Annotated in this window: 56 protein-coding genes (2 of these 56 only partly in view); 32 read left to right on the top strand and 24 right to left on the bottom strand. The window is 64.4% G+C overall.

Annotation, left to right across the window (positions count from 1 at the left end):
• Positions 1 to 250: the beginning of a transcription-repair coupling factor gene (gene mfd / locus DAEP_RS0104750; RefSeq protein WP_027243847.1), read on the bottom strand. The gene continues 3206 nt to the left of window position 1, outside the view; only the first 250 of its 3456 coding nucleotides appear in the window; its start codon is at positions 248 to 250; its stop codon lies beyond the left edge, outside the window.
• A gap of 71 nt (positions 251 to 321) precedes the next feature.
• On the bottom strand, positions 322 to 843 hold the full coding sequence (locus tag DAEP_RS0104745) for a hypothetical protein (protein ID WP_008553416.1): 522 nt from the start codon (positions 841 to 843) through the stop codon (positions 322 to 324).
• A 185-nt stretch (positions 844 to 1028) separates the two neighbouring features.
• Here DAEP_RS0104745 and hemB point away from each other — a divergent pair, with 185 nt between their 5' ends.
• Complete coding sequence (gene hemB, locus DAEP_RS0104740; protein ID WP_008556775.1) at positions 1029 to 2027, top strand: porphobilinogen synthase; 999 nt, start codon at positions 1029 to 1031, stop codon at positions 2025 to 2027.
• Positions 2028 to 2166: 139 nt separating this feature from the next.
• Positions 2167 to 2742 (top strand): lipid-binding SYLF domain-containing protein, encoded by a 576-nt coding sequence (locus tag DAEP_RS0104735; protein ID WP_008554972.1) that lies wholly within the window; start codon positions 2167 to 2169, stop codon positions 2740 to 2742.
• A 102-nt stretch (positions 2743 to 2844) separates the two neighbouring features.
• Here the strand turns inward: DAEP_RS0104735 and DAEP_RS0104730 are convergent, their stop codons facing one another.
• Positions 2845 to 3717, bottom strand: coding sequence for an NAD(P)-dependent oxidoreductase (locus DAEP_RS0104730; RefSeq protein ID WP_008555670.1), 873 nt, complete (start codon positions 3715 to 3717; stop codon positions 2845 to 2847).
• 116 nt (positions 3718 to 3833) lie between these two features.
• Between DAEP_RS0104730 and DAEP_RS0104725 the strand changes: the two genes are divergently transcribed.
• Entirely contained in the window at positions 3834 to 6308 is a 2475-nt protein-coding gene (locus DAEP_RS0104725; RefSeq protein WP_027243846.1) for a penicillin acylase family protein, read from the top strand.
• Between the two features lie 66 nt (positions 6309 to 6374).
• Here DAEP_RS0104725 and hflX read toward each other — a convergent pair whose 3' ends face one another.
• The 4 genes from hflX to trkA all read right to left on the bottom strand — a co-directional run bounded on the left by hflX (position 6375) and on the right by trkA (position 10920).
• The gene (gene hflX, locus DAEP_RS0104720; RefSeq protein ID WP_008554120.1) at positions 6375 to 7646 is read right to left on the bottom strand and encodes a GTPase HflX; all 1272 of its coding nucleotides are present in this window, start codon (positions 7644 to 7646) and stop codon (positions 6375 to 6377) included.
• Complete coding sequence (gene hfq, locus DAEP_RS0104715; protein ID WP_005611588.1) at positions 7646 to 7885, bottom strand: RNA chaperone Hfq; 240 nt, start codon at positions 7883 to 7885, stop codon at positions 7646 to 7648. The genes hflX and hfq overlap by 1 nt, the downstream gene beginning before the upstream one ends.
• Positions 7886 to 8006: 121 nt before the next feature.
• Positions 8007 to 9542, bottom strand: a complete 1536-nt coding sequence (locus tag DAEP_RS0104710; protein ID WP_008554524.1) for a TrkH family potassium uptake protein — start codon at positions 9540 to 9542, stop codon at positions 8007 to 8009.
• A gap of 1 nt (position 9543) precedes the next feature.
• Positions 9544 to 10920 (bottom strand): Trk system potassium transporter TrkA, encoded by a 1377-nt coding sequence (gene trkA / locus DAEP_RS0104705; protein ID WP_008556063.1) that lies wholly within the window; start codon positions 10918 to 10920, stop codon positions 9544 to 9546.
• A gap of 113 nt (positions 10921 to 11033) precedes the next feature.
• On the opposite strand from trkA, the gene DAEP_RS0104700 reads away from it, so the two are divergent.
• Positions 11034 to 11504, top strand: coding sequence for a hypothetical protein (locus DAEP_RS0104700; RefSeq protein WP_027243845.1), 471 nt, complete (start codon positions 11034 to 11036; stop codon positions 11502 to 11504).
• A 450-nt stretch (positions 11505 to 11954) separates the two neighbouring features.
• Complete coding sequence (locus tag DAEP_RS0104695) at positions 11955 to 14282, top strand: caspase family protein (protein WP_027243844.1); 2328 nt, start codon at positions 11955 to 11957, stop codon at positions 14280 to 14282.
• A 42-nt stretch (positions 14283 to 14324) separates the two neighbouring features.
• Here DAEP_RS0104695 and ntrX read toward each other — a convergent pair whose 3' ends face one another.
• The 5 genes from ntrX to dusB all read right to left on the bottom strand — a co-directional run bounded on the left by ntrX (position 14325) and on the right by dusB (position 21547).
• Entirely contained in the window at positions 14325 to 15734 is a 1410-nt protein-coding gene (gene ntrX, locus DAEP_RS0104690) for a nitrogen assimilation response regulator NtrX (protein WP_008555559.1), read from the bottom strand.
• Positions 15731 to 18013 carry a sensor histidine kinase NtrY-like gene (locus tag DAEP_RS0104685; protein WP_027243843.1) on the bottom strand — a complete coding sequence of 761 codons (2283 nt, stop codon included), beginning with the start codon at positions 18011 to 18013 and terminating at the stop codon, positions 15731 to 15733. Before DAEP_RS0104685 ends, ntrX begins: the two co-directional genes overlap by 4 nt.
• Positions 18014 to 18113: 100 nt before the next feature.
• On the bottom strand, positions 18114 to 19481 hold the full coding sequence (locus DAEP_RS0104680; protein WP_008557115.1) for a response regulator: 1368 nt from the start codon (positions 19479 to 19481) through the stop codon (positions 18114 to 18116).
• A 3-nt stretch (positions 19482 to 19484) separates the two neighbouring features.
• Positions 19485 to 20564 (bottom strand): two-component system sensor histidine kinase NtrB, encoded by a 1080-nt coding sequence (locus DAEP_RS0104675; RefSeq protein WP_008557094.1) that lies wholly within the window; start codon positions 20562 to 20564, stop codon positions 19485 to 19487.
• On the bottom strand, positions 20561 to 21547 hold the full coding sequence (gene dusB / locus DAEP_RS0104670; RefSeq protein WP_027243842.1) for a tRNA dihydrouridine synthase DusB: 987 nt from the start codon (positions 21545 to 21547) through the stop codon (positions 20561 to 20563). The genes DAEP_RS0104675 and dusB overlap by 4 nt, the downstream gene beginning before the upstream one ends.
• 181 nt (positions 21548 to 21728) lie before the next feature.
• Here dusB and DAEP_RS0104665 point away from each other — a divergent pair, with 181 nt between their 5' ends.
• The 4 genes from DAEP_RS0104665 to DAEP_RS0104650 all read left to right on the top strand — a co-directional run bounded on the left by DAEP_RS0104665 (position 21729) and on the right by DAEP_RS0104650 (position 25183).
• Complete coding sequence (locus DAEP_RS0104665; RefSeq protein WP_027243841.1) at positions 21729 to 22865, top strand: bifunctional 2-C-methyl-D-erythritol 4-phosphate cytidylyltransferase/2-C-methyl-D-erythritol 2,4-cyclodiphosphate synthase; 1137 nt, start codon at positions 21729 to 21731, stop codon at positions 22863 to 22865.
• Positions 22862 to 23368, top strand: coding sequence for a phosphatidylglycerophosphatase A family protein (locus DAEP_RS0104660; protein WP_027243840.1), 507 nt, complete (start codon positions 22862 to 22864; stop codon positions 23366 to 23368). Before DAEP_RS0104665 ends, DAEP_RS0104660 begins: the two co-directional genes overlap by 4 nt.
• A gap of 2 nt (positions 23369 to 23370) precedes the next feature.
• Positions 23371 to 23862 carry a CinA family protein gene (locus tag DAEP_RS0104655; protein ID WP_027243839.1) on the top strand — a complete coding sequence of 164 codons (492 nt, stop codon included), beginning with the start codon at positions 23371 to 23373 and terminating at the stop codon, positions 23860 to 23862.
• Positions 23863 to 24001: 139 nt separating this feature from the next.
• Positions 24002 to 25183: an ammonium transporter gene (locus DAEP_RS0104650; protein ID WP_027243838.1), complete on the top strand. Its 1182-nt coding sequence runs from the start codon at positions 24002 to 24004 to the stop codon at positions 25181 to 25183.
• A 101-nt stretch (positions 25184 to 25284) separates the two neighbouring features.
• Here the strand turns inward: DAEP_RS0104650 and DAEP_RS0104645 are convergent, their stop codons facing one another.
• Entirely contained in the window at positions 25285 to 25731 is a 447-nt protein-coding gene (locus DAEP_RS0104645; RefSeq protein ID WP_027243837.1) for a type II toxin-antitoxin system RatA family toxin, read from the bottom strand.
• 74 nt (positions 25732 to 25805) lie between these two features.
• Between DAEP_RS0104645 and hpt the strand changes: the two genes are divergently transcribed.
• Positions 25806 to 26351 (top strand): hypoxanthine phosphoribosyltransferase, encoded by a 546-nt coding sequence (gene hpt / locus DAEP_RS0104640; RefSeq protein ID WP_008556590.1) that lies wholly within the window; start codon positions 25806 to 25808, stop codon positions 26349 to 26351.
• Between the two features lie 233 nt (positions 26352 to 26584).
• On the top strand, positions 26585 to 26941 hold the full coding sequence (locus DAEP_RS0104630; RefSeq protein ID WP_008554817.1) for a hypothetical protein: 357 nt from the start codon (positions 26585 to 26587) through the stop codon (positions 26939 to 26941).
• 14 nt (positions 26942 to 26955) lie between these two features.
• Here DAEP_RS0104630 and DAEP_RS0104625 read toward each other — a convergent pair whose 3' ends face one another.
• Positions 26956 to 28098 (bottom strand): amidohydrolase, encoded by a 1143-nt coding sequence (locus DAEP_RS0104625; RefSeq protein ID WP_027243836.1) that lies wholly within the window; start codon positions 28096 to 28098, stop codon positions 26956 to 26958.
• Complete coding sequence (gene lipA, locus DAEP_RS0104620; RefSeq protein ID WP_008556809.1) at positions 28095 to 29045, bottom strand: lipoyl synthase; 951 nt, start codon at positions 29043 to 29045, stop codon at positions 28095 to 28097. Before lipA ends, DAEP_RS0104625 begins: the two co-directional genes overlap by 4 nt.
• A gap of 222 nt (positions 29046 to 29267) precedes the next feature.
• Between lipA and DAEP_RS0104615 the strand changes: the two genes are divergently transcribed.
• Positions 29268 to 30182 carry a hypothetical protein gene (locus DAEP_RS0104615; RefSeq protein ID WP_036760441.1) on the top strand — a complete coding sequence of 305 codons (915 nt, stop codon included), beginning with the start codon at positions 29268 to 29270 and terminating at the stop codon, positions 30180 to 30182.
• Positions 30183 to 30378: 196 nt separating this feature from the next.
• A complete protein-coding gene (locus DAEP_RS0104610; RefSeq protein WP_008556406.1) occupies positions 30379 to 30927 on the top strand; it encodes a peroxiredoxin in 549 nt (182 codons plus the stop codon).
• A gap of 71 nt (positions 30928 to 30998) precedes the next feature.
• On the opposite strand, the gene DAEP_RS0104605 is transcribed toward DAEP_RS0104610, so the two are convergent.
• Entirely contained in the window at positions 30999 to 32072 is a 1074-nt protein-coding gene (locus DAEP_RS0104605; protein ID WP_027243834.1) for a DUF6456 domain-containing protein, read from the bottom strand.
• Between the two features lie 234 nt (positions 32073 to 32306).
• On the opposite strand from DAEP_RS0104605, the gene DAEP_RS0104600 reads away from it, so the two are divergent.
• Positions 32307 to 32666 (top strand): DUF6477 family protein, encoded by a 360-nt coding sequence (locus tag DAEP_RS0104600; RefSeq protein WP_008553829.1) that lies wholly within the window; start codon positions 32307 to 32309, stop codon positions 32664 to 32666.
• Between the two features lie 13 nt (positions 32667 to 32679).
• Here the strand turns inward: DAEP_RS0104600 and DAEP_RS0104595 are convergent, their stop codons facing one another.
• Positions 32680 to 34227, bottom strand: a complete 1548-nt coding sequence (locus DAEP_RS0104595) for a trimethylamine methyltransferase family protein (RefSeq protein ID WP_008557221.1) — start codon at positions 34225 to 34227, stop codon at positions 32680 to 32682.
• 243 nt (positions 34228 to 34470) lie between these two features.
• Between DAEP_RS0104595 and guaA the strand changes: the two genes are divergently transcribed.
• The 11 genes from guaA (at position 34471) to DAEP_RS0104540 (ending at position 44696) form a co-directional block, all read left to right on the top strand.
• Entirely contained in the window at positions 34471 to 36033 is a 1563-nt protein-coding gene (guaA, locus tag DAEP_RS0104590) for a glutamine-hydrolyzing GMP synthase (RefSeq protein ID WP_008557998.1), read from the top strand.
• Between the two features lie 145 nt (positions 36034 to 36178).
• On the top strand, positions 36179 to 36394 hold the full coding sequence (locus tag DAEP_RS0104585) for a hypothetical protein (protein ID WP_027243833.1): 216 nt from the start codon (positions 36179 to 36181) through the stop codon (positions 36392 to 36394).
• Entirely contained in the window at positions 36391 to 37071 is a 681-nt protein-coding gene (locus DAEP_RS22430; RefSeq protein WP_245595055.1) for a CgeB family protein, read from the top strand. The genes DAEP_RS0104585 and DAEP_RS22430 overlap by 4 nt, the downstream gene beginning before the upstream one ends.
• 77 nt (positions 37072 to 37148) lie before the next feature.
• Entirely contained in the window at positions 37149 to 38027 is an 879-nt protein-coding gene (locus tag DAEP_RS0104575; RefSeq protein WP_008555343.1) for a DMT family transporter, read from the top strand.
• 103 nt (positions 38028 to 38130) lie between these two features.
• Positions 38131 to 39267, top strand: coding sequence for an OmpP1/FadL family transporter (locus DAEP_RS0104570; RefSeq protein WP_027243832.1), 1137 nt, complete (start codon positions 38131 to 38133; stop codon positions 39265 to 39267).
• 122 nt (positions 39268 to 39389) lie between these two features.
• Positions 39390 to 40304 carry a DMT family transporter gene (locus DAEP_RS0104565; protein ID WP_027243831.1) on the top strand — a complete coding sequence of 305 codons (915 nt, stop codon included), beginning with the start codon at positions 39390 to 39392 and terminating at the stop codon, positions 40302 to 40304.
• Positions 40305 to 40359: 55 nt separating this feature from the next.
• A complete protein-coding gene (locus DAEP_RS0104560; protein WP_008556488.1) occupies positions 40360 to 41223 on the top strand; it encodes a hypothetical protein in 864 nt (287 codons plus the stop codon).
• A gap of 59 nt (positions 41224 to 41282) precedes the next feature.
• Entirely contained in the window at positions 41283 to 42200 is a 918-nt protein-coding gene (gene metA / locus DAEP_RS0104555; protein ID WP_027243830.1) for a homoserine O-acetyltransferase MetA, read from the top strand.
• A 1-nt stretch (position 42201) separates the two neighbouring features.
• A complete protein-coding gene (locus DAEP_RS0104550) occupies positions 42202 to 43155 on the top strand; it encodes an alpha/beta fold hydrolase (protein ID WP_027243829.1) in 954 nt (317 codons plus the stop codon).
• Between the two features lie 61 nt (positions 43156 to 43216).
• Positions 43217 to 44086, top strand: a complete 870-nt coding sequence (gene ppk2 / locus DAEP_RS0104545; protein ID WP_027243828.1) for a polyphosphate kinase 2 — start codon at positions 43217 to 43219, stop codon at positions 44084 to 44086.
• Positions 44079 to 44696 (top strand): TetR/AcrR family transcriptional regulator, encoded by a 618-nt coding sequence (locus DAEP_RS0104540; RefSeq protein WP_008553472.1) that lies wholly within the window; start codon positions 44079 to 44081, stop codon positions 44694 to 44696. The genes ppk2 and DAEP_RS0104540 overlap by 8 nt, the downstream gene beginning before the upstream one ends.
• On the opposite strand, the gene DAEP_RS0104535 is transcribed toward DAEP_RS0104540, so the two are convergent.
• The 6 genes from DAEP_RS0104535 to DAEP_RS0104510 form a co-directional block, all read right to left on the bottom strand.
• The gene (locus DAEP_RS0104535; RefSeq protein ID WP_008553371.1) at positions 44693 to 45751 is read right to left on the bottom strand and encodes an adenylate/guanylate cyclase domain-containing protein; all 1059 of its coding nucleotides are present in this window, start codon (positions 45749 to 45751) and stop codon (positions 44693 to 44695) included. The two genes, DAEP_RS0104540 and DAEP_RS0104535, sit on opposite strands and share 4 nt — an antisense overlap.
• Positions 45748 to 46116 carry a group I truncated hemoglobin gene (locus tag DAEP_RS0104530; RefSeq protein ID WP_008556513.1) on the bottom strand — a complete coding sequence of 123 codons (369 nt, stop codon included), beginning with the start codon at positions 46114 to 46116 and terminating at the stop codon, positions 45748 to 45750. Before DAEP_RS0104530 ends, DAEP_RS0104535 begins: the two co-directional genes overlap by 4 nt.
• Before the next feature lie 134 nt (positions 46117 to 46250).
• The gene (locus DAEP_RS0104525) at positions 46251 to 46874 is read right to left on the bottom strand and encodes a CatB-related O-acetyltransferase (RefSeq protein ID WP_027243827.1); all 624 of its coding nucleotides are present in this window, start codon (positions 46872 to 46874) and stop codon (positions 46251 to 46253) included.
• 165 nt (positions 46875 to 47039) lie between these two features.
• Positions 47040 to 47525, bottom strand: a complete 486-nt coding sequence (gene rpsI, locus DAEP_RS22425) for a 30S ribosomal protein S9 (RefSeq protein WP_008557047.1) — start codon at positions 47523 to 47525, stop codon at positions 47040 to 47042.
• A gap of 5 nt (positions 47526 to 47530) precedes the next feature.
• A complete protein-coding gene (gene rplM, locus DAEP_RS0104515; protein ID WP_008554374.1) occupies positions 47531 to 47989 on the bottom strand; it encodes a 50S ribosomal protein L13 in 459 nt (152 codons plus the stop codon).
• A gap of 165 nt (positions 47990 to 48154) precedes the next feature.
• Positions 48155 to 49558 carry an aminotransferase-like domain-containing protein gene (locus tag DAEP_RS0104510; protein WP_027243825.1) on the bottom strand — a complete coding sequence of 468 codons (1404 nt, stop codon included), beginning with the start codon at positions 49556 to 49558 and terminating at the stop codon, positions 48155 to 48157.
• A 96-nt stretch (positions 49559 to 49654) separates the two neighbouring features.
• Here DAEP_RS0104510 and DAEP_RS0104505 point away from each other — a divergent pair, with 96 nt between their 5' ends.
• The 4 genes from DAEP_RS0104505 (at position 49655) to asd (ending at position 52585) form a co-directional block, all read left to right on the top strand.
• Positions 49655 to 49888, top strand: coding sequence for a DUF1127 domain-containing protein (locus tag DAEP_RS0104505; protein WP_008557434.1), 234 nt, complete (start codon positions 49655 to 49657; stop codon positions 49886 to 49888).
• Positions 49889 to 50133: 245 nt separating this feature from the next.
• Positions 50134 to 50640, top strand: a complete 507-nt coding sequence (gene speD / locus DAEP_RS0104500) for an adenosylmethionine decarboxylase (protein WP_027243824.1) — start codon at positions 50134 to 50136, stop codon at positions 50638 to 50640.
• Positions 50637 to 51500, top strand: a complete 864-nt coding sequence (gene speE, locus DAEP_RS0104495; protein ID WP_027243823.1) for a polyamine aminopropyltransferase — start codon at positions 50637 to 50639, stop codon at positions 51498 to 51500. The genes speD and speE overlap by 4 nt, the downstream gene beginning before the upstream one ends.
• Positions 51501 to 51694: 194 nt before the next feature.
• On the top strand, positions 51695 to 52585 hold the full coding sequence (gene asd / locus DAEP_RS0104490; protein WP_027243822.1) for an archaetidylserine decarboxylase: 891 nt from the start codon (positions 51695 to 51697) through the stop codon (positions 52583 to 52585).
• Here asd and DAEP_RS0104485 read toward each other — a convergent pair.
• A complete protein-coding gene (locus DAEP_RS0104485; RefSeq protein WP_008553608.1) occupies positions 52582 to 53004 on the bottom strand; it encodes a PaaI family thioesterase in 423 nt (140 codons plus the stop codon). The two genes, asd and DAEP_RS0104485, sit on opposite strands and share 4 nt — an antisense overlap.
• 58 nt (positions 53005 to 53062) lie before the next feature.
• Here DAEP_RS0104485 and DAEP_RS0104480 point away from each other — a divergent pair, with 58 nt between their 5' ends.
• The 3 genes from DAEP_RS0104480 to DAEP_RS0104470 all read left to right on the top strand — a co-directional run.
• On the top strand, positions 53063 to 53848 hold the full coding sequence (locus DAEP_RS0104480; RefSeq protein WP_027243821.1) for an enoyl-CoA hydratase: 786 nt from the start codon (positions 53063 to 53065) through the stop codon (positions 53846 to 53848).
• Positions 53849 to 54247: 399 nt separating this feature from the next.
• On the top strand, positions 54248 to 55603 hold the full coding sequence (trmFO, locus tag DAEP_RS0104475) for a methylenetetrahydrofolate--tRNA-(uracil(54)-C(5))-methyltransferase (FADH(2)-oxidizing) TrmFO (RefSeq protein WP_027243820.1): 1356 nt from the start codon (positions 54248 to 54250) through the stop codon (positions 55601 to 55603).
• A 33-nt stretch (positions 55604 to 55636) separates the two neighbouring features.
• On the top strand, positions 55637 to 55876 hold the start of the coding sequence (locus DAEP_RS0104470) for a class I SAM-dependent DNA methyltransferase (RefSeq protein WP_027243819.1). 375 nt of this gene lie beyond the right edge of the window; 240 of the gene's 615 nt are visible here — the first part of the coding sequence; its start codon is at positions 55637 to 55639; its stop codon lies off the right edge, out of view.

Raw genomic sequence — 55876 nt, 5'->3', positions numbered from 1 at the left:
TGGCCATCCGCGCCGCGGAAATGTCGGCGTTGGGCGACACCCGGTCATAGGGCAGACAGTCCCAGCCCGGAAACACAAACACCGGCATGTCCGGCGCAAAGAAGGCCAGCGCGGCCCGCATCGCCTCCATCCGCTTGTCGTCGCGGGCGACATGCAGCACCGGCGCGCCGGAGGATTGCACCTCTTTCAGGATCAGCCGGGCGTCGAACCCTTCGGGCGCGCCGCCCATGGTGATTGCACGCTGTGCCATGCGTTATCCTCTCCAGAAATCCGCCAAGCGCCCCGGCCCGGCACCTGCCCGGCCGCCTGTTGCGCCGCCTGTCACAATGCTCCGATCGTCAGGTTCTGATACATGCCCCAGAACGCGGTGACCACAATGGATATGACGCCGATGAACTGGATATACAGGCGGCAAAAGGCCAGGCGCCTGCGCAGCGCCTCGCCCGTGGCCTTTTCCCGCGCGATGCGGCGGGCGGTGAAATAGCTGATCACCCCGACCACCGCCATCGGGAAGGCGAGCAGAAACACCGCCTGGGCGATTTCCAGCAGATAGACAAAGCCCAGCATCGCCAGGCCGGACAGCAGGAAACAGGACAGCGCCACCAGCCAGGGCCCCGACACCTCGGAGATATACATCAGCCGGTTCACGTTGACCCGGGCAATATCCTCAAGGTCCTGTTCCGCCTGGCCGCCCTTGCGCTGCGCCCTGTAGACCATGTCATAGGGCACCCCCAGGATCCAATGGCTGGCTGAGGACCACAGCACCGCCAGCGAAATCCAGTACCACAGGTTGGAGAATGACCGCAGCTCAATCATCTCATAGATAATGTGAAGCAGATCCACGCCAGCCCCCATCTTGCGCCCGCAGATCTCCGGGCCTGAATATCGTCAACCGGACCTATATCAACCGGGAAGCGCGCACAGGCAAGCCCCGCAGGTTGCACAAGTTTTCCGGCGCGGCGAATGTGCCCCTTGTTCCCGGGACCGCTTCCATGCCACCCATGGGCCAGCCAAAACGAGAGACCGCCATGAAGCCCACCGTCGCGCCCTTTCCCGCCGCCCGCCTGCGCCGCACCCGTGCCAGCCAGGCGATCCGCAATCTGGTGCAGGAAAACACCCTGACCCCGTCCGACCTCATCTGGCCGGTGTTTGTCCGCGACGGCGACGGCGTTGAGGAACCGGTCGCATCGATGCCCGGCGTGATGCGCCGTTCGGTGGACAAGATCGCCGCAGCCGCGGTCGAGGCGCAGGCGCTGGGGATCCCGGCCATTTGCCTGTTCCCCTACACCGATGCCTCGCTCAAGACCGAGGACTGCGCCGAGGCCTGGAACCCGGATAACCTGACCAACCGTGCGATCCGCGCCATCAAGGACGCGGCGCCGGAGATTGCGGTGATGACCGACGTGGCGTTGGACCCCTACAACATCAACGGGCACGACGGGTATGTGGTGGACGGCGAGATCGTCAATGACGCAACGGTGGAGGCGCTGGTCAAGATGACCCTGGCCCAGGCCGATGCCGGGGCGGACATCATCGGCCCCTCCGACATGATGGACGGGCGCATCGGCGCCATGCGGAACGCCTTGGAACAGGCAGGCCACCACAACGTCGCGATCCTCTCCTACGCGGCCAAATACGCTTCTGCCTACTATGGGCCGTTCCGCGATGCGGTCGGGGCCTCCGGTGCGCTGAAGGGCGACAAGAAGACCTACCAGATGGACCCGGCCAACAGCGACGAGGCGCTGCGGCTGATCGAGCGCGACCTGATGGAAGGCGCCGATATGGTGATGGTCAAACCCGGCATCGCCTATCTGGACATTTGCCACCGTGTGAAATCCGCCTTTGGCGTGCCGACCTATGCCTATCAGGTCTCCGGCGAATACGCGATGATCCAGGCCGCGGCGCAGAACGGCTGGATCGACGGCGAAAAGGTGATGATGGAAAGCCTGATGGCCTTCAAGCGGTCCGGCTGCAACGGCATCCTGACCTATTTCGCCCCGGCGGCGGCCAAGCTTCTGAACGGCTGACACCGGCACCGGATCAATTCAGCGGGAAGCCGCCAATAACCGCTTTGCAATTGATGACAGGCAGCGGTTTTCCGCGTATACACAAACCCAGAGCCGGGCCAAACCGGCCTTGCAGAAAATCATTACAGGCACCTGAGAAATGAGCAGTTTTTCCTCTTCCCGCATGACCCGCCGCGGTTTTGCCCTCGCCGCCCTGGCCGGTGCCGGCGTCACCGCCGCCTGCGGCAACGGCGTCGGCAACAGCAACGCCGCCACCATCGACGCCCGCGTTGATGCGACGCTGAACCAGATGTACAGCCAGTACCCCAACACCCGCATCCTGGCCGAAAAATCCACCGGGATGCTGGTGATGCCGCTGGTCACTGAGGCCGGCTTTGTCTTCGGCGGCGCCTATGGCCGCGGCGCGCTTCGGATCAACGGCGTGACCGTTGACTACTATTCCACCGTCAAGGGCAACGCAGGCCTGCAGATCGGCGCCCAGCAGTATGCCCATGTGCTGTTCTTCATGACCGAAGACGCGCTGGCCGGCTTCCGCCGCTCCTCCGGCTGGGCCGCAGGGGCCGATGTGGAATATGTGATCCGCGACGAGGGCAACTCGCTGACCGCCGACACCAACACCCTGACCTCGCCGGTGCTCGCCGCCGTCTTCGGCCAGGCCGGCCTGCGCGTGGGCGCCACCCTGGAAGGCACCAAATACACCCGCATCATTCCCTGAAGAGGCGGTCCCCGCCAGCAAGGACCCGTTCCTTCTTCTGGCCCGAAATATCCCCGCCGGAGGCATGGCCTTTCCAGCCGGAAAGGCCATTTTCATTTCCGCTCAGCCCAAGTTGCGCAGCCGTTTGAACAGCGACGAGGTGTCCCAGCGCCCGCCGCCCATCTTCTGCACATCCTTGTAGAACTGATCGACCAGCGCCGTCACCGGCAGGCTGGCGCCGGTTTCATCCGCGGCATCCAGGCAGATGCCCAGGTCCTTGCGCATCCAGTCCACCGCAAAACCGTGCTCGAAGTGATCGTCCAGCATGGTCTCGTAACGGTTCGCCATCTGCCAGCTGCCCGCCGCGCCCTGGCTGATCACCTCGACCACCGCGCGCCCGTCCAGATCCGCCTTTTCGGCAAAATGCAGCGCCTCGCTCAGGCCCTGCACAAGGCCGGCAATGGCGATCTGGTTGCACATCTTGGTCATCTGCCCGGCACCGCTCTCGCCGATGCGGCGGCAGATGCGGGCGTAGGCGCCGATCACCGGTTCTGCGCGCGCATAGGCATCCTCATCACCGCCGCACATGACCGACAGCGCGCCGTTCTCCGCGCCGGCCTGACCGCCGGAAATCGGCGCATCGACAAACGCGGTGCCGTGCTGCCGCGCCGCGGCGTAAAGCTCCCGCGTCACCTTGGCCGACACCGTGGTGTGGTCGACAAACACCGCACCCTTGGACATGCCGGCAAAGGCGCCATCCGCCCCCAGGCACACCGAGCGCAGGTCATCGTCGTTGCCCACGCAGGCCATTACGAACTCCGCCCCGGAGGCCGCGGCGCGCGGGGTGGCGGCAAAATGGCCGCCGTGCTCCTTGGCCCAGGCCTTGGCCTTGGCCTCGGTCCGGTTGTAGACGGTGACCTCATGGCCCGCGGCCTGCAGGTGCCCGGCCATCGGATAGCCCATGACGCCGAGGCCCAGAAACGCGATTTTTGCCATCTGCTTTTCCCTTGATCTGTCTTCGCATATGTTGTCGCCAACCCTACCACCGCCGCCGCAGGGCGCAATCTGCCGGCCGGTGGAAATGACAAAAACCCAATGGGAAACAACCGCTGATGGGACATCTTTTCCGCTGGCTTCTGCGCATTGCTGCGGGGCTGATTCTGCTGAGCGTTCTCGCCGCCCTGCTGATCTACTACCTCGCCTCGCAGTCGCTGCCCGAGTATAACAAGGAACTCGCCCTGCCCGGCCTGTCCTCGCCGGTTGAGATTGTCCGCGACAACGCCAATGTGCCGCATATCTTCGGCAGCTACGGCGCCAGCGACGAGGATGTCTATTTCGGACTCGGCTATGCCCATGCCCAGGACCGGCTGTGGCAGATGGCGGTGATGCGGCGCACCGCCCAGGGCCGCCTGTCGGAGATCTTCGGCACCCGCACGGTGGAGACCGACACTTACCTGCGGCGGCTGGACCTGTACCGGCTGGCGCAGCAATCGCTGCAGGTGCAATCGCCCGAGGCGATGACCGCGCTCAATGCCTATGCCGCAGGCGTCAACGCCCGGCTGCTGGAAATCAACGAGGACGCGCTTGGCCGCGGCGCGCCGGAAATGTTCCTGTTCGACATGCCGCTGCCGCCCTGGCAGCCCGCCGACAGCATCGCGATCATGAAGCTGATGGCACTGCAGCTGTCCGGCCACATGCGCGAAGAAATCCTGCGCGCCCGCACCTCGCTGGCGCTGGATGACGAAACCCGGATCAAGGATATTCTGCCGGATGCGCCGGGGACCGGTATCACCGCGCTGCCCGAATATGCCGAGCTTGTGCCCGGTGCCCGCCAATTCGCCTCTGCGGACAGCGCTGAGGAGGACAGCCTGCTGTTCCCGGTGGCGCCGCGCGGACTGGCCGGCGCCTCCAATGCCTGGGCCGCCGCGCCCAGCCGCTCGGCGGCGGGCGGCACTTTGCTGGCCAATGACCCGCATCTGGGCCTCAGCGCGCCCGGGGTCTGGTACCTGGCGCGTCTGGAGCTGGGCACCGGCGGCGTGATCGGCGGCACCATCCCCGGCATCCCGGCCGTCATCACCGGGCGGTCGGACAGCCTCGGCTGGGGCGTCACCTCCTCCTACCTTGATGACCAGGATCTGTTCATCGAAAAGCTGAACCCGGAAAACCCGCAGGAATACCTGAGTGTTGACGGCTACAAGGACTTCGTCTCCCGCCCCTCGATCATCAAGATCAAGGACGCGGCGCCTGTCACCCTGACCCTGCGCTGGACGGACAACGGCCCGGTTCTGCCCGGCTCCATGTTCAATCTGGCAGAGATCACCCCGCCCGGCCATGTGGTGTCGCTCAGCTGGACCGTGCTCAGCCCCAAGGACACCTCGATGAGCGCGGCCATTAACCTGATGCGCAGCACCTCAGTGCAGGAGGCCATCGCCGCGGGCGAGGACTTTATCGCACCCTCCCAGAACCTGACGCTGGCGGACGCCGATACCATCGCGATGAAGACCGTTGGTGCCTTCCCGGCCCGCGACCCCAGGCATCAAAGCAAGGGCCGGATGCCCAGTCAGGGCTGGCACCCGGAAAACCGCTGGCAGGGCCGTGCGCCCTACGCGGAGAACCCTGAGTTCCTGCGCCCCGCCGGCGGCATTCTGGGCAACACCAACAACAAGATCCTCGACCGCGCCTTCCCGGCCCACGTCTCCTTTGACTGGGGCGATACCCAGCGCATCCACCGCTGGCAAAAGCTGATGCAGAACCGCGAGGTCCACACCCGCGACAGCTTCATCGAGGCGCAACTGGACACGGTGTCCTACACCGCGCGCACGCTGTTGCCGCTGATCGGCGCCGACCTGTGGTTCACCGGGGAGGCCGCCCCCGCGGGCACCCGGGAACGGCAGCGCCAGATTGCCCTGACCCTGCTGTCGGAATGGAACGGCGAGATGAACGAGCATCTTCCGGAGCCTCTGATCTATGCCGCCTGGGTGCGGGCCCTGCAGGCGCGGCTGATCACGGATGAGCTGGGGCCGGTGGCCAAATCCTTCCGCCATGTGGAGCCGCTTTTCATCGAGCGCGTGTTCCGCGATGTGGAGGGCGCGTCCGCCTGGTGCAACGTGCGCCAGAGCGCGCGTGCCGAAACCTGCACCGATATGGCCCGGCTGGCGCTGGACGATGCCCTGATCTGGATCGAGGAACGCTATGGCAGCGCGCTGGAATCGCTGCGCTGGGGCGACGCCCATCAGGCGGTTCAGGACCACGCGGTTCTGGGCGACGTGCCGCTGCTGCGCTATTTCGTGAACATCCGCCAGTCCACCAGCGGCAGCGACAACACCCTGCAGCGCGGCAAAAGCTCCGGCAAGGATCCCGATCCGTTCCAGAACATCCACGCGGCCGGCTACCGCGGAGTCTATGATTTCGCCGATCCCGACAGCTCGGTCTTCATCGTGTCCACCGGCCAGTCGGGCCACCCGCTGTCGCGCTATTACGACGACATGGCCCAGCTATGGCGCCGCGGTGAGTATATCCCGATGTCGCTGGATGAGGACCTGGCCCGCGCGGCAGCGGTCGGCATCACCCGGATCACACCCCGGTAAGCAGAACGGGGCAATAAAAAACGGGCGCTGCGGCGCCCGTTTTCTTTTCGTGCATCAAAGTCCGTTTCAAAGCCTGTCGAACTTGGCCTTCTGCCGGTCGGTCCACAGCACGGTGACGTCAAACCCGGTCTCGGTCTGCTTCTCCTGCTGCACCAGATCTTCCTTGAAGAGCCAAGCGCGCTGCTTGCCCTGGGCGAAGGTCAGGGTCAGGACTTCCTCGTGGCGGACGCCCTGCAGCTTTTCTGCGATGTCAGCCAGCAGGCCATCCAGCCCCTCGCCGGTCAGAGCCGAAATCGCATGGATGCCGTCTTCGCGCTCTGCGCGCTGGCGGCGGGCTTCGGCCTCTTCCTCAGGCAGCTGATCCAGCTTGTTCCAGACCTCGATCCGGACGCGGTTTTCGTCCACGCCCAGCGAGGCCAGGATCGCCTCGACGTCTTCCGCCTGCTGCTTGCTGTCGTGGTGGCTGATGTCGCGCACATGCAGGATCACGTCGGCGGCCAGCACCTCTTCCAGAGTGGCGCGGAAGGCGGCAACCAGTTCCGTCGGCAGGTTCGAGATGAAGCCCACGGTGTCGGACAGGATGATCTCCGGCCCGTCCGGCAGCTCCACCCGCCGCATCGTCGGGTCCAGGGTGGCAAAGAGCATGTCCTTGGCCATCACCTCTGCCCCCGTCAGGCGGTTGAACAACGTCGACTTTCCGGCGTTGGTGTACCCCACCAGCGCAACAATCGGATAAGGCACCTTGGCGCGCGAGGCGCGGTGCAGGGTCCGGGTTTTCACCACCTTGTCCAGCTGGCGGCGCAGCCGCACCAGCTGGTCGTCAATGGCGCGCCGGTCGGCTTCGATCTGGGTTTCGCCGGGTCCGCCGACAAAGCCCAGTCCGCCGCGCTGGCGCTCCAGGTGGGTCCAGGCCCGCACCAGCCGCGTCCGCTGGTAGCTGAGCGCCGCCATCTCGACCTGCAGCACCCCTTCGCGGGTCGCCGCCCGGTCCGAGAAGATCTCCAGGATCAGCCCGGTCCGGTCGAGGATCTTGACCTTCCAGGCCTTCTCCAGGTTGCGCTGCTGCACGGGGGAAACCGGCCCGTCAATCAGGACCAGTTCGATCTCATTCGCCTTCAGGATGCCCGCCAGCTCTTCGATCTTGCCAGAGCCGAACAGCATTCCAGCGTGCGCCTTGGGCAGGCGCACGACGTTGGAGCCGACCACGTCAAGATCGGGCAAGGCCGCTGCCAGCGCAACGGCTTCCTCAAGCGCGGGAGCCGGGTCGCGGCGCCCACTGTCGGATTTGATTTCCGGATGCAGAACCCAGGCGCGGGTCTGCTTCCTTTCATGCTCCATCAATTGGAGTCTTCACCCTCATAGAGACTGATCGGCTGGGCCGGCATGATGGTCGAAATCGCGTGTTTGTAGACCAGCTGCGACTGTCCGTCGCGGCGCAGCAGCACACAGAAATTGTCGAACCAGGTGATCACACCCTGCAGTTTAACCCCGTTGATCAGAAAGATTGTAACCGGAACCTTGGTTTTGCGAACGTGATTCAGGAAGGCATCCTGAAGATTCTGTCTGTCCGAAGCCATTTTTTATTATCTCGCCTTTGTTCTTGCCACGTGCTGCGGACCAGCACGCACGTTAAGAACCACTATGAACGGAGAAAATACAAGTTTCCACCGAAAAACACGTCCATCCGGACAGCGGCTGTCAACTGCGCCACAGGTTCGGGGACAGCAGCGCAATGAAGGCCAGCGTCTCCAGCCGCCCCAGCACCATGGCAATGCACAGGATCAGCTTCGCCGGAGTGGTGAGCAGGTTGAGCACAATCGGCTCGCTCGCGGCACTTTCGGTCAGCGGGCCGGTGGTCGCAAGCGAAGCAATGGCCAGCACGATCGACTGCTCGAAATCATTGCCGACCGCGGCCAGCGCCGTGCTGATCAGCGCCAGTGACAGGGCAAACAGCATGAAGAACACCCAGGCCACAAAGGCGCCGTTCTTCTGCAGCCGCTTGGTGCGGTCGCCTTCGCCGCTGACAGAGCTGGGATGAACCAGCCGCTCCATCTCGCGCAGCCCGTTGAGGTAAAGCGCATAGACCCGCAGCAGTTTGACCCCGCCAGCGGTGGTGGCGACGCCGCCGCCGAACACCGCCAGCCCCAGAAGGATCATGCCGGGGGTTTCCAGCCCCGACCAGGAACGCGCCGCCTCCCAGTGGACGCTTTCGAACCCGGTGGTCGACAGGAAAGACATCACCGTGAACAGCGTCCCCCACAGCGCGTGCAGCGCTTGCAGCAGATCCTCGCCGGCGTCCACCTCATAGGCGGCCACCCAATGGCGCAGGAACAACAGCAGCGGCACCCCGAAGACGATCAGCAGACCGGTGCGGAACTCCGGATCCTTGTCCAGACGCCCCTGGCCCGCCGTCACGGTATCGCTGGAAAATGTCAGCCGGGACAGAGCAAAGAACATGAACAGGAACATCACCATTTCGCCGGCAATGCCGCTGGCGGCGTTCTCGACCCCGCCGGTTGCGGAGATGCCCGAGGTGGCCATCACCGACATGGCGTGGCTCAGCCCCGCCAGCGCCTCCTCGCCGGTGATGATCAGCAGCATCCACAGCACCAGCGTCAGCCCCGCGTAAACCGGCGCCAGCGTGCTGGTGACCAGCACCAACTGGCGGCGCGGATCGGCCCGCTCCATGTGGATGGGCACGGCAGCGCCGCCGCCCGGCCCGCCCTTAGCGGTGACTTCGAAGCCGCCAAGCGACATCGGTGCCAGCACCGCAGAGGCGGCGATCCACATCAGCAGCCCGCCCAGCCAGCCGACAATGGCCCGCCACAAATGCACGCTGGGCGGCAGCCGCCCCGGATCCGCCCAGATATCGGCACCGGTGGTGGTGATCGCGCTGACCATATCGAAGTAGGCATTCAAAAAGCGGGTGTCCACCAGCGCATCCTGCACCGGCACCGCCAGGAACAGCGGCAAAACGGCAAAGGTTGCCAGCAGCGACAGCAGCTGGCCGGGCATGCTGTAGCGCGGCACCCGGTTGCCCATCGACAGGGCAATCAGCACCACCAGGATGATCCCTGCAAGCCCGGCATAGAAAAAACTGCGCGAGGTCTGGTGGTCATCCAGCACCAGCGCATGCACGGCAGGCAGCCACATCGCCAGCGAGGCGGTGCCGCAGATCAGCAAGAACAGCGGCAGGCGCAGCACGCCGATGGGGGCTTGGACCGGGCGGCGCATCTTAGAAGTAGTCGATCGACACCTGCAGCAGGCGCTCGACCTCCGGCACGTCATCCGCCATGGCAAAGAGCGCGATCACGTCGCCCTTCTCGATCCGCATCTCGCCGGAGGGGCGCATCATCTCGCCGTTCTTCAGCACCCCGCCAACCAGAACGCCTTCGGGGAAGTCGGTGTCCCGGATCAGCTGGCCGGAAATCGGCGAGGTCGACAGCACTTCGGCCTCGATCATCTCCGCCTCGGCGTCGCCCAGCGAATAGACCTGCCGCACCCGGCCATAACGGATGTGGCGCAGAATCGAGCTGACGGTGGTGGAGCGCGGGTTGATATAGGCGTCGATGCCCAGGTGCGGCAGCAGCGGCACCAGGGTGGGGTCGTTGATCAGCGCAATCGCCAGCGGGCAGCCCTCGGCCTTGGCGCGCACGGCGGCCAGCATGTTGGTCTTGTCGTCATCAGTGACCGCCAGCAGCGCATCGGCCTTGTCGATGCCCGCCTCGATCAGCAGCGCCCGGTCCAGGCCGTCGCCGTGCAGCACGATGGTGCGCTCCAGCTCCTCAGCGGCGCGTTCCGCGCATCTTCGGTCCCGCTCGATCACCTTGGCCCGGATCCGGGAGGTGCTGCTCTCCAGCGCCTTGGCCACTTCCAGCCCGACGTTGCCGCCGCCGACCACGACCACCCGGTCCTGGCGTTTCTCGTGCTTGCCGAACACCTCGATGGTGCGGGGCACGTCGTCCACGTGGCAGAACACATAGCAGCTGTCGCCCACGAACAGCTGATCGCCCGGTTCCGGCGCAAACAGGGTGCCGTCGCGGCGCACCCCGACCACGATCGCCCGCAGCGTCGAGAACAGATCGGTCAGCTGCCGCAGCGGCGTGTTCACCACCGGGCAGTCGGCGTCGATCTGGATGCCAAGAAGCTGCGCCATCCCGCCCATGAAGGTTTCGGTATCAAAGGCGGCCGGCGCAGACAGCCGCAGCATCGCTGCCGCGGCGACCTCGCGCTCCGGGCTGATCACCACGTCAATCGGCAGATGCTCGCGCTGGTAGAGATCGGAATAGATCGCCGTCAGATAGCTTTTGGCGCGCAGCCGGGCGATCTTGCGCTGAACCTTGAACACGGAATGCGCCACCTGGCAGGTCACCATATTGACCTCGTCCGAATGGGTGGCGGCGATGATCATATCCGCATCCCGCGCCCCGGCCCGCTCCAGCACATCCGGGTAGGAGGCGAAGCCGTGAATGCCCTGCACGTCCAGCGTGTCGGTGGCGCGGCGCACCAGCTCCGCATTGTTGTCGACAACGGTGACGTCATTGTGCTCGCCGGACAGGTGCCGGGCGATCTGCCAGCCGACCTGGCCCGCACCGCAGATAATGACTTTCATACGCGTATCCCTTGGCGGAATTTCCGGCGGAGTTTTGCCCGACGTGAATGACAGAAGCCGCTTTCACGGTCAAATTAATTGTAACTTCCTCTGATTGCAGCCATTATTTCCCCATGCGCAGAAATCTGTCCATCCTGGCGGGCCTCGTCCTGCTGCTGGGCGCCGCCGCCTGCGGCCCGCTTCCGGTCTACTACCGGCAGGGTGCTGAGGTGTCCCGCCTGCGCTCCGATGAACTCATCTGCCAGGCCCAGGCCCTGAAAGACGCGCCGGTCGCCAATGAAATCCGCCAGCACCCGCCCGTCTTCTACCCCGGGCGCAAGGTCTGCCACGGCGGCGACTGCTATTACCACCCCGGCTACTGGATGGAGGGCAGCATCTACACCGTGGATGTGAACAAGCCGCTGCGCAAGCGGCTGGAAAGGTCCTGCATGGCGGCCAAGGGCTATCAGCAGATCGCCCTGAAACGCTGCACCCGGCGGACCGCCCCGGTGGTGCCGCGCGGCGCGCGGCTGGCGCCGCTGACCGAAGCCGCCTGCGCGCAGCGCAACCGGGATGGCAGCATCATCATCCGCCCCGGCGGCTGATCTTGCACAGCTGGCCGTTTCGGCCGGATTCCGGGGCGCGGCATCCGCGGCTTAACTTTGATTTGCACCGCCATATCAAGTAAGCTGTTTACCGGATTGTTTGTTGACCAGTATTTTCCGAGAGAAAGGTACCCGATGCGGATACATTTCCTGTTTGCCGCGCTGCCCGTCGCCGCTGTCACCGCAGCCTGCGAGCCCACAACGCCCATCGCTCCGCCGCCAACCGCCGTAACCGCTCCGGCTCCGGCGCCCGCGACTTACAGCGCGCCCGCAACCTACCGCGCACCGGCGCCGGCACCCGCTCCGGCCGCCGTTCCAGCTCAAGCGCCCGCGCCGGAACCTGAACCGGTTGGCCCGCCCGGCGGCGGCGGTGCTGGAGCCGGCGGAGGCGGTGGAGGCGGCGGCGGGTCTGGCGGCGGCGGGGGCTGGGGTTAACCCGGGGACACTGTCATGACAGCCCTGCCTTCCAGATCATTCTTCCCCGCGGCGTTGGCTTGCGCGGCGCTGCTGCCCGCGGCCCCGGCGCAGGCCGCCTATGAAACCAGCGAGCGGGCGTCCGCTCCCGAAACCGCCATCGTGATCGGCATTCAGGATTATGACCACGTCACCGACCTGACCAATACCCGCAACGATGCCCGGGCAGTGGCGGAGATGCTCAGGTCCTTCGGCTATACCGTTTTTGAAGGCTATGACCTCGACAAGCGCGGGTTTGAGGCGCTGCTGCGCCAGGCCGCGCTCAACATTCGCGACGGCAGCCAGGTGTTCTTTTATTACGCGGGCCACGGCATCCAGCTGGGGCGGCGCAACTACCTGCTGACCAGCGATGCGGAGCTGACTGGCATTCACGACCTGCCCTTCCAGTCGGTCACGCTGGACCGTGTGTCGGCCATTCTGGGCGGCAAGGCGGGCAGCCAGATCCTGATGCTGGATTCCTGCCGCGACAACCCGGTGCCCGACGCCAAACTCAGCGCCGAGGTTGGCGCCCAGCTCTATGAGGCGCGCGAAGGGTTTGACGTTTTCCGCCCGCCGCTGAACACGCTGGTGGCCTTCTCCACCTCCCCCGGCGCCACCGCGCTGGATGGCGAGCCGGGCGGCAACAGCCCCTACACGGCCTCGGTCGTGCGCCACTTCCCCGACCGCCCGGAGGAGGACGCGATGACGGTGCTGGCCGCGATCCGCGGCGATGTCTACAGCACAACCGGCAACACCCAGGTGCCCTGGGAAAGCTCGACGCTGATGCAGAAGATCTACCTGCGCCCGGCGGACCGGTCGCTGAACGTCGCCAAGGCTGCGCCCGAAACCGCGCCGGCCAGCCTGGACCAGCTGCCGGATCAGCTATCGGTGAAAATCCCGCTTGGCCGCTCGCTGGAGCTGGCGCCGGAAATCCGCCCGTATGTGCGCGCGGGCACCACGGTGACAATCGTGGAATCGCCCTCCTCCGGCGTCACCTCGCTGCAAGCGGGAGACGGCAGCGCGCTCAGCCTCAGCTATGCGCCCAAACTGGCGGAACTTCCCGCGCGCCAAGACGGCGGCCAGGTGCGCAAGGACCGGATGGTGCTGCGCCTCGCGCAAGCAGGCGCGGTGCGCGACGTGACCGTCAACCTGGAAATCGTGGCCCGCCAGTGCGATCTGGAAGCCGGGGATTTGCTGGATCTCCAAGGGGTTGGCCTCTACCGCTATCCCAATGAGATTGATCTGAAGGCGGCAGAGGCCGCCTGCCGCGAAGCGGTGCAGGCCGCGCCGGACCTGGGGCGGCTGCATTACCAGCTGGGCCGCGCGCTGCAGGGTCAGGGCCGCCTGACTGAGGCCTACGACGCCTTTGAAAAGGCTTCGGACCTCGGTCATGTGCGCGCCTACAACGCGGTGGCCTATCTTCACGTCACTCCGAATGTCGACCGCGAAACCGTGCCGATCCCCTATGACCAGGACAAGGCCTTTGCCTTGTGGGACAAGGGGATCGAGGCGGGCGACCCCTTCTCGATGCACGCCCGCGGCAAGCGGCTTTTGCGCAAGAGCAGCACGCCCGAGGAAAAGCAGCGCGGCTTCGACCTGCTCAGCCGCGCGGTGGAGCTGGGCCATACCTATTCGATGAACGAGCTGGGCGTGTTCTTCCTGTGGAGCGGCGATGAGCTGGCGCAGCCGGAACGCGGGCTGTCCTATCTGGAGGCCTCGGCGGGGCGCGGCGACATCTACGGCACCGCCAACCTCGGCTATGTCTACCGCGATGGCGGCGCGGGCAAGCCTATCGACAAGGAAAAGGCCCGGGCGCTGTTTGCCGAAGCGGCGCAACTGGGCCATCCGCACGCCCCGGCAGAGATCGGCCGCTTGATCATGGGCGGCGACCTGCCCGGACGGGACGCGGCTGAGGCGCTGGAATGGTATGACATGGGATTGTCCCGCGGCGATGCGTGGGGCGGCGCCAATGGCGCCTGGGTTGCCCTCAACAGGCTTGCGGACCGTGTTCCCGCACACGCCGCCGCCGCGCGGGCAGGCAAGGCGATGGCGCTGAACGACCCGGACGCCCGCGCCGCCGCGCAAGAGCTGCTGTCCGCCATGCCGGAACGGGACGTCGCTGCGGGCACCCAGTATATCCTGCGCCAGCTTGGCGCTGGCATTGCGGTCGACGGGCAGTTCGGCCCGGCGTCGCGCAAGGAGCTTGAGAACCACGCGCGGGAGGCTGGCCTGCCCGCCATCGTTCCCGAGGATCCGGTCAGCCGGCTGCGGCTGGCCGCGCAGATCCACTTTGCAATGAACCCGATCCGCCAGGACCTGTTCTGATCCTGCCTGCGCCCGGCATGTGCGGGCGCACCGGCAGCCCGGTCAGGCCTGTTCTTCCTCGGTTTCGACATGCGCCACCCGGGCGCCTGCCTTGTTGGAGGTCACCACCCCCAGCGACTTCAGCTTGCGGTGCAGCGCCGAACGCTCCATGCCGACAAACGACGCGGTGCGGCTGATATTGCCGCCAAAGCGGTTGATCTGGGTCAGCAGGTACTCCCGCTCGAACGCCTCCCGCGCCTCGCGCAGCGGCAGGGTTGCCAGCGCACCGGACAGCACCACCCGGCCTTCCTCTTCGGTCTTTTCCTCTTCGCGCGGCAGGTCCTTGGCCTCGATCGGGCCGCTGCCGTCGCCCAGGATCAGCACCCGCTCCACCAGGTTCTTGAGCTGGCGCACGTTGCCCGGCCACGGCATCGTCTGCATCAGCGCCACAGCCTCCTCGGTCAGCTCGCGCAGCGGCAGGCCCTGGGCCTCGTTGAACTGGGAGATGAAATAATTGGCCAGCAGCGGAATATCCTCGCGCCGGTCCGCCAGCGACGGCACCGCAACCGGCACCACGTTCAGGCGGTGATACAGCTCCTGCCGGAAGGTGCCGGCGTCGATCTCCGCATCCAGATCCCTGTTGGTGGAGGACACCACCCGCAGATCGACGCGGATCTTGTCCGAGCCGCCGACCCGCTGGAACTGCTGATCCACCAGCACCCGCAGGATCTTGGACTGGGTGCCCAGCGGCATGTCCGCCACCTCATCAAAGAACACCACGCCGCCATGCGCCTGCTCCAGGAGGCCCGGCTCCACCCCGCGCTCGGAGGACTCGCGGCCGAACAGAACGTCCTCCATCCGGTCCGGTTCGATACTGGCGCAGTTCACGGTGATGAACGGCGCCGACGCACGGTTCGAATTGGCGTGGATGTAGCGCGCCGCAATCTCCTTGCCGCTGCCGGCCGGACCGGTCAGCATCACCCGGCCGTTGGATTTGGTCACCTTGTCCAGCTGGCCCAGCAGGGTGCGGAACGCGGCGGAGGTGCCGATCATATCCGCCGGGCCGGTCTCCTTGCGCTTGAGGTCGGAGTTTTCGCGGCGCAGGCGCGAGGTTTCCATCGCGCGGCGGATCACCACCATCAGCTGGTCGATGTTAAAGGGCTTCTCGATGAAGTCATAGGCGCCTTGCTTGATCGCGGCGACAGCGATTTCGATATTGCCGTGGCCGGAAATGATCACCACCGGAATGTCCGGCGTGTCCCGTTTGACCGTCTTCAAGATATCGATGCCATCCATCTGGCTGTCCTTCAGCCAGATATCCAGGATCATCAGCGCGGGCTTGGCCTCTTCCAGCCGGGCCATGCATTCATCCGAACTGCCGGCCTTGCGGGTGGCATAGCCCTCGTCCTCCAGAATGTCCGAGATCAGCTCACGGATATCCCGCTCATCATCTACAATCAGAATGTCACTCATGTCAGACCTGCTTTCACTGTGCTCTTGTTAGGCGCCGCCGCTTTTTTGGCTGCGGCGGGCAAGCGGATCACCGCCATTGCGCCGTTATGCGCGTGTCCCTCGAACACCGGGGCATCTTCCAGCGTCAGCGTGCCCCCGTGCTCTTCGATGATTTTCTTGACGATCGGCAGCCCCAGCCCGGTGCCCGCGTCGCGCGTGGTCACGTAAGGCTCAAACAGCCGCGCCCGGTCTTCGGGCAGACCGATGCCATTGTCGGCGATGCGGATTTCGTAGAAGCTGCCCGTCTTCTCCGCCGCCACACGGATCTCCGGCACCAGACCGTCCGGAGCGCCCTTGTTTTGCAGGCTTTCGATGGCCTCGCCCGCGTTCTTGATCAGATTGGTCAGCGCCTGGCCAATCATCGTTGCATCCAGATCCGAGGGCATCTGCTCCTGTGGCAGCTCCGCCGTGATCCGGACATCCGGCTGGCCCTGCTGCTGCAGGATGACCGCGTCCCGCACCAGTTTCACCAGATCCTCCTCGCGCCGCTCCGGTTCCGGCATGCGGGCGAATTTTGAAAACTCGTCGACGATCCGGCGCAGATCGTTGGTTTGGCGCACGATCACATCGGTCATGGATTGCAGCTGATCGCTGTTTTCCTCGCCCAGCTTCGGCGCGAACTTGCGCTTGATCCGCTCCGCGCTCAGCTGGATCGGGGTCAGCGGGTTCTTGATCTCATGCGCGATGCGGCGGGCCACATCGCCCCAGGCCGCCATCCGCTGCGCGCTGACCAGATCGGTCACATCGTCAAAGGCCACCACATAGCCCTCCAGGCCGCCCTCTTCGGACCGGCGCGGCGACATCCGGACCAGCAGGTTTTCCAGCCGGCCCTGGCGGGTCACCTTGACTTCCTCCTGAACCACTTCGGCGCCGGTTTCGATGAGTTCAGAAAACAGCGGCCCGAATTCCGGCACCGCCACCGCCAGCGCCAGCAATTGCTGGTCCTCCTGCCAGTCCAGAAGCCGTTCGGCAGAGCGGTTCACGAAGGTCACCCGCCCGTCAGCGTCCAGCCCCACAACCCCGGACGTCACCGACGACAGCACCGAGTCAAACAGGCGGCGGCGGCGTTCGATCTGCCGGGCGTTGTCCAGCAGGCGGCTGCGCTGTCCCTTCAGCTCGCGGGTCATCTGGTTGAAATACTGGCCCAGCTGGGAAATCTCGTCGCCGCCGTCATCGACCGGAACCTGCACGTCCAGATCGCCGGCGCCGACCCGCTGCGCCGCAACCGTCAGCCGCCCGACCGGGCGCGACAGCCGCTCGGCAAACCACATGCCCAGCCACATCGCCGCCAAGATCAGGATCACCGCGAACCCGATATAAAGCAGCGCAAATTCAAACAGCACCCGGCCGCGCTCGCTTTCCAGCTGCTGGTAAAGATGGGCGGTTTCCTGGGTGTCATCCAGCAGGTTCAGCAGTTCCCCGTCCACATCGCGGCTGATGTACAGAAACCGGTCGACAAAGGCGTCCAGCTGCACCAGGGCGCGAAACTCGCTGTTGTCCCAATCCTCGATCAGCAGCATGCCGTCCTGACGGGCCGCTTCCAGCTGGCGGCTGTCGGGCCGTTCGAAATCAAACTCATAGGAGCGTTCGCCGCGCGCCCGGATCTGCCCGCCGCTGTCGAGGATATAAGCCTCGCGCAGGCCGCGCTGGATCTGCAGCTGGCCCTGTGCCAGCACCTGCCGCAGCTCAGCGTCGTTGATGAAGAAACTGCGGGCGCGGCTGCCGTCCAGATAGCGCGCAAGCGCCCGCGCATCTTCGCTCAGATCGCCCTTCTGCTGTGCCTGATACGCTTCTGCGGCGGCCAGCGAGCTGCCGATCACCTGGCGCACCCGCTGCGAAAACCAGCCCTCCAGCCCGACATTCACCGTCAGCACCGCAAAAACCGCGACGATGACCGTGGGGATCAGCGCCAGAAAGCCGAACGCCCCGATCAGCCGCAAATGCAGGCGGGAGCCGGCCGATTTCGAGCGCCGCGCCGCAAACAGGCGCACGATCTGCGCCATCACCAGCGCCGCGATGGTGAGGATATAGACCAGATCCGCCAGCAGGATCAGCCGCAGCGACCGCGAGGACGCCCCCTGCCCCAGCGGGCCAATGATAAGGAATGTCGCCAAGGCAAGCACCGGCCCCAGCAGAACCAGGCCGATGGTGCCGATATTGCGGGCGCGGCGGGTCTTCCGCCACCGGTCAATGGCCGCAACTGGCCCGTATGCCGCCCTCAGATGTGACTTATACGCCACCCACTGCCCTCATCCTGATGTGCGACTCTTTGCGAGTCACCGCCATATCTCGTGGCCCTGCCTAGGAATTTCACGGCAAAGCCACATTTCTGTGGCGATATTACATCAGTTTGCGGCGGCGTGTCACCTCTATATCCAGATCGGTGATCTTCTTACGCAAGGTATTGCGGTTGATGCCCAGCAGCTCGGCGCATTTTGCCTGATTGCCGCCTGTCGCTGTCAGCGCAATTTCGATCAATGGCGTCTCCACCTCGCGCAGCAGCCGCATGTACAGGCCCGGCGGCGGCAGCATGTCGCCGTGCAGATCGAAGTACCGCTGCAGGTGGCGGCCGACGGATTCGGACAGTTTCTCGCTGGACAGGCCGGCCACCGCAGGCTCCGGACCTGTCTGCGGTCCCAGCACGGCGGCGGCATCGGCCTGGGTGATCTCCTCGCCGCGGGCGGTCAGCGCCAGGCGGCGCACCGCGTTCTCCAGCTGCCGCACGTTGCCCGGCCAGCCGAAATGCCGCAGCACCTCGCGCGCGCCCTCGCTCAGCATCCGGTGCGGCGCACCCTCGTTCTCGGACCGGATCAGGAAATGCTCCGACAGCAGCGGGATATCCTCCACCCGCTCGCGCAGGGCCGGCACATGCAGCGCGGTGCCGCAGATCCGGTAATACAGGTCCTGACGCAGCGCGCCTGCCTCCATCGCCGCCGCCAGGTCCTTCTGACTGGAGGCGATGAAGCGCGGCGCATGGTCGCCGGGGCTGTCCATCATCCGCACCAGCCGCGCCTGCGCCTCTTCCGGCAGGTCGGCCAGCTCATCAATCACCAGCGTGCCGCCCTTTGCTTGCGCCAGCAGCCGCGCGGGGCCTTCCAGCTCAATCAGGCTGGCGGCGTCGGCATGCACAAACGGCAGGGTCCGGCGATCTGAGAAATCGTGAATAGCCTGCGCAATCAGAGACTTGCCCGTCCCGCTTTCACCCGTGATCAGCAGCGGAAGATCGGTGTTCATCACCCGTGCAATCAGCCGGTACAGCGTCTGCATCACCTCGCTGCGGCCAATCAGCGGCAGCTCCTCCGGGCGTTCCCGCACTTCGCCCTTGGCGGCCGCCGGCGCCACCCGCTTGGCCGACAGCGCCTTGGCGGTGCGCTTCATCAGCTCCGGCAGGTCAAAGGGTTTGGGGAGGTAGTCATAGGCCTCCGCCTCTTCGGCCTTGATCGCCGTCATGATGGTGTTCTGCGCCGAGATCACGATCACCGGCAGCCCGGGCCGGTCCGCCTGGATCTTGGGCAGCATCTCCAGCCCGTTCCCGTCCGGCATCATCACATCCGAAATCACAACGTCGCCCTTGCCCTCGCCCACCCAGCGCATCAGCGTGGTCAGCGAGGAGGTCGCATGCACCTTGCAGCCTGCACGGGTCAGCGCCTGGGTCAGAACGGTGCGGATGGTGCGGTCGTCGTCAGCGACCAGAACGGTGCCGTCCATTAATCAGCTCTCCTGCGGTTTTGCGTCACGCGGCACGCGCGACAGCGACAGCCGGAACACCGTACGCCCGGGAACCGAGCTTACCGAGATCCAGCCATTATGCTCCGAGACGATCTTGCTCACCAAAGCAAGGCCCAGCCCGGTGCCATTCTCCCGGCCCGATACAAACGGGTCGAAAATGTCGTCCTTGATATTCTCCGGCAGCCCCGGCCCGTCGTCGATGATCTCGATCTGAAGGGGCAGCAGTTTGCCGGTTCCGTCACTGCGGCGCAGCCTGAAGGAATGTTCGTAAAAGGTGCGGATGTGGATATGTCCGCCTTTGGGATCAGCCGCTTCCGAGGCGTTCTTCAGCAGGTTCAGCACCACCTGCAAAAGCTGGTCCGCATCGCCCCAGGCCATCGGCAGCGACGGGTCATAGCCTTCGGTGATGGTCATATGGGCGCCAAACCCCAGCAGCGCCGAGCGGCGCGCCCGGTCCAGCACGTCATGCAGGTTCACCGGCTTGAACTCCGGTTCCGTCAGGTTGCCAAACTGCTCCACCTGCTCCAGCAGCTTCACGATACGGCGGCTTTCGCTGACGATCAGGTCGGTCAGCTCCAGATCCTCCGGTCCCAGCCCCATGCTGAGGAGCTGCGCCGCCCCGGTGATCCCTGCCAGCGGGTTCTTGATCTCATGCGCCAGCATCTCTGCCATGCCGATGGCCGATGCGGCGGCGGATTTGGCGGAATGGGTCTGGGTCATCCGCCCGGCCAGCTCGCGCGGGGTGACCATCAGCAGCATCACCCCCTCCTGCCCCTGCAGCGAGGCGATCTGCACCCCGCATTGCAAAGGCGCCCGGCTGCCGGAACCCACGTCGATGTCATTCACGAACAGCGGCGTGCCCTGCACCCGGGCACGGGCAAAAGCCTCCTCGATCGGCGCGTCAATCGCCAGCGTGTCCCAGACCGGCTGGCCCAGCAGCGCCTTGCGGGAGGTGTTCAAGAACCCTTCTCCGGCCGCGTTCACATCCGCGATCTTGTCCCAGGCGTCGATCAGGAACGCAGGCACCGGAAGAGAGGCCCAGAGGGCGGCGCTGTCCATCATGCGGCGGCCTCCGCATCCCGCGCGCTCAGCGCCTCGGGCAGCAAGGCCAGGACTTCTGCCGGGTCTTTCTCCGTCAGAACCGCGCGGCGCATTGCCGGGCCGGTTCCGGCCTCATCCATGTACCAGCCCAGATGCTTGCGCGCGACGCGCACGCCCAGGTCCGTTCCGTAGAAGGTAAGCATTGCCTTGTAATGCTCTGAAACCATTTCGATCAGCGCGCCGCCCTCCGGCACGTCCGGCGCCGGGGTGCCCCACAGATGATGCGCCACCTCGGCCAGCAGCCACGGCTTGCCTTCGGCGCCGCGCCCGATCATCACGCCGTCTGCGCCCGACCGCTCCAGCGCCTGCCTGGCAGAGGCCGTGTCCACGATATCGCCATTGGCCAGCACCGGCACGTTCACCGCGTCCTTCACGGACCGGATCGCCGCCCAATCCGCCGACCCCTTGTAGAACTGGCAGCGGGTGCGGCCGTGGATCGTCACCATCTGCACCCCGGCCTCCGCCGCGCGGCGCGCCACATCCGGGGCGTTCAGGCAGTTATCGTCCCAGCCCAGCCGGGTCTTCAGCGTCACCGGCACATCCACCGCGCCGACCACCGCCTCGATCAGCCGCAGCGCGTGGTCCGGCGTCTTCAGCAGGGCTGAGCCGGAATAGCCGTTGGTCACTTTTTTGGCCGGGCAGCCCATGTTGATGTCGATGATCCGTGCGCCCTGCCCCGCGACCTGCTTGGCGGCCTCGGCAATCCAGTATTCCTCGCGCCCTGCAAGCTGAACCGCGGTGTTCTCCACATCGGCGCTCAGCTCGGCGCGTTCCCGCACGCCGGGCTTGGCCTGCACCATTTCCTGGCTGGCCACCATCTCGCTCACCATCAGCCCCACCCCGAAGGAGCGGACCAGATCCCGGAACGGACGGTCGGTGATTCCGGCCATCGGCGCCAATGCAATCGGCGGAGACATGGAGGTGGTTCCAAGCGTGAAGGACAACTGCCTAATCCTTGTGCAACTGAAGCTTTTTTATCCGAAGTCCCTGCTATGCAGCAATGAAACCGCCCTGTGCAAGGCACTGCCAGCCCTCATTTGCCTAATTATTAGGCACATTCCGCCAGGTGATTGCCTATCTCCGCGCCACCTCATAAACAAAGGCCGGATTTGCAACGAGGCCTTCATGACCACAGCCGCCCTGATCGTCGCCGCCGGACGCGGCACCCGCGCAGGCGGCGGCACCCCCAAGCAATGGCGCCCGCTGAAGGGCCGCCGGGTGATCGACTGGACGCTGGACGCCTTCGCGAAGGCGGGCGTGGACCTGACCGTACTCGTGCTTTCGGCAGACGATCATCAGGCGTGGGAGGAGTTCTCCGGCCAGCCCGCACTGATCCTGGCCGAGGGCGGAGCCGAGCGCGCAGCCTCGGTCCTGAACGGGCTGAAAGCGCTGGAAAACAGGGGCATAGACAAGGTTCTGATCCATGACGCCGCCCGCCCCTGTACCGGCACGGCTCTGATCCGCGGTATCATCGGCGCTCTGGACGATGTGCCTGCAGCGGCCCCGGCGCTGGCCGTGACCGATGCGCTGTGGACCGGCGCCGGGGGCAGCGTGACCGGCACCCAGGACCGCGGCGGCCTGTTTGCCGCCCAAACGCCGCAAGGCTTCCGCTATCAGGAGATCCTTGCCGCGCACCTGGCCCACCCGGGCGGGGCGGCGGATGACGTGGAGGTCGCCCGCGCCGCAGGCCTTGACGTCCGCATCATTCCGGGCGAGCCCGACAATATTAAAATCACCCGCCCCGAGGATTTCGCCCGGGCGGACCGCATTCTGGGAGCAGACATGGATATCAGGCTTGGCAATGGCTACGACGTGCACCGGTTCGGCCCCGGCGACAGCGTGATCCTTTGCGGTGTCGAAATCCCGCACGAGAAAACTCTGCAGGGCCACTCCGACGCCGACGTCGGCATGCACGCCGTCACCGACGCCATCTATGGCGCGCTGGCACAAGGCGACATCGGCCAGCACTTCCCGCCTTCGGACCCGCAGTGGAAAGGCGCCGCCAGCGAGATTTTCCTGCGCCATGCCGCCAATCTGGCCCGCGAGATGGGATTCACCCTGTCGAACGTCGACTGCACCCTGGTCTGCGAATACCCCAAGGTCGGCCCGCACGCGGCCAGGATGCGCGCCGTGATGGCAGAGATCCTTGGCATCGAGGCCAGCAGGGTGTCGGTCAAGGCCACCACCTCCGAACGCCTCGGCTTCACGGGCCGCGGCGAGGGCATCGCCGCCATCGCCACCGCAGCGCTGGTGAAACCATGAAGAGATCGAATCTGGCCTTCCTGATCGGCACCGTGGGCGGCATCGGCTACCTGCGTCCTGCGCCCGGCACCTGGGGATCGCTTGCGGCGCTCCCCATGGCCTATGCGCTGCATCAGCTGGGCGGGTTTCTGCTTCTGGCGCTGGCAACCGTGATCTGCATGATCGTGGGCGTCTGGGCGGCGGAAGCGATGACCCGCAACCGCGAGAACATGGACCCCTCCGAATTTGTCCTGGACGAGGTCGCAGGCCAGTTCACCGCGCTCTGGGCCGTGTCCTACCCGGCCTGGGCGCATGACATCGAGATCACCGCCCTGTGGCCGGGCTGGATTGCCGCCTTTGTGCTGTTCCGCCTGTTTGACATCTGGAAGCCCGGCCCGGTCGGCTGGGCCGACCGTCAGAAGGGGGCGACCGGTGTGATGATGGATGACGTGATTGCCGGCATCATGGCCGCCATCGGCGTTGTTGCGCTGGCCTTCCTGTCCCACGGTGTTCTAGGACTGTAAGCATGGACACCGCCGACCTCATCCGCCGGGCAACTGCCGCAGGCATCACCATCGCCACCGCCGAAAGCTGCACTGGCGGCATGATTGCCGCCGCGCTGACGGATATCCCCGGCTCATCCGCCGTGGTCGACCGGGGCTTCGTCACCTACTCCAACGCCGCCAAGAGGCAGATGCTGGGTGTCAGGGCGGAGACGCTGGATGCGGTGGGCGCGGTCAGCGAGGAAGTCGCCGCGGAAATGGCGGAGGGTGCGGTCCGGAACGCGGGCGTGACGCTGGCGGTTTCCGTCACCGGCATCGCTGGCCCCGGCGGGTCGGAGTTCAAGCCCGAGGGCCGCGTCTGCTTTGGCCTCGCTCGCGGCGGCCAGCAGACGTTCACCGAAACCGTGGAATACGGCGCCATCGGCCGGGACAAGGTTCGCACCGCCACCCGCGACCATGCGCTGGAACTGCTGGCACAGGCCATTTCCCAAATCGAACGCGAAACGGGCAGCTGACCCGCTGCGGCGCTCATTTTTTCAGCACTTGCAAAAAAGCCCCGTTTTTGTGCGCTCTCCGCACCCCTGCCGCTTTTTTCTGCGCGGGCTTTCGGCTTTCTCCTGATCCCAACGGTTTTCGAGGGGAAGGAACAATCGGATGAACGGAGCGGATACCGCATGGATCATTGTGGCCACGGCCCTGGTCCTCTTCATGACACTGCCGGGGCTGGCCCTGTTTTACGGCGGCCTTGTGCGTGCCCGCAATGTGCTCAGCGTCTTCATGCATTGCTACGCCATTGCCTGTTTGATGAGCGTTCTGTGGCTGGCCTTCGGCTACACCATTGCCTTCGGAAGCGGCACGTCCGGCCTGTGGGGCGGGCTGGACAAGATGTTCCTGAACGGGGTCACCGCAGACAGCCTGTCCGGCACCCTGCCCGAGGTTCTGTTCTTTGCCTTCCAGATGACCTTTGCCATCATCACGCCCGCGCTGATCGTCGGCGCCTATGTGGAGCGTGTGGGCTTCGGTTTTGTGCTCGTGTTCTCCGGCCTTTGGATGCTTCTGTGCTACGCGCCGGTGGTGCATTGGATCTGGGGCGGCGGCTTTCTGGCCGACGGCGGCATCTTCGGCGAGACCGGCGTCAGGGACTTTGCCGGCGGCATCGTGGTGCATGAGACCGCAGGTCTGGCCGCGCTGATCATCGCCTTCTTTCTCGGCCCGCGCAAAAACCGCACCATCCCGCCGCACAACCCCGGCTATGTGATGATCGGGGCCGCAATGCTGTGGGTCGGCTGGTTCGGCTTCAATGGCGGCTCGCAGCTGGCCGCCGACGGCGGTGCGGCGATGGCGCTGACCGTGACCCATATCTCTGCCGCCACGGCCTCGCTTTCCTGGGCGCTGTGGGAAAAGATCAAATACGGCAAGGCCTCCCTCGTGGGTCTGGTCACCGGCACCATTGCGGGCCTTGCCTCGATCACCCCGGCCTCCGGCTTTGTCGGCCCGGTTGAGGCGCTGATCATCGGCGCGGTTGCGGGCGTGCTGTGCCAGGAGATGGTCAACCTGATCCGCAACAAAATGCAGATCGACGACACGCTGGATGTCTTTGCCGTGCATGGCGTCGGCGGCATCTTCGGCACCATCATGATCGCCGTCTTCGGCGCTGGCGCCTGGGCCGCGCAGCTGGGTGCCCTTGTCATTGTCGGCGTCTTCACCGTGGTGGTGACGATCGTGCTGGTGAAAGTCTCCGCCGCGATCACATCCCTGCGCGTGGATCTTGAAAGCGAGACCAACGGCCTCGATCTTTCAGTGCACGGTGAGCGCGCATACGACATGAACAGCTGACCCCGGCCATAGCGGATGCCACCACTCACGGCAGACGGTGCCATTTCGCACCGGACGGGTCCCCTCGGGGACCCGTTTCTGTCTCGGTTAAAGGCTGAGTTTCAGCGGTACAGTTCCGCCGCGCGGCGCTCAAACGCGCGCACGATACGCTGCATCGCCTCGTTGAAGACCACCCCGATGATGCCCTGCAGCACCGCGTTCCTGAACTCGAAATCGACAAAGAAGGACACGTCGCAGGTGCCGTCCTCGCGCGGGGCAAAGGACCAGTTCGATTTCATGTAGCGGAACGGGCCGTCCAGATACTCCGTGTCAATCTTTTTCTCGCCGGGATATAAGGTCACCCGGCTGCCAAAGCGTTCGCGGAAGACCTTGAAGGAAATTACCAGATCCGCTTCCATCACCTCCGCCTCGCCCAGCGGCGCGCGGCTTCGGATGCGGGCGGCAGCGCACCAGGGCAGGAATTTGGGGTATTGCGCGACATCAGCCACGAGATCGTACATCTGCTGCGCCGAATAGGGCATCTGGCGGGTTTCCGAGTGTGTGGGCATCTGTCCGCTGATTTTCTGCTACAATTGTGACGCGTCATGTCCTATGTACGCGCTGGAAATTCAAGGGGGCAGCCATGTCACAGCGTCCATATGTCATTGATGTGATGATCTCCGCCAAGGCAATTGCCGCGCGGATCGAGGAGCTTTGCGAGGAGATTCAGAAGGAATTCGGCGATACCGACAAGCTGGTCGTCGTCGGCCTTTTGCGCGGCAGTTTCGTGTTCATCGCCGATCTGGTGCGGGAACTGGACCTGCCGATCGAGGTCGATTTCCTGGAAGCGTCCTCGTATGGCGATGCGATGGAAAGCAGCCGGGAAGTACGCATTCTCAAGGACTTGCGCGGCGCCATTGAAGGGCGCGACGTGCTGGTGGTTGAGGATATCGTCGACACCGGCCACACGCTGAACCACGTCATCCACTTGCTGCAAAGCCGCAACCCGGCGCGGCTGAAGTCCATCGCGCTCCTCGACAAACCGTCGCGCCGCGAGGTGGATTTCCGCTCTGACTGGGTGGGTTTCGAGATCCCGGACGAGTTCGTCGTCGGCTATGGCATCGACTATGCGCAGCGCAACCGGAACCTGCCGCACATCGGCAAGGTGCGCTTCACCGGCGAGGGCTGAAACAGCCGGTGACCGGGGGTGACACGCGTGCACCCCCTGTGCACCGCTCATGCAGCCTGCTGCTGGTTCCGTGCAGAAATGCCACAGAAATCAGGAACCTGCGCGGCGCCAGAAACCGGCGCCGCTCCGCCGGTTTCCTTCTGCCGCCGGCGCATTCCGGCGCAGCGGATTTGCCTTTTCTTCCCGTTTTGCCCATCTGGTCTGCAAATGCAGAGATCACGGGAGATCCGCCAATGCACAAGTTTCTGATGACGGCCGCCGCCGCGGCCACCAGCCTCGCCCTTGCCCCCGCAGCGGCCTACGCCGGGCCGCCGAAATGGGCGCCGGGCCACAATAACAGCGCCGCCCATTATGCCCCGGGCCAGGTGAAGAAACGCCACCACTCCAAGCACAGCCACGATCACGACCGCTATGGAGACCGTATCCGCGGTGATGACTGGGTCTACGTGGACGACTACGGCCGCTGGGGGCTAGAGCCGCCGCGCGACGGGCACCGCTACGTGCGCCAGGACAACAAGATCTTTGAGGTCGTCAAGGACACGCTGGCGATTGTCGGCGCGGTGGCCGTCGTCAATGCGCTGACCCAGTAAAGGTCAGAAAAGATTCAGCCAAGCAAATCCCGGATCGCGTGCAGAAAGATCCCGGCCCCGGCCGGAATTGCCGCGTCCGGGAAATCGTAATCGGGATTGTGCAGCTGCGGCTGCGCCTCCCCTGAGCCCAGCCAGAACATCGCCACTTTGGCGCCCTTGGCGAACTGCCCGAAATCCTCGGACCAGCGCTGGGGCAGCTCCTGCATCTGCACCGGACAGCCGGCCGCGGCGGCGGCTGTGCGCAGCACCTCAACCGCTTCCGGGTGGTTGGCGCAGGCGTCGAACACGTCGTCGAATTCTATCGCCAGCCCCAGGCCCTCCGCCGTGCAAACCTGCTCTGCCAGAACCGTGGCAGCAGTGATCAGCTGGTCCATGCGGGTGTCCGTGACGGTGCGCAGGGTGGCCCAGACCTCCGCCTCCCCCGGTGCGATGCCGAACGTGGCTTCGCCCAGCCGGGCGTGGGTCAGCGTGACCAGCGCAAACTCCGGCCCCAGACTGCCGCCGCTGCCCAGGGCAACAAGCCCCGGCAGCAATCGGGCGATAGCCCCGGCGGGCGACACCCCGTCCTGCGGCGCGGCTGCGTGAGAGGTCTTGCCGTTCAGCTTGATCCGCATGCCGCGGGAGGCGCAGTTGGCGGGGCCGGAACACAAGGCCACCTGCCCCACCGGCAGTCCCGGCAGATTGTGCAATGAGAACGCATAATCCGGCGCAATCTGCCGGAAGGCGGGGTCGGCGATCACCGCCGCAGCGCCCTTGCCGGTTTCTTCCGCGGGCTGGAACAGCAGCACCGCCCGGCCTGCCGCGGGACGGCGGGCGGACAGGTCTTCTGCCAGCGCCGCCACCATCGTCATATGGCCGTCATGGCCGCACAGATGGCCGCGGCCCGGGTGGGTGGAGCGGTAGGGCTGATCCGAAAGCTCCTCAATCGGCAGCCCGTCGAGTTCACATCGGATGAGGACCGTGGGGCCATCCTCCCTGCCCTCGTAAACCGCGGCAACGCCGTGGCCGCCAAGGCCGGCCAGCAGCTGATCAGGCTGATTCTGGCGCAGATAGTCCGCCACCATCGCGGCGGTCTTTTCCTCAGCGCCGGACACTTCGGGGATCTGGTGCAGAGCGTGGCGCAGCCGGGTCAGCCGCGCCAGACGCTCCGGCGTCATGCCAGGCCCAGCTTCTTGTTGCGCGCCTCGCGCAGGCGGGCAAAGTCGTCGCCTGCATGATAGGAAGAGCGGGTCAGCGGAGTGGCCGAAACCATCAGGAAGCCCTTGCCATAGGCGGCTTTCTCGTAGGTCTTGAATTCCTCCGGCGTCACGAACCGGTCAACCGCATGGTGCTTGGGCGTCGGCTGCAGGTACTGGCCGATGGTCAGGAAGTCGATACCGGCAGCGCGCATATCATCCATCACCTGCTTCACCGCCTGCGCGTCCTCGCCTAGGCCGACCATGATGCCGGATTTGGTGAAGATCGAGGGATCCAGCTCCTTGACCCGCTGCAGCAGGCGCAGGGAATGGAAGTAGCGCGCGCCCGGGCGGACCTCAGGATAAAGGCCCGGCACGGTTTCCAGGTTGTGGTTGAAGACGTCGGGCTTGGCCGCCACCACTATCTCCAGCGCGCTGTCATCGCATTTGATGAAGTCCGGCGTCAGGATCTCAATCGTGGTGCTGGGGCTGCGGTGGCGCACGGCGCGGATGGTCTGGGCGAAATGCTCGGCGCCGCCGTCCTCCAGGTCGTCGCGGTCCACCGAGGTGATCACCACGTGGTTCAGGCCCAGCTTCTGCACCGCATGGGCAACCCGGCCCGGTTCAAACGCATCCAGCGCGTCGGGGCGGCCGGTGGCGATGTTGCAGAAGGTGCAGCCGCGGGTGCAGATCTCGCCCATGATCATCATGGTCGCGTGGCCCTGGCTCCAGCATTCGCCGACGTTGGGACAGCCTGCCTCCTCGCACACGGTGGTCAGCTGGTTGTCGCGCATGATCTTATGCGTTTCGGCATAGCCCTTGCCGCCCGGCGCCTTGACCCGGATCCAGCTTGGCTTCTTGGGCTGAGCGTTGTCGGGACGATGCGCCTTCTCGGGGTGGCGCTGCTCCGGGATTTTAAGGTCTCTCACGTGGGTTTCCCTTCCGGCCTCTGGCTTTCTTGCGGGTTTATCATAGCTGACTTGGCTTGGCACGGGGATATCGTCAACCCTGCCCTGCCGCCTGATCATGGCTGAGCCCCCGGATACCGGCGCCGTTTTCTTTTGCCAAAGCGCCGCATCGCCGCACATAGTCTGGCTGTGCAGGGCAATTGCTCAGGTAAACGGCACGGGTAATCAGTAAGGGAGGGCGTGATGGCCAAGGAGCTGGAGAAGTTCAAGGCGGAGCACAAGAAGCTGGCGGCAGGCACACAGAAATTCACCGCGGCCGAGGGCGAGAAAATCAAGAAACGGATCGGGATCTCGCTGGGCAACGCCTGGGAGGGGGAGGATTATTTCCGCGAAAGCCTGGCCAAGGCGCGCGCCGACGGGGTGACCTCCGGCAAATTGGCGGATTTCCAGAAGAACAAGCATTTCAAGGACGGCATGACGACCTGGAACAAGGCGGTGGACATCCACGAGGAAGAGGTCAATGCGATGGCCGCCTTTTGCAGCGAGGCCAAGGCGCATCTGGCCAAGATGAGCAAGCTGGCAGCGGATATCGGCAAGGATCTGAAAAAGCGGTCCAAGACCTCGGACTCCAAGAAGGACATCGAGGCGCTGCAGGGCGCGCTGGCCAAGGAGATGGCCGGGGTCAAACAGGCCTCGGAATACGAAGGCAAGCTGAACGCGATGCAGAAGCTTTACGCCGCCAACTTCCAGAAGAATGTGGCCAAGATCCTGAAGGAAAAGCCGGACAGCCACGACAATAAGCTCGACGCGACCGAGCTGCCGCAGCTCTTGGTGGACCGCAATCTGAAGAAATACACCAACCAGGTTGGCCTGCTGGTCAAGGCGATCAACGCCCATTGCGGGGCAGCCATCGACAAGGCGGGCCAGGACCTGAAGGCGGCTGTGCCGGACCTCAAAGCGGCAGCGGCGAAGTTCAAGGATCTGAAGAAGATCAACGATCAGTACCAGACCGTGCAGAAGAAGTTCCCGCGCGCCATCGAGGATTCCAAGGACAAGAAGAAGCTGCTGGCGACGCTGAAGAAGTTCAATGAGCTCACCGCCGCCGCCGAGCGCAAGCTGCGCGGCACCACGGTGACGATCAAGAAAGCTGCGGCCTAGCGCCTCGCCCGGCGGCTGATAACGCATTGCGGCGGCAGGAAACTGCCGCGGCCCGCGCCTTGAAAGGCGCATCTGCGCCGCATGCCGCGGTGCAGAACCATAAGCTGCATCCTGGAGTCATGGACGTGTTGATACCGGCTTAGAATCATTTTAAGTCTGCGCGCCGAACGAGCATGAACCTTCAGGAGATTCAGAGATGAAAGCTGGCGTTAAGCTGCCCGACGTGACCTTCCGCACCCGTGTCCGCGACGAGTCGATCGAGGGCCCGAACCCGTTCCGCTGGGAAGACAAGACCACCGCTGACTACTTTGCAGGCAAGCGCGTCGTGCTGTTCTCGCTGCCCGGCGCCTTCACCCCGACCTGCTCCACCTACCAGCTGCCGGGCTTTGAAAAAGGCTTTGCCGACTTCCAGGCCGAAGGCATCGACGCGATCTACTGCATGTCGGTGAACGACAGCTTTGTGATGAACGCCTGGGCGCGCGACCAGAAGCTGGAAAACGTGCAGGTGATCCCGGACGGCTCCGGCGAGTTCACCCGCAAGATGGGCATGCTGGTCGCCAAGGACAACCTGGGCTTCGGCAACCGCTCCTGGCGTTATGCCGCCATCATCAACGATGGCGTGGTCGAGGCATGGTTCGAAGAGCCGGGCCTGTCCGACAACCACGGCGAAGACCCCTATGGCGTCTCCTCCCCGGAGACCGTGCTGAAGCACCTGAAAGAAGCCAAGGCAGAAGTCGCAGCCTAAGGCTTAGCCATTCAGACAGATTCACGGGTCCGCCAGGTGCGGGCCCGTTTTCTTTTGCAGGCATAGGGCTGTCAGCCGATCAGCTCCGCCTCCAGGGCGCTGGTCTCGCCATAGTAATCCGCCAGATGCTGCAGCGCGATGCGCAGCACCACCTTGCCGGAGCGGGCCGGCCAGCCCAGGCTGCGCTCGGCGGTTTCCAGGCCTTCCAGATGGCAACAGCAGCGCAGGGCAATGTCGCCGAGGCCCGCCCCCAGTTTCTGCAGCGCCTCCGTCATCCGCTGCTGCGCGGCGGCGCCCGCCTCGTGGCTGTTGCTGCGCAGGGCGCGGCTGCCGGGCGTGAAATAGAGCGTCTCCTGCATCAGATGGCTGCTGATCTGCGCCAGCTCGAAATCCTCGCGCAGCCGCTTGCCCGCGCGGACCATGGCGGGGGACAGGAACGGCTTGCCGTCCTTGTCCGACAGCCGCGCCAGCATCTCCAGCGGGGTTTCCGAAGTGCCATAGCGCGGCTTGCGGCCATAGCCCGGCTTGCCGCTGCCGTCCGGGGCCAGAAACGGCGCCTGCGCCTCGGCAAAGCCGCCCTCCAGCCGCGCCCTGGCCCGGTTTTCCTGATCGGCAATGATCCGTTTCAGCGCGGTGCGCCCGGCTGGCGTTATCGCGTACCGGCTGATGCGCCCCCGCCGGGAGCAGGTGATCCACCCGGTCAGCGCCAGCGCCCCGGCCAGCGGGCGGGACACGGCCACCTTCTGGCCGTCGCTGTCCTGGCCCTCCCGCACAACCACTGCCATCTCCATCCCTTCGGCGGCAGCCAGAACCGCGCCGCCGCGGCTGAGCAGGGTCAGCACGCTGGCGGACTCGCGCTCGAACCCGGCAGTGAGGCCGCGCGCCGCGGGCCTGTCCGCGCCCGCGCCCGCCTTGGCCGCGCCGTCGGCCTGAAAGCGTCCGGCAAGATAGGTCAGCACCTCGTCTATCAGCGGGTCGTCCCGCAGGGTTTCCACCCGCCGCACCTGGCGCAGAATGGTGGACGGGTGGCACCCGGCCTTGCGGGCAAGCTGCCGGATCGGGCGGCCCGCCTCCGTGTGCTGAAGATAACGGCATGTCTCAAGCGGCACCCAGCCAGGCAAGGGTGCGTGCGGTAGGTTTTGCATTTTCAGACCCCCGGTCGTCAGTCGGGCCCGCCCGCCGGCCGCGCTCACCGCGCCCGAAGGCTCCTCCACGGTCACCCGACTGGTTTTGAAAAGAAATTCAGATCAGGCGCTATTGTTTCCAGAAAATGAATAATCATCACAAAACGGACCGTTCGCCGGTAGCGCCCTCTCCGCAACACCACGTTAGGTTGTGTTATAGCAGGTCCGGCACAGAGAATGAAAAAGGAGAGGACAATGCAGGATGTAGTCACCCGGGTCTCGCTGCTTCGCCGTCCGCGGATTCTGTCGAGGGCGGCCCGTCTGGGCGCCGCAAATTATTGCCGCCAGCGCGATTTGCGGCGGATTCTGGGCTATGGGACACTGCCGAAGCCCGCCGCCGCGGTGATGCGGCTGCTGGAGATGGAAAGCGCCTTGAATGCCGCGCGCACGGCGGGCGAAGCGGGCTATTCCCTGATCCGCCATGTGGATGTGCTGATCGCGCTGGCGGGAGAAGCGGCCTGCCTGCGCGCGGCTGGACGTCCGGGAGATGCGAAAACGGCGGCCCTTGCGGACCGCCGTTCCAGTGCGGCAGAGGGCGCGGCCCCCTGCCCCTGATTTTTTCAGGCGTTTACATGAACGCGTCGGGCATCGAGGCCTTTTTCTCGGCGACGTATTCCTCCAGCGCCTGCTTGATGGCGGGATCCATGGCCGGCTGCTCGTACGTGGCCAGCAGCCTTTCGACCCGGCTGGTGGCCAGCGCATAGGTGTCGCGGCTGCCTTCCTCTTCCCACTGCTCGAACGGCTTGTAATCCAGCAGGTCGGACTTCCAGAACGCCGACTTGAAGTTGGCCTGGGTGTGGGCGCAGCCGAGGTAGTGGCCGCCGGGGCCGACTTCGCGGATGGCTTCCATCGCCTGGCCGTTCTCGTCCACCGAGATGCCTTTGGCGAGGCCGTGCAGGGCGCCCAGCTGATCGGCGTCCATCACGAACTTCTCGAAGTCCGCAACCAGGCCGCCTTCGAGCCAGCCGCAGGCGTGCAGCATGAAGTTGACGCCGGACAGCAGGCCCATGTTGAGCGAGTTCGCGGTTTCATAAGCTGCCTGCGCATCCGGCAGCTTGGAGCCGCAGAAGGAGCCGGCCGAGCGGAACGGGACGCCCAGGCGGCGGGCCAGCTGGCCTGCGCCGTAGGTGACCAGCGACGCTTCGGGGGTGCCGAAGGTCGGCGCGCCGGAGTTCATGTCGATCGAGGACACAAAGGCGCCGAAGATCGCAGGCGCACCGGGCCGGCACAGCTGGCTGTAGGCGATGCCCGCCAGAACTTCGGCCAGAACCTGGGTCAGGGTGCCCGCAACCGACACCGGTGCCATGGCGCCGCCGACGATGAACGGCGAGATGATGCAAGCCTGCATGTTCTGCGCGTAGACTTCCAGCGAGCCCATCATCACGTCGTCGAAGGTCATCGGCGAGTTGATATTGGTCAGCGAGGTCATCACGGTGTTGTTCTGCACGAACTCCTTGCCGAACAGGATGCCGGCCATGTCGACGGAGTCCTGGGCGCGGCTGGGTTCGGTGACAGACCCCATGAACGGCTTGTCGCTGAGGGTCATATGCGCCATCAGCATGTCCAGGTGGCGCTTGTTCACCGGAATGTCAGTGGGTTCGCAGACAGTGCCGCCGGAGTGGTGCAGCCACTTGGACATATAGGCCAGCTTCACGAACTTGTTGAAGTCGTCCATGGTCGCATAGCGGCGGCCGCCGTTGGCGTCGCGCACGAACGGCGGGCCGTAGACCGGCGCCAGCACCATGTTGCGGCCGCCGATCACCACCGATTTCTCGGGGTTGCGGGCATGCTGGGTGAACTCCGCAGGCGCGGTTTCGCACAGCTTGCGGGCCAGGCCGCGGGGAATGCGCACGCGCTCGCCCTGCACATCGGCACCCGCCTCGCGCCAGCGCTGCAGCGCCGCCGGGTTGTCAACGAAGTTGACGCCAACCTCTTCCAGGATGGTTTCCGCGTTATGCTCGATGATCTCCAGCGCTTCGTCGTTCAGCACTTCGAAGTTCGGGATATTGCGCTCGATGTACTTCGCGGTCTCGATCTTGACACTGGTGCGTTCGGCGCGGCGGGCGGCGCCGCCGCCGGAACCGCGGGCACGACGGCGCGGGGCTGCTTCTGTCATGGTTTATCCTCACCACAGGCATTTCATTGCGAAGGGTATTATAGCCACCGCGCCCGCCGCCGCCGCAGGATTGCGGCCATTCAAGTTGAAAAGCGACATTGGCGGGGCATTTTCCACCGCGGCAGCGGCGTTTGGCAGAGCTTGCGCGGGTTACAGGGCGCACCGCCTTGAAAAACCGGGCCGAACGCCGGCCAAGCGCCAAACCCCCTTGCGGAAAATGCGTTCCTGCCCTATGGCGCGTGCATGACAGAGACATCCCATGACCGCCTTCTCATCATCGACTTTGGCAGCCAGGTCACGCAGCTGATTGCGCGCCGCCTGCGCGAGCTGAACGTCTATTGCGAAATCCACCCCTATCAGAATGTCACCATGGACTTCGTGCGCGAACTGGCGCCGAAGGCAGTGATTTTCTCGGGCGGGCCGGACAGCGTGACCCGCGAGGGATCGCCGCGTGTGCCGCAGGAAATCTTCGACTATGGCGTGCCGATCCTGGGCATCTGCTATGGCCAGCAGGTGATGATGCACCAGCTCGGCGGCGAGGTGGTCAGCGGCCACGGCACCGCCGAATTCGGCCGCGCCTATGTGACCCCGAGCCAGGAGCGCATCCCGCTGCTGAACGGCTGGTTCCTGGAGGCGCGCGAGCAGGTCTGGATGAGCCACGGCGACCATGTCTCGAAAATCGCGCCGGGCTTTGAGGTCTATGGAACCTCGCCCAACGCCCCCTTTGCGATCACCGCCGATCTGGAGCGCAATTTCTATGCGGTTCAGTTCCACCCCGAGGTGCACCACACCCCGAACGGCAAGACGCTCTACGAAAACTTCGTCAAGATCGCGGGCTTCACCGGCGACTGGACCATGGGCGCCTACAAGGACGAGGCGATCCGCCTGATCCGCGAGCAGGTCGGCGACAAGAAAGTGATCTGCGGCCTGTCCGGCGGCGTCGACTCTTCGGTGGCGGCGGTCCTGATCCACGAGGCGATCGGCGACCAGCTGACCTGCGTCTTTGTCGACCACGGCCTGCTGCGCAAGAACGAAGCGGAAGAAGTCGTCAAGATGTTCCGCGACAACTACAATATCCAGCTGATCCACGCGGATGAAAGCGAGCTTTTCCTGGGCGAGCTGGAAGGCCAGTCGGACCCCGAGACCAAGCGTAAGATCATCGGCAAGCTGTTCATCGACGTGTTCCAGAAACACGCCGACACCATCGACGGCGCCGAGTTCCTGGCGCAGGGCACGCTCTACCCGGATGTGATTGAGTCGGTCTCCTTCTCGGGCGGCCCCTCTGTCACCATCAAGTCGCACCACAACGTCGGCGGCCTGCCGGAGAAGATGGGCCTCAAGCTGGTCGAGCCGCTGCGCGAGCTGTTCAAGGACGAGGTGCGCGCCTTGGGCCACGAGCTGGGGCTGCCCGCCAGCTTCATCGGCCGCCACCCCTTCCCGGGACCGGGCCTGGCGATCCGCTGCCCGGGCGAGATCACCCGCGAGAAACTGGACATCCTGCGCGAGGCGGATGCGGTCTATATCGACCAGATCCGCAAGCACGGCCTCTATGACGAGATCTGGCAGGCGTTTGTCGCGATCCTGCCGGTGCGCACCGTCGGCGTGATGGGCGACGGCCGCACCTACGACTATGCCTGCGCGCTGCGCGCGGTGACCTCGGTGGACGGCATGACCGCAGATTATTACCCGTTCACCCATGAGTTCCTGGGCGAAACCGCCACCCGGATCATCAACGAGGTGAAGGGCATCAACCGCTGCACCTACGACATCACCTCGAAGCCCCCGGGCACCATCGAGTGGGAATGACACGGGCTTGCGTGGCTTGTGAAACAGGCGTGAAACCGCTCCTGTTATAAAGAACGTTTAAACAATTTGCGCCATCCTGAGCGGAACACCTGACCGCCGGTCCGAAGCCGGCGGTCAACTGCTTCAAGGCAAATGGCGGCGCAAAATGCCCGTGATCAAATACAAAGACGTGCTGCTGCACTTCGCCCATATTCCCAAGTGCGGCGGCACGTCCATCGAACGGTATGTCCAGGGCCTGAACGGCGTCAGCCTGGCGTTCCTCGACGAGCAGTATGTGATCAGCCCGCCTCAGCAGAGGCACTGGAATATCTCCTTGCCTCAGCACATTGACGGGGAATCCCTTCCGCCCGCAACATCGTGATTGGCGTCCACCTTCTGAACCCCGCGATGGCCGCGCAGATGCCGCCCGGCACAATTATTCTCAACACCGAGCAGCTGGGGGGAACACCTGGCAGCTGGAACCAGAATATTCTGCAGTGGTTTTCTCACGATTTCACGCTGTGGGACTACAGCGATGCAAATGTCGCCTACCTCAAGGACTTCGGCGTGAAGCGCGTGGAGAAGCTCCAGCTGGGCTTTCAGAAGGAGCTGTGCCGGATTGCCCCGCAGGATGAGCGCGATGTCGATGTCTTGTTCTACGGCTGCATAAATCAGCGGCGCAAGCACGTGCTTGAAGATCTCATCTCCCGCGGCCTGCGGGTGAAGGTGCTGTCCGGCATTTACGGAGCGGCCCGGGATGCCTGGATCGCCCGTTCGCGGATCGTGCTGAATCTTCACTACTATGACACGCAGATTTTCGAGATCGTTCGGACCTTCTATCTGATGACAAACGGCGTGCCTGTCGCTGCCGAGGTGAACCCCACGACCCGGATTGATGACTGCTACCGCGAAGGGCTGCTGTGCAGCCCTTACGGAAACCTTGCTGAAAGCATTGCCGCGGTTCTGCAGGACGAGGCGCGGCTGGCCCGGCTGGGCATCAAGGCAAAGGAAACGATCGAGCGTCATCCCCAGGCGGTGCTGCTGCGGGAAATCCTCTAAGCCGGCGGGGCGCCCGGGCGCAATTCCCCTTGACGCCACTGCAGGATGGCGACTTCCTCGGCGCCGGGAGGACTGCCATGCAAAACCCGGACTCGCTCACCGCCGCCCTGTGGATGATTGGCGCCATCGTCTCCTTCTCCGCCATGGCCATCGCGGGCCGCGAGGCCGGGCTGACGCTGGACACCTTCGAGATCATGACCTACCGCAGCATGGTCGGGCTGCTGATCGTGGTGGCGGTGCTGACGGCCACCGGACGCTGGCATCAGGTGCGGCGGGACCGGCTGGGCGTGCATCTCCTGCGCAACACGGTCCATTTCACCGGCCAGAACCTGTGGTTCCTCGCGGTGACGCTGGTGCCGCTGGCGCAGGTGTTCGCGCTGGAGTTCACCTCGCCCCTGTGGGTCATCATCCTGTCGCCGCTCTTGCTGGGCGAGACCCTGACGCGGCGGCGGATGCTGGCGGTTGGCCTGGGCTTTGCCGGCATCCTGATCGTTGCCCGCCCCAGTCCGGACACCTTGAACCTGGGCCTCGCCGCGGCGGCCGGCTGCGCGATCTTCTTTGCCCTCACTGCGATCCTGACCAAACGGCTGACCCGGCACGAGACCACCGCCTCGATCCTGTTTTGGCTGACGGCGATGCAACTTGTGATGGGTCTGCTGGCTGCCGGATGGGACGGCGGCATGGCGCTGCCGGACGCATCCACCCTGCCCTGGCTGGTGCTGATCGGCATTGCCGGCCTCACCGCGCATTTCTGCCTGACCACCGCCCTGTCGCTGGCCCCCGCCAGCGTCGTGGTGCCCATAGATTTCGCCCGGCTGCCCGCCATCGCGATCCTGGGCATGGTGATCTACGGCGAGGCGCTGGATGCCTGGGTGCTGAGCGGCGCTGCCATCATCTGCATCGCGAATTACCTCAACATTGTTGCCGGAAATCCCGTCAGGTCCGCCCGCAACTGAAGGTTTCACGCTAGTTGCCGCTTGGTTACGGTTGATCTGCGGATTTCTGCCCTATTACCTTCGCGTAAAGCGGTCCGCTCAGGCCGCTACCAAGGGAGGAACAATGAAACGCTATCTTGCAACAACCGCCGCTCTGGCGCTGGTGTCCGGGCCTGCCGTGGCCAGCGGCCTTGACCGCACCGGCCAGCCGATCGGCATTATCTTCGAAGAAGGCAACTACGCCGAATTCTCCTTCGCGACCACGTCCGTGGACCTGTCGGGCAATGACCGCGCCACTCGTAGTGATGGCGTGACCCCGCTTAATCCGCTTCAATCCGCCACCGGGGATGTCGGCGAACGCTTCAACATGTTCGGTGCAGGCTACAAGCGGGACCTCAACGAACAACTGTCCTTCGCGGTGATCTTCGATCAGCCTTGGGGTGTGGACGTGAACTACCCGACCACCGGCTCTTTGCTGCTGGGCGGGACCACCGCGCAGGCGGATTCCAATTCGATCACCGCCCTGTTGCGCTACAAGTTCAATGAGCGCTTCAGCGTCCATGGCGGTATCCGCTATCAGGAAATCGATGGCCAAATCAATCTGGCCGGTCTCGCCTACGGCGCCATTCCCGGCGGCACATACAACGTGAATGTCAACAAGGACGGCGCTTTTGGCTGGGTCGCTGGCGTGGCCTATGAGATCCCTGAGATTGCCCTGCGTGCAGCGCTGACTTACAGCTCTGAAATCGAACATGACTTCGATCTGAACGAGACGTTTGCCGGTGCCCCTGTCCTGAACGCTAACACTTCCACAACGACCAAGACACCGCAGTCGGTGAATCTGGACTTCCAGACCGGCATCGCTCAGGACACTTTGCTGTTCGGCGGCATCCGCTGGGCGGAACACAGCGTGACAGACCTTGTTCCCGCGCGATTGGGCCGGGACCTGATCGACCTGGACGATTCCTTCACCTACACGCTGGGGATCGGCCGCAGCTTCAACGAGAACTGGTCCGGCTCGCTGGCTCTGATCTATGCGGATGTGGACGGCGACGATCTGGTGTCGCCGCTGGCGCCGACCCACGGGTATGAGGCGATCCGGCTTGGCGTGCGCTACAAGCAGGACAACATGACCATTTCCGCGGGCATCCGCTATACCCAGCTGGGCGACGCGGTTGCCTCTCCGGGCGGCAACCCGGTGACCAACTTCCAGGACAACGATGCTGTCAGCTTCGGCCTGAAAATCGGCTACAACTTCTGATCCTTCCTCCGGCCGCTGCCGGTGCAGGACCAGCCTTCGCCCCGCCCTGTTTCCAGGGCGGGGTTTTCTTTTGCCGCAAGAAACGGGTCGCCCGGCGCTCGCCCGCGCGTTAGCTGACGTGCATGAGCCCGCAAAAAACCATATCCCCCCGCGCCTGGGCCGAGCTGATCCTGCTCGGCGTGATCTGGGGCGGATCGTTTCTGTCGATCCGCATCGCCCTGGATGAAATCCCCGTTGTGACCCTGGTGCTGCACCGCTGCGGCTGGGCGGCGCTGGTCCTGTGGGCCGCCGTCCTGCTGATGCGGCTGCCGGTGCCAAGGGACCCGCGGGTCTGGGGCGCCTTCCTGGTGATGGGCCTGCTCAATAACGTGATTCCCTTCGGGCTGATGGCCTGGGGGCAGTTGCATATCGAAACCGGCCTCACCTCGATCCTGAATGCGGCGACGGCTGTGTTCGGGGTGATCGTCGCGGCGATGATCTTTGCCGATGAGCGGCTGACGGCGCGCAAGGCGCTGGGGGTCACCCTTGGCTTCCTGGGCGTGGCCACAGCCATCGGGCTGGAGCAATTTGCCAGTTTCGACCTCCGCAGCACCGCGCAGCTGGCGGTGCTAGCAGGCACGGTGTCCTATGCCTTTGCCAGCGCCTGGGCGCGGCTGCACCTGTCGGGCCTGCCGCCGCAGGTGGCGGCGGCGGGGATGCTCACGGGGTCCACCCTGTGCCTGGCTCCGGCGGCGCTGCTGATTGACGGGACGCCTGTGCTGTCGCTGGAAACGGGCACCTGGATCTCCATCGCCTATTTCTCGCTGATCGCCACCGCCGGGGCCTATCTGCTGTATTACCGGGTGCTGGGGCTGGCGGGCAGCGGCAATCTGATGCTGGTCACGCTGATCATCCCGCCGGTCGCCATCGTGCTGGGCGCCTGGGTGCTGGGCGAAGCGCTGAAACCGCAGGCCTATGCCGGTTTTGCCCTGCTCGCGGCGGGGCTGCTGATCCTGAACGGCAAGCCCCGGTTGCGGCGCAAGCGCGCACGGAATTGACCCAGCCCGCGCAGAGGATTAGCAAGGCCTGAAACCTTCAGGGACTACGTAATCAATGCTCTACTCTTCCGCACAGGACTGGCGCGAGGCGCCGAACAAACGGGTGCTGTTCTTTGGCATGTCCGGGCTTGGCAAAACCTATGTCAGCAACGTCCTGCGCGGGGCCGGCAGCTGGTTCCATTACTCCGTCGATTACCGCATCGGCACCCGCTACATGGGCGAATACATCGCCGACAACGCCAAGGCCGAGGCGATGAAAGTGCCGTTCCTGCGCGAGCTGCTGCTGTCGGATTCGATCTTCATCGGCTCCAACATCACCTTTGAAAACCTGACACCGGTCGCGGCCTATCTGGGCAAGCCCGGCGATGTGGCCAAGGGCGGCCTGCCGATCGCGGAATACAAGCGGCGGCAGGAGCAGTTCCGGGTCGCGGAGATCCGCGCGCTGCTGGACACCGAGTATTTCGAGGACCGCGCGCAGCAGCTTTACGGCTATCCGAACTTCATCTGCGATACCGGCGGGTCGATCTGCGAATGGGTGGATGTGGACGATCCTAAGGACCAGATCATGTCCGAACTCAGCAAGCACACGCTGATGGTCTGGATCAAGGGCGACGAGGCGCATACCGAGGAGCTGGTGCGCCGGTTCGACCGCGCGCCCAAGCCGATGTCCTATCAGCCGGAGTTCCTGGACCGGGTCTGGCAAGAGTATCTCAAGGAAAATGGCATAGCTGAAGGGGATGTGGACCCCGATGCCTTTATCCGCTGGACCTATGCCCAGGCCCTGGCGCACCGCCAGCCGCGCTATCAGGCGATGGCGGACAATTGGGGCATCACTGTCACCGCCGACCAGATCTCAACCGTCAAGGATGAGGCCGGTTTCGTGGATTTGATCGCCTCGGCCCTTGAGGCCCGAAGCTAAGCCGCTTATCTCTCAACTTCCGCTATATCGCACACCCTTCCGCAAATCAGGACAGTGACATGCCCATCAAGATTCCAGCAGACCTCCCCGCCTATGACGTTCTGACGAACGAAGGCGTGATGGTCATGTCGCCGGATCAGGCGGCGCGTCAGGATATCCGGGCCCTGCGCATCGGGCTGTTGAACCTGATGCCCAAGAAGATCCAGACCGAGAATCAGTTTGCCCGCCTGATCGGCGCCACGCCGCTGCAGATCGAGCTCAGCCTGATCCGGATGACCGAGCATCAGACCAAGAACACCGCGGCTGAGCATATGGAGGAGTTCTATCACTCCTTCCAGGAGGTGAAGCACGAGAAGTTCGACGGGCTGATCATCACCGGCGCGCCGATCGAGCATCTGGAGTTTCCGGAAGTCACCTATTGGGACGAGATGCGCGAGGTGTTCGAGTGGACCCAGACCAACGTGCATTCGACCTTTGGCGTCTGCTGGGGCGGCATGGCGATGATCAACCATTTCCATGGCGTCAGAAAGCACATGCTGGACCACAAGGCGTTCGGCTGCTTCCGGCACCGGAATCTGGCGCCTGCCTCGCCCTACCTTCGCGGTTTCTCGGATGATTTCGTGATCCCGGTCAGCCGCTGGACCGAAATGAAGCAGGCAGAGATCGACGCGGCCCCGGGGCTGCGCACCCTCTTGGGCAGCGATCAGGTCGGCCCTTGCCTGGTGGAGGACAAGGCGCACCGCGCGCTCTATATCTTCAACCATTTCGAATACGACAGCGATACGCTGAAGCAGGAATACGACCGCGATGTGGCCAATGGCACCCCGATCAACGTGCCGGACAACTATTATCCGAACGATGATCCCAGCCAGCAGCCGCTGAACCGCTGGCGCAGCCACGCGCATCTTCTGTATGGCAACTGGATCAATGAGATCTACCAGACCACGCCATATGAGCTGGATCAGATCGGCCGGTAGGATGCTGGTTTATCTGAGCCTCGCTGTTGCAACCGGTGCCGCGCTGACCGCCTGGCAGGCCGGGCGGCGCGAGGCGGCTGCCGAGTCCAGCCACCCGCCGCAGGGCCAGGTGCTGGTGGTCGGCCGCCACCGGGTGCATGTGGTGGAGATGGGCCAGCCCAAGGGCAGCGCGCCGGATCTGGTGCTGATCCATGGCTCCAGCGGCAACACCCGGGACATGACCTTCCGGCTGGCACCGGCGCTGGCCCGGGATTTCCGCATCCTGGTGTTCGACCGGCCGGGCCTGGGCTATTCCGACCGCCTGAACAGCACTGGGGCGACGATCCGCCAGCAGGCGGACGTGCTGCGCCAGGCCGCGGCGCAGCTGGGGGCGCCGCAGCCCGTCGTGCTGGGGCAAAGCTACGGAGGTGCGGTGGCGCTGGCCTGGGCCGTCGACCATCCGGAGGCACTGGCGGCGCTGGTGTCTGTTGCAGGCGTTTCGCACCCGTGGGACACGCCGCTGGACACGTTTTACAAGGTGACGTCGTCGCGGATCGGCAGCGCCCTCGCGATCCCGGCCCTGACCGCCTTTGTGTCCCGGGCCACCGTCATGGACACGCTGGACGCGGTGTTTGCGCCGCAGCAGGTGCCGGAAGGCTATGCCGAGCATTTCGGCATCGGGCTGACGCTGCGGCGCAACTCCCTGCGGGCCAATGCCCGGCAGCGCGCCAACCTGTTGTCTGAGGTGAAGGCGCTGGCGCCGCTTTACAGCCGCATCGGGGTGCCTGTCGAAATCGTCCACGGCACTGCGGATGACACCGTCAGCCCCAATATCCACGCGCGCCAGCTGGTGCGGGATGTCCCCGGTGCCGCCCTGACGCTGCTGGAGGGGATCGGCCACATGCCGCACCATGTGGCAACCGATGAGGTCGCTGCCGCGGTTCGGCGCGCTGCCGCCCGGGCAGATTTGCGTTAATGCGATTCACATTCCATACTGCAGCCCCATATAAGGTGTTGGGGACAGAAGGGTTTTGCATATGACGCTGCCATTTGACGGGGCTATCAGCCGATACTACGAGACCGGCGCGCCGGAGGAGATCCGCAAGGCGATCCAGACCGCGGACAAGGACGAGATCATCACCCCCAGCTACCCGCACCGGGAACGGATGGCGCGCAAGACCTATGAGGCGGAGCTGGAGGCTCTGCAGATCGAACTGGTCAAGATGCAGGCCTGGGTCAAGGCCAGCGGCGCGCGCATCGCCATTGTGCTGGAGGGCCGCGATGCCGCCGGCAAGGGCGGCACCATCAAACGCTTCCGCGAAAACCTGAACCCGCGCGGCGCCCGGGTTGTGGCACTGTCCAAACCCAGCGAAGAAGAGCAGAGCCAGTGGTACTTCCAGCGCTACATCCAGCATCTGCCGTCGGGCGGCGAGATCGTGTTCTTTGACCGCAGCTGGTACAACCGCGGCGTGGTGGAAAAGGTGTTTGGTTTCTGCACCGATGACCAGCGCGAGCGGTTCTTTCACCAGGTGAAGGGGTTTGAGCAGGCGCTGGTGGACGACGGCGTCAAGCTGTTCAAGTTCTGGCTCAATGTCGGCCGGGCAGAGCAGCTGCGGCGGTTCCTGAAGCGGGAATCCGACCCTCTGAAGCAGTGGAAGCTGAGCCCGATCGACGTCAAGGGGCTGGAGAAATGGGACGAATACACCGCCGCAATCTCCGAGACCCTTCAACGCAGCCATTGTCCCGAGGCCCCCTGGACCATCGTGCGCTCCGACGGCAAGCGGCGGGCGCGGCTGGCGGCGATCCGGGCGGTGCTCAGCGGCATTGACTATGACAACAAGGATACCAAGGCCATCGGCGCCCTGGACACGGAAATTTGCGGAGGCCCGGACATCTGGGATGCCTAAACGCGGTTATCATCACGGCAACCTGCGCCAGGCGCTGGTCGAAGCCGCCCTGCAGCTGATCGAGGCCAAGGGCCCGACCGGCTTCACCCTGTCGGAGGCCGCCAAGACGGCGGGTGTCACCCCGGCCGCGGTTTATCGCCATTTCGAAGGGCGCGAAGACCTGATCGCCGAGGCCGCGCGCCAGGGCTACATCATGTTTGCCGACCTGATGCAGCACGCCTATGACAAGTACCAGCCCTCGGCGCTGGCGGCGTTCGAGGCGACGGGCCGGGCCTATCTGGCCTTTGCGCGGAAGCATCCGGGCCATTACATCGCCATGTTCGAAAGCGGCGTGTCGGTGAACCGCACGCCGGAGCTGGCCGATGCCGCCGCCCGTGCCCGGGCGATCCTGGAACGCGCCGCAGCGGATCTGAGCCAGCACATCCCCGAACACAAACGGCCGCCGGCCTCGATGTTCTCTGCGCATGTGCTGGCGATGAGCCACGGGGTGGTGGAGCTTTATGCGCGCAACTCTCCAGGTGCCACCTCCCCGTTTCCGCCCGAGGATCTGCTGGAAAGCGGCATTGGCATTTATTTGCGCGGGCTTGGTCTGATTGCGCCGGATAGTTAAAACCGGCTGGCAGGCTGCGGCGCGCTCAGCTCGTCACCGACATTGATCAGATTGACCTCGCCGATGCCCTTGATGTCTTCGGGGCCGATGTCGGTGACGCGGAATTCCTCCGACAGCGCGGCCTTCATCTCTTCGGGCGCGACGATTTTCATCGGATTGGCGAAAACTTGCAGGCGGGACGCCAGGTTCACCGCGGGGCCAAACACGTCGTAGACGTATTTCTGGATCCCCACCACCGAGCCGACAGCGGAGCCGGTGCCCAGCCCGATCCGCGCCTGCCATTTGTGCTGATGGCTTTGGTTGCGCCGCTCCAGGTAGCGCAGGAAGCGGGTGGCGCAATGGGCCACGGCGGTGGCGTGTTCGGGCATCGGTTCCGGCATCCCGGCGACCGCCAGATACGCGTCGCCAATGGTTTTGATCCTCTCGCAGCCGTATTGCTCGACGATGCGGTCGAAGGCGGTGAAGATGTCGTTCAGCTCTCCCAGCGTGACCGTCGGATCGGTGCGGGAGGCGAAATCGGTGAAATTCACAAAATCCAGCATCACCACCGAGACCTTTGGATAGAGCTGCGGGGTGACGACGCCAAAGGTTTTGAACTCTTCGTAGACCTGCCGCGGCATCAGATTGAGCAGCAGCCGTTCCACCCGCTCCTTCTCACGTTCCAGCTCGCGGGTGTTGCGCTCCACCATGGCGGAATAGCTGTCGATCATGCTTTCCAGCTCGCGGATGCGGGTGATGTTCTGGCATTCCACCACCAAGAGCGCCTCGTCCAGATGGCTGGCCTGCGAGATGTTGATGGCAAAGACCAGCGTGCGCCGCTTGCGCTTGATCTTCAGCTCCGCCGAGTAGCGCAGCCCCTCCTCGCACAGCGGCCCCAGATCCGCGCGGTCCAGCCCGTCGATGGCATCGGTCAGCGCTGCGCCCTCGCCCGGCGTGCCGAACCATTCCGCAAAGGGCTGATTGTGAAAGACAAACCCAAGGTCAGAGGCCCGCACCACCGCCACCCCGACGCCAATCGCGCGCAGCAGCTGCTCGTTGATGGCGGCAATGCTCATGCCGCATTCCTGGTGACGATGATGTTGCGCTTTGCCTCGATCGCGGTCAGCGTGGCGCGCACATCGGTCTCAAAAAAGCCGTGCTGCTCCAGCGCTTCCTTGAGCAGGGCCTCCATTTCGTCGAAATCCTCATGGGTGATGCCGAGCGCCCTATGCACCGCCTCCAGACGCTCGTCGCTGAAGGAGGCCGGCCCGCCCAGGAGCGAGGAGATGAACTTGGTCTGATGATCAATCAGCCGCGCCATGTCGACGTCGGCGAAGTAGTCGCCGATCTGATCGGACTCGAGCGCCATCTCGTAAAATGTCATCACGACGCGGCTGATGGCGCTGAACCCGCCGTATTTCTCATAGATTGTTTGCGGCATGGCAGCTGTCCTCCCAACAGGACGCAGTCAGCCCATGTTACGCCAGTTCTGCCAAAAAGTTAACGGCCCTGGAACCTGGCCGGTCCCGGGCCGCATATCGAGGCGGTTTGAAGCGGGCAAAGCCCTGCCCGGCCTCAGGCCGCGCTTTCGCCCGCGCCTTGGTCGGTGAAGGTCACCAGATCGGCGACGATGCCCTGGAGGCCTTCGATCAGCTCCACCGTCGGCTGCGCCGACAGCAGCGGTGCCATTTCCCGGATCAGCGGCAGCGGCAGATCCCACCAGCGCAGCTCCTGCAGTTTTTCGCAGACCGCGTCCTCAAACCGCTTGCGCACCAGCTGCGCCGGGTTGCCTGCCCAGACCTCATAGGCGCCGACATTGCTGGCGACAGTGGCATTCGGACCGATGACGGCACCATTGCCGATGGTCACCCCGGCGAGCACGGTGGCATTGGCACCGATCCAGACGTCGTTGCCGATGACAACATCGCCGCCGTTCTGCCGCGGCACATGCACCCCGGCGCCGCCCAGTTCTTCGCAGAAAACCTCGCCAAAGGGGAAGGCCGTGATCCGGTCCAGCATGGGCGAAGCATCCAGCAGGATCCGCATCCCCCGGCCGATGCTGCAGAACGCGCCGATGGACACATTGGCCCCGCCGCCCTGCTCCTGGATATCCAGCTCCTCATAGCCATGGGTGAAGCGGCCGATATCCAGCTGCCCGTTGCCGATCGGAGCAGTTTTCGGGTTCTCCGGTGTTGCCATTATTTGTCCTGCCTTCGCTTGCTGGTCGCTCGATTCAGGAAACAAATTAGAAAATCTTCCTGAAAGAACCCTGAAAGATTTCGGCAAAAGCGAGCAGGATCAAAAAAACCGGCATAAAAAAAGGCCCGCCAGCGGCGGGCCTTTTCGAATTGGATATGTTCCGAATTAACGCTTGGAGAACTGGAACGAACGGCGGGCTTTGGCCTTGCCGTATTTCTTCCGTTCCACAACGCGGCTGTCGCGGGTCAGGAAGCCTGCCGCTTTCAGCGCGCCGCGCAGCGAGGGATCGTAAAGCTGCAGCGCTTTGGAGATGCCGTGCTTGACCGCACCGGCCTGACCGGACAGGCCGCCGCCCTTGACGGTGGCGTAAACGTCAAACTCGCCTTCGACGCCGGCAACCTGGAACGGCTGGCGCAGGATCATCTGCAGTACCGGACGGGCGAAGTACTTGTTGATTTCCTTGCCGTTCACCTCGACCTTGCCGGAGCCCGGCTTGATCCAGACGCGGGCAACTGCGTCTTTACGCTTGCCAGTGGCATAGGAGCGGCCCAGTTCGTCACGAACCGGCTCACGCGCGATGGTTTCTTCTGCAACGGACTCAACGCCTGCAACGGCGCCCAGCTCTTCGAGAGTGTTGATCTGATCAGCCATCGATATCAGCTCCGGGTGTTTTTCTTGTTCATGGATTTGACATCCAGAACTTCGGGGGCCTGGGCTTCATGCGGGTGCTCGGCACCGGCATAGATACGCAGGTTGGTCATCTGCTGGCGCGCCAAGCGGTTGCCCGGCAGCATACGCTTGACGGCCTGGAACACGACGCGCTCCGGGTGTGCACCTTCCAGGATCTCCTGTTTGGTGCGCGACTTGATGCCGCCCGGGTGGCCGGTGTGCCAGTAGAATTTTTCGTCACGCTTTTTGCCGGTCATCTGCACCTTGTCGGCGTTGATGATGATGACGTTGTCGCCCATATCCATATGCGGAGTGAACGAGGCTTTGTGCTTGCCACGCAGGCGCATGGCAACGATCGAGGCAAGACGGCCCAGAACAACGCCCTCGGCGTCGATCAGGATCCACTTCTTCTCGATATCTGCCGGAGTAGCAGAGAAGGTTTTCATGGCAGGTCAATCCTGTTTGTCGTGAAGGCAGAATCCAAATCGGTCCCGCCTGAATGCGATGGAGGGGGTTTACGGGGATCGCAATGCTGCGTCAACAGGGTCAATCAAGATTAAATCGTTGCAAAACAACAGGTTATAAAATAGGTACTATATTACCCCATAAATTCAGACGCTGATCTGCTCCGGCGGGTTGTCCAGCAGGGCACGCAGGCGCAGCATCGCCTCCTCAAAGCGTTTCAGCGGCACGTGGGCATTGACGGCGATGCGCACCGCGTGCGGGGCGCGGCCGTCGCGCAGGGCAAATTCATCTGCGGACCGGACCTGCACCCCGTTCGCCTCTGCCGCGCGGGTGAAGGCCGCCGCCCGCCAGCCCGGGGGCAGCCGCAGCCACAGGAACGGCACATCCGGGTTCCAGGTCAGGTCAAAGCCGCCCAGTGCATTGACCGCCACCCGCACATAACGGGCCATCTCGGCGCGCACCTTTTCCACCAGCCCCGGCAGCCGGGGATCGGTCAGCAGGATGCGGATCAGATCGGCCAGCGGCTGCGCCAGCCCGAAATAGCCGTGTTCCGCCACCCGCCGCAGATCGGCAGCCCGCCCCTCCGGCGCCAGCGCAAAGCCGACGCGCAGGGCGGGGGTCAGGATCTTGGAAATCGAGGACACATGCCAGGCCAGTTCCGGCGCCAGCGCCCGGTAGCCCGGCGCGCGCGCCTCGCCGAGGCGGTAGCAGTCGTCCTCGACGATCTGCACCCCGTGGCGGCGGGCGATCCGGACGATTTCCTTGCGCCGCTCCAAAGGCGTGTAAAGCCCGGTGGGATTGTGCACTTCTGGACTGGTGCACAAGACGGTGGCGCCGGTCTTGCGGATCGCCAGCTCCATCGAATCCGGGCGGATGCCGTATTCGTCCATCGCCACCTCAACCACTTGCGCCCTCAGCAGCTCTGACGCGCGGCGGAAGCCCGCATAGGTCAGATCCTCGACCATGATCACCGGCTGCGGCCCCGCCAGGATGGCTTGCAGCACCACCATCAGCCCGTTCTGGCCGCCGTGTGTCAGTACAATGTCATTTTCGGTGACGGTGCCAACCGGCGATTGCCCCACCCAGGCGGCGGCGGCCTGGCGCACCGGCAGATAGGCGTCCCGGGTCGGGTAATTCAGGAATTTTTGCGCATCGCCCTCGGCCACCTTGTGCAGCGCCTCGCGCACCGCGGCCACCTGCCCCATGTCGGCAATCCGCGGGCTGAACAGGCTGACGTGGCCAGGATCGCGCGCCTCGGCCAGATGTAGCTGCCGCGACCATACGTCATCCGGCACCGGTTTCTTCTTTTCGGCTACAAAGGTGCCGCGCCCCACCTCGGCCTCCAGCACGCCTTCATCGGTCAGGATGCTGTAGGCGCGGGCCACGGTGCCGGGCGTAATGCTCAACTGGTACGCGAGTTCGCGCACTGGAGGAAGCTTTGTACCAGTTTTCAAGCCACCGGTTTCCACGGCGGACCGGATTGTATCGGCCACCATTTTGTACTTCGGCCCTTTGGCCCCTGCCAGGCTCTGCGGCCAAATTGTACCCATTACAATCCATCCTTGGACTTTGCGTCGACCTCTTTGTATCAGAACATCACTACAAATCAACAGGATTGTATCAACACAATACGAAGGAAGCCTCCCATGGCACAGCACACACAAATGGCACAATCGAATATGTCCTTTCTGAACAGCCGCCCGGCCCTGCCGGTGCTGGCGCAGTGGGCTGTCCTGTTTGCCGTGCTGGTCACCAAGTGGAGCCTGCGCCACCGAACCCGGTGCCAGCTGAAACACCTGAGCGATGCGCAGCTAAAGGACATCGGCGTGTCCCGCGCCGACGCTCATTATGAAGCCACTCTTCCGTTCTGGCGCCCATGATCCCCTGGGCAAAAGAACAACCTGACGGCCGGGGTTCGCCCCGGCCTTTTTTTGCCCGCTTCCCCCCGCCTGCCGGAGCCGCCCGCTCATGCGTTACCAGCTATGCGGAAATTTAAGGTTGAACGAATCTTTCATGGGTCCTACATGCCCCCTCACTTTCGGCACCGATCCCAACCCCGGACCCTTATCCGGGGGGGCGCTAAGGGCCGTCTGGATTGTCATCTGCTGGAACGAAGGGGAGCGCCATGAAAGACGCCAACCTCTTCCAACTGGGGATCGGTCTGGAGACAGGCGCCCATGAGGAAGATACCGCCCGCGGTGTAACTGCCGCGAATCTTGATGCTGTTGTTGAGTCCGACCGCGAAGACCATTTCATCCGCAAGGATGGCAAGGTGTTCGCCGGCACGCATCTGATCATCGAAGTTATGAGGGGCACCGGCCTGGACTGCGAAGAGCGCATCCAGAACGCCTTCCGCAAATGTGTTGAGGTCTGCGGCGCCACCCTGCTGCACATCCACACCCACAAGTTCTCGCCTCAGGGCGTCTCGGGTGTTGCGGTGCTGGCGGAAAGCCACATCTCCGTCCACACCTGGCCGGAAATCGGCTATGGCGCGTTTGACGTGTTCATGTGCGGCGACGCCGAGCCCTGGAAAGCCGTCGGCGTGCTGAAGGAAGCGTTCAACACCGACATGGTGGAAGTGCGCGAACTGCTGCGCGGGGAGGAGCTGATCGCCAAGGAGGTCGCGGCATGAGCGATGCCGCGAAGAAGGAGTGGGTCACCGAGAGCCTGCACGCGCATTACGCCCAGCGTTTGCGCGTCGATGAGATGCTCTATGACAGCAACACCGAGCACCAGCGCCTGAAAGTGTTCCAGAACGGCCAGTTCGGCCGCATCCTGACGCTGGACGACGTGGTGCAGACCACCGAAGGCGATAACTTCATCTACCATGAAATGCTGACCCATGTGCCGATCCTGGCGCATGGCAATGCAAAGCGCGTGCTGATCATCGGCGGCGGCGACGGCGGCATGGCCCGCGAGGCGCTGCGCCACACGTCGGTCGAGCATGTCACCATGGTGGAAATCGACGGCGGCGTGGTGGATTTCTCGAAAGAGTATCTGCCGATGCTGAGCGACGGCGCTTTCGACGATCCGCGCCTCAATCTGGTGATCAACGACGGTGCGGTGTTCATGAAAGAGAACACCGAAAAGTTCGACGTGATCATCGTCGATTCGACCGACCCGATCGGCCCCGGCGAAGTGCTGTTCACCGACACCTTCTACGGCCACGCCGCGCGCTCGCTGACGGAGGACGGCATCATCGTCACCCAGAACGGCGTGCCGTTCATGCAGGGCGAGGAGCTGACCGGCACCCTGCGGGCGTTCCAGGCGCTGTTTGCGGATGCCTCCTGCTACATGGCGACCGTGCCGACCTATGCCGGCGGGCCGATGGCCTTTGGCTGGGGCAGCCGCTCGGACAAGGCCCGCAACGTGAGCCTTGAAGAGCTGGAGGCGCGTTTTGCTGCCGCCGGGATCGACACCGGGTATTACAATCCGGAGGTTCACAAGGCCGCGTTCGCCTTGCCGAACTATGTGAAAAAGCTGTTCCCCTAAGCGGGCGGCACAAGGGGGCTTCGGCCCCCTTTTTCGTGGCTGAAGCACCTGTCCCGCCCGTGCGCCCTGCACTCGGCCCTTGCCTGCCTCCGGGCTGGACGGCCCCGGCCCGCACGTTGCATGCCATTCCCCCTTGGCCTGACTGCTAGTCTTTGCTAGGCGCGGCAGGATCTTACTCATAAGTGGCAGGCCAAATGCAGCGCGACCCCATCCTTGTTGTTGACCGCGAGACCGGCGAGACCTTCGAAGAGGTTGTGCTGGGCGAGAAATGGATCCGCTGGGCCTATCAGAACGCCAGCGCAAAGCCGGTGGAGAAACTGCTGTTCCGCTCCGCGCTCATCAGCCGGCTGATGGGTGCCTGGTTCGACTCGCGGTTTTCCAGGGGCAAGATCGCCAAGGTTGTCGAGGATCTGTCGATCGACATGTCGGAGGCCACGGCGCCGGCTGACAGCTACGGCTGTTTCAACGACTTCTTCGTGCGCCACCTGAAACCCGAAGCCCGTCCCTTCAGCGATGACCCGCGGGACATCGTCTCCCCCGCGGACGGGCGCGTGCTGGTTTTTCCGGAACTGGCTGAGGATGTCTTTGTCCCGGTCAAGGGCTACCCGATGTCGGTCCGCACCATGCTTCCGGGCATTGCTGACCGTTTCATCGGCGGCGCGCTGGCGATTGTGCGGCTGTGCCCCGCGGATTACCACCGCTACCACTTCCCCGCCGCGGGACACATCACAGCGTCAGAGGATATTTCCGGCGCGCTGCATTCGGTGAACCCGATTGCGCTGGGGGCCGGGCCGGATGTGTTTGGCGAGAACAAGCGCAGCTGGACGCTGGTTGAGACCGAAACCTTCGGCAGCTACTGCTTTGTCGAGGTCGGCGCCTTTGGCGTCGGCGCCATCGTCAACACCCGCACCACAGGCGCGGTGCAGAAGATGGACGAAAAGGGCTACTTCAAGTTCGGCGGCTCCACCGTGGTGGTGGTGTTCGAGCCCGGCCGGATCCGCTTTGCGGACGACCTGGCAGCCAACAGCGCCAAGGGACGGGAAACCCTGGTCAAGGTCGGCCAGCCGCTGGCCACCGCGCTTTAACGCTTGGGCGGGATCGAATAGGTCATGGAGGCGCGGGCGACCGGCTCCGCCATGCCTTCGGAATACATCAGCACATCCGCCACCGCCAGAACCCGGCCCAGCTTCAGCAGCCGCGCCTCGGCAATCACATCGGCGCCTGCCACCGGCTTGCGCATGAAATCCAGCGCGCAGTTGGTGGTCACGGCCAGCGCCTCGCGCCCCAGCCGCGACAGGATCAGCGCGTAGATCGCGCAGTCGGCCAGCGCAAACATCGACGGCCCCGACACGGTGCCGCCCGGCCGCAGGTGACGCTCCGCGGTCAGCAGGCGCATCCGCAGGCCGTGCTCATCCATCGCATCAATGGCAAAATCGTCCCTCACCTGCGGAAAGATCTCATGCAGGTAATCCGTCAGACCTGCGACATCAAATGCCAGTGCCATGCTTTTCCTTTCCCTTCGCGCTGACTAGAGTTGGCGCAACCCTTGGGAGGAGAGCAAGATGGCAATTCTGGAACGTTGCGACACGGGGGCTATCGCCCGGCTGACCCTGAACACACCGGAAAAGCTGAACGCGTTGTCGGACGAGATGCTGGCGGCCCTGCAGGAGCAGATAGATGCCTTGCGCGAGGACAGCAGCATCAAGGTGGTGATCCTGTCCGGCGCTGGCAAAGGGTTCTGCGCGGGCCATGATATCAAGCAGATGACGGCCGGGCGCAGCGCCGAGGATGGCGGCAAGGCCTATTTCCAGGATCTGTTTGCCCGCTGCACCCGCGTGATGACCGGGCTGCAGTCCCTGCCGCAGCCGGTGATTGCCCAGGTCCACGGTATCGCCACCGCGGCGGGCTGCCAGCTGGTTGCCTCCTGCGATCTGGCGGTGGCGGCAGAGGGCACCAGGTTTGGCGTCAACGGGGTGAACATCGGCCTGTTCTGCTCCACCCCGATGGTGGCGCTGTCGCGCAACATCCCGCGCAAGCAGGCGTTTGAGCTGCTGACCACGGGCGAATTCGTCGACGCCGCGCGCGCGGTGGAGCTGGGGCTGGCCAATCGCGCCGTGCCGCTGGAGGCGCTGGAGGCGGAAACCGCCAAGCTGGCCGAAACCATCGCCGCGAAACTGGGCGCGGCAGTGAAGATCGGCAAGCAGGCGTTTTACGAGCAGCTGCAGATGCCGCTGGATCAGGCCTATGCCTATACCAGCGGGGTGATCGTCGAGAACCTGATGCACCGCGACACCATCGAAGGCATGGCCGCCTTCATCGAAAAACGCGCGCCGGACTGGCAGGAGTAACTTTATCGGAAAATTTTCGGAGAACTTTAGGCTTTGTTTACCAATCGAAACCTATTGTTTCCATAAGACGCCAGCCAACTGCCTTTCAATTCGGGCGGAAAGATGGCAAAGATTGGGCAAGGCCGGCGCACAGTCACGGGCCTGCACAATTTGGGCTGCTGCTGCGGAAGGGTCCCTCCAGCCGGTTCTCTCTCACCGGTCGATCATTCCCGCGGCGGCGGCCCCAAATTTCCCCGCCACCCGGACAATCTGATACCAGGTCGAACTGGTACCAGGTCGAACTGACACCAGGACAAACTGGCGTCCAAACGGCGCATGTGCGCGGTCAGCGGCGGTTCTGCCGCAGCCCCCGCGCCCAAGCCGGTTGCACAGGCCCGTCCCCTGCCCTATGTGGCGGGCATGACAGATCATTCGGCACAAACACTGCATATCGTGGGCGGCGGCATGGCCGGCTCGGAAGCGGCCTGGCAGGCGGCAAACATGGGCGTTCAGGTGGTGATCCACGAAATGCGCCCCAAGGTGGAAACCTTCGCCCACCAGACCGGCAACCTGGGCGAGATGGTGTGCTCCAACTCCTTCCGCTCCGACGATGACGAGCAGAACGCTGTGGGCCTGCTGCATTGGGAAATGCGCCAGGCCAACGGGCTGATCATGACCACCGCAGATCAGCACCGCCTGCCCGCAGGCGGCGCCCTCGCCGTGGACCGGGAGCCTTTTGCCGAAACCGTGACCGCCAGGCTGAAGGCGCATCCGAATATCACGGTCTCCTACGAGGAGATCACCGGCCTGCCGGCAGACGGCCACTGGATCTTTGCCACCGGCCCGCTGACCTCGCCGCAGCTGGGTCAGGCCATTCAAGCTGAAACCGGAGCAGAGGCGCTGGCCTTCTTCGATGCCATCGCGCCGATCGTCTATGCGGAAAGCATCGACATGTCGCGGGCCTGGATGCAGTCGCGCTATGACAAGGGCGAGACCGAGGAAGAGCGCACCGCCTACCTCAACTGCCCGATGGACAAGGAGCAATACGAAGCCTTCATCGACGCATTATTGTCAGCTGACAAAACCGAGTTCCACGAGGGCGAGACCGCGGGCTATTTCGACGGCTGCCTGCCGATCGAGGTGATGGCAGAACGCGGCCGGGAAACCCTGCGCCACGGGCCGATGAAGCCGGTGGGGCTGACCAACCCGCATCAGCCGGATGTCAAGGCCCATGCGGTTGTGCAACTGCGCCGTGACAACGCGCTGGGAACGCTGTTCAACATCGTCGGTTTCCAGACCAAGATGAAATACGGCGCCCAGACCGAGGTGTTCCGGATGATCCCGGGACTGGAGAACGCCAGCTTTGCCCGCCTCGGCGGCATCCACCGCAACACTTTCATCAACTCGCCCACCCTGCTGGATGCGCAGATGCGGCTGAAGTCGAAACCCAACATCCGCTTTGCCGGCCAGATCACCGGGGTCGAAGGCTATGTTGAAAGCGCTGCCATGGGCCTCTTGGCAGGCCGGCTGGCGGCGGCTGAGATCCTCGGCCGGGAACTGCCCGAGGTGCCGCAGGACAGCGCCATGGGGGCGCTGATCCACCACATCACCGGCGGCGCCGAGGCCAAGACGTTTCAGCCGATGAACGTGAACTTCGGCCTGTTCCGCCCGGTTGACGGCCTTAAGGGCGGACGCCGCGGCCGCAAGGACCGCTACAAGGCCTATACCGACCGCGCCAAGGCAGCCTGGCAGGTGTGGCTCAGCAACTTTTCCTAGACGCTGCGCAGAGCCCGCGGCTAGAATTGCCGCATGAACGAAAAATTTCTCGATAAGTCCTACGGGCTTAAGAGCCCGGAGGCGACCCGCGAACACTATGACAGGTGGGCCGCTTCCTATGATGCGGAAATCGCGGAAAACGGTTATGCAACGCCTGGGCGGATTGCCGCGGCGCTGTGGAAATACCTGCCGGACCCGGACGCACCGGTCCTCGACTTCGGCTGCGGCACCGGCCTCTGCGGCCTGGCGCTGCGTGCTGCCGGATACAGCACG

This window comes from Leisingera daeponensis DSM 23529 (assembly GCF_000473145.1).
Lineage (GTDB): Bacteria > Pseudomonadota > Alphaproteobacteria > Rhodobacterales > Rhodobacteraceae > Leisingera > Leisingera daeponensis.
This window is presented reverse-complemented; position numbering and strand designations above follow the sequence as displayed.

Bases quoted from the DNA above. Each gene is read 5' to 3' on its own strand.
- DAEP_RS0104695 (WP_027243844.1), top strand. From the start codon at position 11,955: ATGACAGCCCTGCCTTCCAGATCATTCTTCCCCGCGGCGTTGGCTTGC.
- DAEP_RS0104735 (WP_008554972.1), top strand. From the start codon at position 2,167: ATGAGCAGTTTTTCCTCTTCCCGCATGACCCGCCGCGGTTTTGCCCTC.
- hfq (WP_005611588.1), bottom strand. From the start codon at position 7,885: ATGGCTTCGGACAGACAGAATCTTCAGGATGCCTTCCTGAATCACGTT.
- DAEP_RS0104660 (WP_027243840.1), top strand. From the start codon at position 22,862: ATGAAGAGATCGAATCTGGCCTTCCTGATCGGCACCGTGGGCGGCATC.
- DAEP_RS0104725 (WP_027243846.1), top strand. From the start codon at position 3,834: ATGGGACATCTTTTCCGCTGGCTTCTGCGCATTGCTGCGGGGCTGATT.
- DAEP_RS0104595 (WP_008557221.1), bottom strand. From the start codon at position 34,227: ATGACAGAAGCAGCCCCGCGCCGTCGTGCCCGCGGTTCCGGCGGCGGC.
- DAEP_RS0104700 (WP_027243845.1), top strand. From the start codon at position 11,034: ATGCGCAGAAATCTGTCCATCCTGGCGGGCCTCGTCCTGCTGCTGGGC.
- rpsI (WP_008557047.1), bottom strand. From the start codon at position 47,525: ATGGCTGATCAGATCAACACTCTCGAAGAGCTGGGCGCCGTTGCAGGC.
- metA (WP_027243830.1), top strand. From the start codon at position 41,283: ATGCCCATCAAGATTCCAGCAGACCTCCCCGCCTATGACGTTCTGACG.
- rplM (WP_008554374.1), bottom strand. From the start codon at position 47,989: ATGAAAACCTTCTCTGCTACTCCGGCAGATATCGAGAAGAAGTGGATC.
- speD (WP_027243824.1), top strand. From the start codon at position 50,134: ATGAAAGACGCCAACCTCTTCCAACTGGGGATCGGTCTGGAGACAGGC.
- DAEP_RS0104675 (WP_008557094.1), bottom strand. From the start codon at position 20,564: ATGATGGACAGCGCCGCCCTCTGGGCCTCTCTTCCGGTGCCTGCGTTC.
- guaA (WP_008557998.1), top strand. From the start codon at position 34,471: ATGACAGAGACATCCCATGACCGCCTTCTCATCATCGACTTTGGCAGC.
- DAEP_RS0104480 (WP_027243821.1), top strand. From the start codon at position 53,063: ATGGCAATTCTGGAACGTTGCGACACGGGGGCTATCGCCCGGCTGACC.
- DAEP_RS0104610 (WP_008556406.1), top strand. From the start codon at position 30,379: ATGAAAGCTGGCGTTAAGCTGCCCGACGTGACCTTCCGCACCCGTGTC.
- ntrX (WP_008555559.1), bottom strand. From the start codon at position 15,734: ATGAGTGACATTCTGATTGTAGATGATGAGCGGGATATCCGTGAGCTG.
- speE (WP_027243823.1), top strand. From the start codon at position 50,637: ATGAGCGATGCCGCGAAGAAGGAGTGGGTCACCGAGAGCCTGCACGCG.
- DAEP_RS0104540 (WP_008553472.1), top strand. From the start codon at position 44,079: ATGCCTAAACGCGGTTATCATCACGGCAACCTGCGCCAGGCGCTGGTC.
- DAEP_RS0104575 (WP_008555343.1), top strand. From the start codon at position 37,149: ATGCAAAACCCGGACTCGCTCACCGCCGCCCTGTGGATGATTGGCGCC.
- DAEP_RS0104510 (WP_027243825.1), bottom strand. From the start codon at position 49,558: ATGGGTACAATTTGGCCGCAGAGCCTGGCAGGGGCCAAAGGGCCGAAG.
- DAEP_RS0104570 (WP_027243832.1), top strand. From the start codon at position 38,131: ATGAAACGCTATCTTGCAACAACCGCCGCTCTGGCGCTGGTGTCCGGG.
- DAEP_RS0104565 (WP_027243831.1), top strand. From the start codon at position 39,390: ATGAGCCCGCAAAAAACCATATCCCCCCGCGCCTGGGCCGAGCTGATC.
- ppk2 (WP_027243828.1), top strand. From the start codon at position 43,217: ATGACGCTGCCATTTGACGGGGCTATCAGCCGATACTACGAGACCGGC.
- DAEP_RS0104485 (WP_008553608.1), bottom strand. From the start codon at position 53,004: ATGGCACTGGCATTTGATGTCGCAGGTCTGACGGATTACCTGCATGAG.
- DAEP_RS0104605 (WP_027243834.1), bottom strand. From the start codon at position 32,072: ATGCAAAACCTACCGCACGCACCCTTGCCTGGCTGGGTGCCGCTTGAG.
- DAEP_RS0104730 (WP_008555670.1), bottom strand. From the start codon at position 3,717: ATGGCAAAAATCGCGTTTCTGGGCCTCGGCGTCATGGGCTATCCGATG.
- DAEP_RS0104585 (WP_027243833.1), top strand. From the start codon at position 36,179: ATGCCCGTGATCAAATACAAAGACGTGCTGCTGCACTTCGCCCATATT.
- DAEP_RS0104650 (WP_027243838.1), top strand. From the start codon at position 24,002: ATGAACGGAGCGGATACCGCATGGATCATTGTGGCCACGGCCCTGGTC.
- trmFO (WP_027243820.1), top strand. From the start codon at position 54,248: ATGACAGATCATTCGGCACAAACACTGCATATCGTGGGCGGCGGCATG.
- DAEP_RS0104655 (WP_027243839.1), top strand. From the start codon at position 23,371: ATGGACACCGCCGACCTCATCCGCCGGGCAACTGCCGCAGGCATCACC.
- DAEP_RS0104600 (WP_008553829.1), top strand. From the start codon at position 32,307: ATGCAGGATGTAGTCACCCGGGTCTCGCTGCTTCGCCGTCCGCGGATT.
- DAEP_RS0104680 (WP_008557115.1), bottom strand. From the start codon at position 19,481: ATGGACGGCACCGTTCTGGTCGCTGACGACGACCGCACCATCCGCACC.
- DAEP_RS0104560 (WP_008556488.1), top strand. From the start codon at position 40,360: ATGCTCTACTCTTCCGCACAGGACTGGCGCGAGGCGCCGAACAAACGG.
- hemB (WP_008556775.1), top strand. From the start codon at position 1,029: ATGAAGCCCACCGTCGCGCCCTTTCCCGCCGCCCGCCTGCGCCGCACC.
- DAEP_RS0104710 (WP_008554524.1), bottom strand. From the start codon at position 9,542: ATGCGCCGCCCGGTCCAAGCCCCCATCGGCGTGCTGCGCCTGCCGCTG.
- asd (WP_027243822.1), top strand. From the start codon at position 51,695: ATGCAGCGCGACCCCATCCTTGTTGTTGACCGCGAGACCGGCGAGACC.
- DAEP_RS0104630 (WP_008554817.1), top strand. From the start codon at position 26,585: ATGCACAAGTTTCTGATGACGGCCGCCGCCGCGGCCACCAGCCTCGCC.
- DAEP_RS0104665 (WP_027243841.1), top strand. From the start codon at position 21,729: ATGACCACAGCCGCCCTGATCGTCGCCGCCGGACGCGGCACCCGCGCA.
- DAEP_RS0104535 (WP_008553371.1), bottom strand. From the start codon at position 45,751: ATGAGCATTGCCGCCATCAACGAGCAGCTGCTGCGCGCGATTGGCGTC.
- hpt (WP_008556590.1), top strand. From the start codon at position 25,806: ATGTCACAGCGTCCATATGTCATTGATGTGATGATCTCCGCCAAGGCA.
- DAEP_RS0104615 (WP_036760441.1), top strand. From the start codon at position 29,268: ATGGCCAAGGAGCTGGAGAAGTTCAAGGCGGAGCACAAGAAGCTGGCG.
- DAEP_RS0104645 (WP_027243837.1), bottom strand. From the start codon at position 25,731: ATGCCCACACACTCGGAAACCCGCCAGATGCCCTATTCGGCGCAGCAG.
- trkA (WP_008556063.1), bottom strand. From the start codon at position 10,920: ATGAAAGTCATTATCTGCGGTGCGGGCCAGGTCGGCTGGCAGATCGCC.
- DAEP_RS0104625 (WP_027243836.1), bottom strand. From the start codon at position 28,098: ATGACGCCGGAGCGTCTGGCGCGGCTGACCCGGCTGCGCCACGCTCTG.
- DAEP_RS0104505 (WP_008557434.1), top strand. From the start codon at position 49,655: ATGGCACAGCACACACAAATGGCACAATCGAATATGTCCTTTCTGAAC.
- DAEP_RS0104525 (WP_027243827.1), bottom strand. From the start codon at position 46,874: ATGGCAACACCGGAGAACCCGAAAACTGCTCCGATCGGCAACGGGCAG.
- DAEP_RS0104550 (WP_027243829.1), top strand. From the start codon at position 42,202: ATGCTGGTTTATCTGAGCCTCGCTGTTGCAACCGGTGCCGCGCTGACC.
- DAEP_RS0104530 (WP_008556513.1), bottom strand. From the start codon at position 46,116: ATGCCGCAAACAATCTATGAGAAATACGGCGGGTTCAGCGCCATCAGC.
- hflX (WP_008554120.1), bottom strand. From the start codon at position 7,646: ATGGAGCATGAAAGGAAGCAGACCCGCGCCTGGGTTCTGCATCCGGAA.